General features: G+C 45.7%; 30 protein-coding genes and 2 pseudogenes (1 of these 32 running past the window's edge). 23 read left to right on the plus strand and 9 right to left on the minus strand.

Annotation, left to right across the window (positions count from 1 at the left end; genetic code table 11):
• Positions 1–12,899, plus strand: a 12,899-nt coding sequence (locus G9G54_RS23550) for a non-ribosomal peptide synthetase (RefSeq protein WP_165179809.1), incomplete at its 5' end; no start/stop codon positions are given.
• Between the two features lie 279 nt (positions 12,900–13,178).
• Here G9G54_RS23550 and G9G54_RS23555 read toward each other — a convergent pair.
• A complete protein-coding gene (locus tag G9G54_RS23555; RefSeq protein ID WP_165179810.1) occupies positions 13,179–14,564 on the minus strand; it encodes an MFS transporter in 1,386 nt (461 codons plus the stop codon).
• 111 nt (positions 14,565–14,675) lie between these two features.
• Between G9G54_RS23555 and G9G54_RS23560 the strand changes: the two genes are divergently transcribed.
• Positions 14,676–15,563 carry a LysR family transcriptional regulator gene (locus tag G9G54_RS23560; RefSeq protein ID WP_165179811.1) on the plus strand — a complete coding sequence of 296 codons (888 nt, stop codon included), beginning with the start codon at positions 14,676–14,678 and terminating at the stop codon, positions 15,561–15,563.
• Between the two features lie 171 nt (positions 15,564–15,734).
• On the opposite strand, the gene G9G54_RS23565 is transcribed toward G9G54_RS23560, so the two are convergent.
• Positions 15,735–16,577: an AraC family transcriptional regulator gene (locus tag G9G54_RS23565; protein ID WP_165179812.1), complete on the minus strand. Its 843-nt coding sequence runs from the start codon at positions 16,575–16,577 to the stop codon at positions 15,735–15,737.
• A 149-nt stretch (positions 16,578–16,726) separates the two neighbouring features.
• On the opposite strand from G9G54_RS23565, the gene G9G54_RS23570 reads away from it, so the two are divergent.
• From G9G54_RS23570 to G9G54_RS23580, 3 genes are all read left to right on the plus strand, one after another.
• Entirely contained in the window at positions 16,727–18,787 is a 2,061-nt protein-coding gene (locus G9G54_RS23570; protein ID WP_165179813.1) for a beta-galactosidase, read from the plus strand.
• 263 nt (positions 18,788–19,050) lie between these two features.
• Entirely contained in the window at positions 19,051–19,980 is a 930-nt protein-coding gene (locus G9G54_RS23575; protein WP_165179814.1) for an ArsR/SmtB family transcription factor, read from the plus strand.
• Between the two features lie 280 nt (positions 19,981–20,260).
• The gene (locus tag G9G54_RS23580; RefSeq protein ID WP_165179815.1) at positions 20,261–22,024 is read left to right on the plus strand and encodes a glycoside hydrolase family 2 protein; all 1,764 of its coding nucleotides are present in this window, start codon (positions 20,261–20,263) and stop codon (positions 22,022–22,024) included.
• A 153-nt stretch (positions 22,025–22,177) separates the two neighbouring features.
• Here the strand turns inward: G9G54_RS23580 and G9G54_RS23585 are convergent, their stop codons facing one another.
• Positions 22,178–22,519 carry a winged helix-turn-helix transcriptional regulator gene (locus G9G54_RS23585; RefSeq protein ID WP_013310350.1) on the minus strand — a complete coding sequence of 114 codons (342 nt, stop codon included), beginning with the start codon at positions 22,517–22,519 and terminating at the stop codon, positions 22,178–22,180.
• Positions 22,520–22,625: 106 nt separating this feature from the next.
• Between G9G54_RS23585 and G9G54_RS23590 the strand changes: the two genes are divergently transcribed.
• The 3 genes from G9G54_RS23590 (at position 22,626) to G9G54_RS23595 (ending at position 24,069) form a co-directional block, all read left to right on the plus strand.
• Positions 22,626–23,540 (plus strand): arginase family protein, encoded by a 915-nt coding sequence (locus G9G54_RS23590; protein ID WP_165179816.1) that lies wholly within the window; start codon positions 22,626–22,628, stop codon positions 23,538–23,540.
• A 233-nt stretch (positions 23,541–23,773) separates the two neighbouring features.
• Positions 23,774–23,878 carry a DUF6254 family protein gene (locus tag G9G54_RS25885; protein WP_023988604.1) on the plus strand — a complete coding sequence of 35 codons (105 nt, stop codon included), beginning with the start codon at positions 23,774–23,776 and terminating at the stop codon, positions 23,876–23,878.
• Between the two features lie 38 nt (positions 23,879–23,916).
• Positions 23,917–24,069, plus strand: coding sequence for a hypothetical protein (locus G9G54_RS23595; RefSeq protein ID WP_165179817.1), 153 nt, complete (start codon positions 23,917–23,919; stop codon positions 24,067–24,069).
• Between the two features lie 217 nt (positions 24,070–24,286).
• Here the strand turns inward: G9G54_RS23595 and dapA are convergent, their stop codons facing one another.
• Positions 24,287–25,165: a 4-hydroxy-tetrahydrodipicolinate synthase gene (gene dapA / locus G9G54_RS23600; RefSeq protein WP_238808362.1), complete on the minus strand. Its 879-nt coding sequence runs from the start codon at positions 25,163–25,165 to the stop codon at positions 24,287–24,289.
• Positions 25,166–25,243: 78 nt separating this feature from the next.
• On the opposite strand from dapA, the gene G9G54_RS23605 reads away from it, so the two are divergent.
• From G9G54_RS23605 to G9G54_RS25890, 4 genes and pseudogenes are all read left to right on the plus strand, one after another.
• Entirely contained in the window at positions 25,244–26,152 is a 909-nt protein-coding gene (locus G9G54_RS23605; protein ID WP_416145810.1) for a LysR family transcriptional regulator, read from the plus strand.
• A 357-nt stretch (positions 26,153–26,509) separates the two neighbouring features.
• A pseudogene (locus G9G54_RS23610) lies at positions 26,510–26,929 on the plus strand (SDR family oxidoreductase); the annotation flags it as partial.
• 80 nt (positions 26,930–27,009) lie between these two features.
• Entirely contained in the window at positions 27,010–27,543 is a 534-nt protein-coding gene (locus tag G9G54_RS23615; protein WP_165179818.1) for a TnsA endonuclease N-terminal domain-containing protein, read from the plus strand.
• A 248-nt stretch (positions 27,544–27,791) separates the two neighbouring features.
• Positions 27,792–27,944, plus strand: a complete 153-nt coding sequence (locus tag G9G54_RS25890) for a hypothetical protein (protein ID WP_238808366.1) — start codon at positions 27,792–27,794, stop codon at positions 27,942–27,944.
• 644 nt (positions 27,945–28,588) lie between these two features.
• Here the strand turns inward: G9G54_RS25890 and G9G54_RS23620 are convergent.
• From G9G54_RS23620 to aiiA, 5 genes are all read right to left on the minus strand, one after another.
• A complete protein-coding gene (locus G9G54_RS23620; protein ID WP_165179819.1) occupies positions 28,589–29,200 on the minus strand; it encodes a TetR/AcrR family transcriptional regulator in 612 nt (203 codons plus the stop codon).
• A gap of 159 nt (positions 29,201–29,359) precedes the next feature.
• Positions 29,360–29,551, minus strand: coding sequence for a hypothetical protein (locus tag G9G54_RS23625; protein WP_165179820.1), 192 nt, complete (start codon positions 29,549–29,551; stop codon positions 29,360–29,362).
• 29 nt (positions 29,552–29,580) lie between these two features.
• The gene (locus G9G54_RS23630; RefSeq protein WP_029515916.1) at positions 29,581–30,969 is read right to left on the minus strand and encodes an Asp-tRNA(Asn)/Glu-tRNA(Gln) amidotransferase GatCAB subunit A; all 1,389 of its coding nucleotides are present in this window, start codon (positions 30,967–30,969) and stop codon (positions 29,581–29,583) included.
• A gap of 45 nt (positions 30,970–31,014) precedes the next feature.
• Positions 31,015–32,337: an MFS transporter gene (locus tag G9G54_RS23635; RefSeq protein ID WP_165179821.1), complete on the minus strand. Its 1,323-nt coding sequence runs from the start codon at positions 32,335–32,337 to the stop codon at positions 31,015–31,017.
• 14 nt (positions 32,338–32,351) lie between these two features.
• Entirely contained in the window at positions 32,352–33,110 is a 759-nt protein-coding gene (gene aiiA, locus G9G54_RS23640; RefSeq protein WP_165179822.1) for a quorum-quenching N-acyl homoserine lactonase AiiA, read from the minus strand.
• A 1,647-nt stretch (positions 33,111–34,757) separates the two neighbouring features.
• Here aiiA and G9G54_RS23645 point away from each other — a divergent pair.
• The 11 genes and pseudogenes from G9G54_RS23645 to G9G54_RS23690 all read left to right on the plus strand — a co-directional run.
• Positions 34,758–34,985, plus strand: coding sequence for a hypothetical protein (locus G9G54_RS23645; protein WP_238808368.1), 228 nt, complete (start codon positions 34,758–34,760; stop codon positions 34,983–34,985).
• Between the two features lie 331 nt (positions 34,986–35,316).
• Positions 35,317–35,568: a hypothetical protein gene (locus G9G54_RS23650; RefSeq protein WP_165179808.1), complete on the plus strand. Its 252-nt coding sequence runs from the start codon at positions 35,317–35,319 to the stop codon at positions 35,566–35,568.
• Positions 35,569–36,424: 856 nt separating this feature from the next.
• Positions 36,425–36,652 (plus strand): annotated as a pseudogene (locus G9G54_RS23655) (NAD(P)H-binding protein); the annotation flags it as partial.
• A gap of 173 nt (positions 36,653–36,825) precedes the next feature.
• On the plus strand, positions 36,826–37,848 hold the full coding sequence (locus G9G54_RS23660) for an NADH:flavin oxidoreductase/NADH oxidase (RefSeq protein ID WP_069291934.1): 1,023 nt from the start codon (positions 36,826–36,828) through the stop codon (positions 37,846–37,848).
• A 64-nt stretch (positions 37,849–37,912) separates the two neighbouring features.
• Positions 37,913–38,092 carry a xenobiotic reductase b gene (locus tag G9G54_RS25895; protein ID WP_238808370.1) on the plus strand — a complete coding sequence of 60 codons (180 nt, stop codon included), beginning with the start codon at positions 37,913–37,915 and terminating at the stop codon, positions 38,090–38,092.
• Between the two features lie 505 nt (positions 38,093–38,597).
• Positions 38,598–39,008 carry a MarR family winged helix-turn-helix transcriptional regulator gene (locus G9G54_RS23665; RefSeq protein ID WP_165179823.1) on the plus strand — a complete coding sequence of 137 codons (411 nt, stop codon included), beginning with the start codon at positions 38,598–38,600 and terminating at the stop codon, positions 39,006–39,008.
• A 74-nt stretch (positions 39,009–39,082) separates the two neighbouring features.
• Entirely contained in the window at positions 39,083–40,846 is a 1,764-nt protein-coding gene (locus G9G54_RS23670) for an ABC transporter ATP-binding protein (protein WP_165179824.1), read from the plus strand.
• A complete protein-coding gene (locus G9G54_RS23675) occupies positions 40,839–42,689 on the plus strand; it encodes an ABC transporter ATP-binding protein (RefSeq protein WP_165179825.1) in 1,851 nt (616 codons plus the stop codon). The genes G9G54_RS23670 and G9G54_RS23675 overlap by 8 nt, the downstream gene beginning before the upstream one ends.
• A 120-nt stretch (positions 42,690–42,809) precedes the next feature.
• Positions 42,810–43,118 (plus strand): hypothetical protein, encoded by a 309-nt coding sequence (locus tag G9G54_RS23680; protein WP_165179826.1) that lies wholly within the window; start codon positions 42,810–42,812, stop codon positions 43,116–43,118.
• Between the two features lie 298 nt (positions 43,119–43,416).
• The gene (locus G9G54_RS23685) at positions 43,417–43,596 is read left to right on the plus strand and encodes a hypothetical protein (protein ID WP_238808372.1); all 180 of its coding nucleotides are present in this window, start codon (positions 43,417–43,419) and stop codon (positions 43,594–43,596) included.
• A 2,026-nt stretch (positions 43,597–45,622) separates the two neighbouring features.
• Positions 45,623–57,671, plus strand: part of the annotated coding region (locus G9G54_RS23690) for a non-ribosomal peptide synthase/polyketide synthase (RefSeq protein WP_165179828.1) (this coding region is incomplete at its 3' end). The annotated region continues 8,164 nt past the right edge of the window; 12,049 of its 20,213 annotated nt are in view.

Genomic DNA, 57,671 nt, shown 5'->3' on the forward strand with positions numbered 1-57,671 from the left:
TCCACTGCGCTGATGGGGACCATCTGCTACTGGCTATTCATCATATGGTGGTAGACGGCGTATCGTGGCGGATACTGCTGGAGGATTTGTCGAATGCCTATGAGCAGGCTGTACGTGGAGAAGCCATACAGCTCCCGACGAAAACAGACTCCTTCCGGGTCTGGTCGGAGCGGTTGTCAGCCTATGCCGACAGCCTTGAGATGGAAAGTGAGCACGCATACTGGGAGCAAGTGAATGAACTGGCGGCATCCGAGTCGCCCCAACTTCCAGTGTCCCAAGAGCATAGCGATAAGTTTATGCAGCAAGACATGGGTATCGTAAATGTGAGGCTTACGAAGGAAGAGACTGATCAACTACTGAAGCAAGCCCACCGCGCGTACAACACAGAAGTGAATGATCTGTTGTTGACGGCACTCGGCAAGACGTTAAGCGCTTGGACTGGCAGTGAAAAGGTTGCGATTCTTCTCGAAGGCCATGGCCGGGAAGAAATCATAAAGGATACGGATATATCACGGACGATTGGCTGGTTTACGAGTCAATACCCGGTACTGCTGCGGATTAACCGGGAAGATGATATCTCCGGGCACATCAAACGGATGAAGGAGATGCTGCGCAGCATTCCACATAAAGGAATTGGGTATGGCATCTGGAGATATCTCAGCCAGAATGGACCGTCCGGGGCAACATACGCCGAGCCACAGATCAGCTTTAATTATTTGGGCGAATTTGATCAGTCACTGCAGCATAGCGGCATGCATTTTTCTCCATATTCCAGCGGAGCTAATACTCATGAATTGACCCAAATGCCCTGTGTTATGGACGTGGGAGGACTCGTTACAGATGGCATGCTGGAACTAAGTATTCAATACAACATTAAGGCACTCCAACAAAATGCTGCTGAGCATCTAGCAGAGCAATTCAAGCAGAACGTGCTGGAAGTGATTCAGCATTGTGCATCTCGGGAGCACTCCGAATTGACGCCAAGTGATGTGCTGTTTTCGGGCTTAAGCCTGGAAGAACTGGACCGGATGGTGGAGCAGATTCAGCCTGACGGAGAGCTTGAGAATATGTACCCCATGACGCCGATGCAAAAAGGCATGCTGTTTCACAACATGCTGGATTCCCAGTCGATCGCCTATGTGGAGCAGTCCACCTTTGAATTGAAGGGAACGCTGGATCTCGCTGCATTCGCCGCCAGTCTGGACTTGTTGGTACAGCGTCATTCAGCTCTGCGGACCAACTTCCGGAGCGATTTGCAGGACGAGCCGCTGCAAGTGGTGTACCGGAATAAACGCGGAGAACTGTACGTAGAGGATATACGTGAGAAGGAGAAGTCGGCGCAAGAGCAGTATATCGAGGAGTTCACGCGTCGAGATCAGCAGAGGGGCTTTGATCTGGCAAAGGATGCACTGATGCGTGTATCTATCTTGCGTACATCAGATGATTCATACCATTTTGTATGGAGCTTCCACCACATCATAATGGATGGCTGGTGTTTGTCGCTGGTTACCAACGAAGTCTTTGGAGGATATACCGCCCTAGTAGAAGGGAAGACACCGCAATTGCCTGTGGTAACACCCTATAGCCGATACATCGAATGGCTGGAGGGACAGAACCGTCAGGAAGCAGCGGAGTATTGGAGCGGTTACTTGCGAGGCTATGAGGAGACGGCGGTTTTGCCGCAGGCCAAAACAGGGAAGACCCAGGGATATGAGGCCGAATATCTGGAATTTGATTTGGGTATAGACCTGACAACGGCCCTACTGCAATTGGCAAAGCAAGAACAGGTAACGATAAATACGCTGATGCAAACGGCCTGGGGTGTTTTGTTGCAAAAGTATAATCGCACAGAGGATGTCGTTTTCGGGAGCGTGGTATCTGGACGTCCAGCGGACATTGCCGGAGTAGAGCAGATGATTGGACTATTCATTAACACGGTCCCCGTCCGTATTCAAGGCGGACAAGCAACTGCATTTACAGAGCTGATGAAGCAAACTCAGCGGCAGGCGCTTGCTTCGGGATCATACGAAACGTTCCCACTCTATGAGATTCAGGCACAGGCAGAGCAGAAAGTGGAACTGATTAATCATATTATGGTATTTGAGAACTATCCGGTGGATGAACAACTTGAGCAATTAGGTGAAAGAGAGGAAGCTGATTTTAAAATAACCGGAGCAGGAGCGGTTGAGCAGACGAATTATGATTTTAATATCGTGGTGTTACCGGGAGAGACGCTGCGAGTTCATTTTGGTTACAACGCCCAGGTATATGACTATGAAAGGATAGAACAGATCCGGGGGCATTTGCTGCAACTGCTGGAGCAAATCAAGATCAATCCAGCTGGTCGGATTTGCGAGCTGGATATATTAACGCCTCAGGAACGCGAGCAACTGCTGGGTGCTTGGTGTGACACGAAAGCAGCATATCCACGTGAGCAGACGATTCACGGGTTGTTTGAGGAGCAGGTCAAGCAGACACCGGAGCAGGTAGCGGTATATTTTGAAGGAGCACAAGTGACCTACCGTGAATTAAATGAGCGAGCGAACCGTCTGGCGCGTACTTTACGCAGTAACGGTGTGATGGCAGACGGCCTAGTCGGCCTGATGACAGAGCGATCGATTGACATGATTGTCGGCATCTTAGGTATTTTGAAGGCAGGGGGCGCCTACATTCCGATCGATCCGACTTATCCGGAGAACCGCATCCGTTATATGCTGGACGATTCAGGTACGGAACTGCTGTTAACGCAGCAGCATTTGGTTGAAAAAGTGGAATTTAGGGGCAAGGTCCTGCTGCTGGATGCAGAAATGGACGAAGCCACTGCGGATGCAAGTATGGCTGAGGCAAAAGGAAAAGCTATATCCGCATATCACAGGGATGGTTCGAATTTGGAAGCCACATCGGGTCCTCATAACCTAGCATATGTAATCTATACGTCTGGAACGACAGGCCAGCCTAAGGGAGTCATGCTCGAGCATCGTGGGCTCTGCAATCTGCATACGTATTTCAGGGAGACATTGCGGATCATCAGTTCCGACCGTGTTGTATCGTTCGCCAGCTTTTCCTTTGATGCGGCATGCTGGGAAATGCTTCAGGCGCTCTTCAACGGGGCCACTTTATGTATCCCGACATCAGAAACCATTCTCAGCTATGACAAGTTTGAGCAGTATATGGCGGATCATCACATTACAATTGCAACGCTGCCCCCAACCTATGCCATATACTTGAGCCCTGAACGAATGCCGGAACTACGCATCATGTTCACGGCCGGATCGGCGACCAGCACTGAGCTAGTCAGCAAATGGAGAGACGGTGTGACCTATGTTAACGCCTACGGTCCAACGGAAAATTCCATAGCAACGTCTGTTTGGCCAGTACCGGGAGGGGCCGAAGCAGGGGTATCCATCTCAATCGGACGTCCTGTACCAAATCACCGCGTGTATATGGTCGATGCACATGGGCAACTTGCACCGACAGGAATCCCAGGTGAACTGTGCGTATCCGGCCCAGGGTTGGCACGCGGATACCTGCATCGTCCGGAATTAACGGCTGAACAATTTGTGACCAATCCGTTTACAGGTGGGGAAGCGGGCTATGAACGCATGTATCGGACAGGCGACCTGGCGAGATGGATGCCTGACGGCAACATTGAGTACCTTGGTCGGATTGACCATCAGGTCAAAATTCGCGGTTACCGGATTGAACTGGGCGAAGTTGAGGCGGCTATGCTGAAGGCAGATCGCATGCAAGCGGTCATTGTACTGGCACATGAAAATAGCCAAAACCAACATGAACTCGTTGCTTATTATGTGGCGGAACGGGAAGTGACGGGGAGCGAGCTTCGCAAGATGTTAAATGAAGAACTCCCGAATTATATGGTCCCTTCTCACTTCATTCAATTGCAGAACGTACCTCTTACACCGAACGGTAAAATTGACCGTAAGGCGCTGCCGATACCAGAAGGTCGTTTGTCCGACCATGTTGCACCGCGAACGTGGATGGAAATAAAATTGGCAGACATCTGGCAGGATGTGCTGGGTCTACCGCAAGTAGGCATCAACGAAAATTTCTTTGAAATTGGTGGTCATTCGCTGCGAGCGACGACACTGACTTCTAGAGTTCGCAAAGATTTAAACAAACCGATGGATTTGCAAAACATATTTGAGGCACCGACGATCGAGCAATTGGCGGTCTTGCTTGAAGAACAGGATCAAATCACATATGCATCCATTCCGGTGGCGGAAAAACGCGACACTTACCCGCTTTCTTTCGCACAGACACGGATGTATGTGCTCCACCAGCTGGATCCGGAAGGGATAAGCTATAACACCACATCAGCACTGAGAGTAATCGGTCCGATAGATGTGAACCAGGTGGAAGAGGTATTCCGTCAATTAATTTCACGTCATGCGTCACTCCGGACAAGCTTTGAACTGGTGAATGGTGTGCCGATGCAGCGGGTGCACGATACGATTCACTTTGAGTTGGAATATGCCACAATATCAGAACTGCGGACAGAATCCAATGAACTTATGCTTGAAAATTTAGCAGAAGAACATGCCCGTTCCTTTGTACGCCCATTTGACTTGAGGATCGCTCCGTTGCTACGTGTAAAGCTGGTCAAATTGGGATTGGACGAAGAAGGCCAGGAGCCGCAGCACTTATTGATGCTTGATATGCACCACATCGTTTCAGACGGAGTATCCATTGAAATATTAGCTGGTGATTTTGCCCGCTTATATAGCGGTGAAGTATTATCTCCGCTGCGTATTCAATATACGGACTATGCTGTGTGGCAGCATAGCAAAACTCAGCAGGAGCAAATAAAGAGTCAGGGAGAGTACTGGCTGAATAGATTTAGTGGTGACTTGCCTCAACTGGATTTGCCAACTGATTTTGAGCGTCCGGTAACACGATGTACGAAAGGTGACGCTGTTGAGTTTGAAATGGGACAGGAATTGACTCAGTGTTTAAAAGAACTGGCGGTGCATACGGATTCTACGCTGTACATGGTACTTATGGCTGCATACACAGCATTGCTGCATTATTACACAGGGCAGGAAGACATCATTGTTGGTACTCCGATTGCAGGTAGACCGCATGCTGACCTGGAGCCTATGCTCGGTATGTTTGTCGGCACGCTCGCATTACGCAATCATCCTCACGCTGAACAGACGTTTTATAACTGCATTGAGGACGCCAAGACGTGTGCACTGCAAGCATATGCGCATCAGGATTATCCGTTTGAGGAGCTGGTGGAAAAGCTCGACCTGAAACGAGATATGAGCCGTAATCCGTTGTTCGACACGATGTTTGTATTGCAGAATGTGGAGAAAAAGGAAGTGAAGTTGGACAAGTTGTTCTTCCGCTCTTTTGGCATAGAGCAGGTTTCTGCGAAATTCGACCTGACGCTTGAAGTTAATGAGGAGGAAGCATCTATTCAACTCCAATTTCTGTACGCTACATCTTTGTTTAAACGGGAAACGGTAGAAAGCATGGCAAGGCATTTTGTACAGTTGGTTAAAACCGTTGTAGCCAATCCCGATACTAAGCTGGGCGAATTGACGCTGATTTCGGAAGAAGACAAAGGGATTCTAAAAAAACATAGGGACATCCTAAAGGCTTCTCGCTACTGGAGTACTCTGCTCGAAGGCTATGAAGAAGCACCTCAATTGCCATATGCCAATCTGATGGGACGCAGTCCATATCAGACAGAGCATCTGGAGATTAATTTGGATGTTGAACGAACGGTAGCACTGCAGCGAATTGCACTGAATGAGCAGGTGACGACAAATACGCTACTGCAGACAGCCTGGGGAATTTTATTACAAAAGTATAACGGTACAGATGATGTGGTGTTCGCTTGCTCCATATCAAGTCCTTTGACAGATAAATTGGATTCGAAGCATTCAATTGGACTGGGTAACCACACCTTACCAGTTCGCATTCGAACCGAAGCAGGAGCTAACTTTATCGGGTTGATGAGAGGTGTGCAGCAGCAAACCGATGAATCTGCGGTATATGAACATTTGCCAATGTCTGAATTGGTTACAGCGAAAGTGCAACAACTGGCCCTCTTTGGCCATAGAATGGTGTTTGAGACTACTTTGGAAGAGGCCAATACTGAGCAAGAAAGCTACGATTTAAGCATCATAGTACTTCAGGGAGATACGCTACGAATTGATTTTTCCTACAATGCCCAGGTGTATGATCATCAGAGTGTGTCGCAGATTCAAGGACATCTACTGCGGTTGCTGGATCAAATTATAGCGAACCCGGATAGTTTAATTGAGGCAATGGATCTGTTGACTAAGCACGAGCGGGAGCACATCATCCAGGTGTGGGGAAATACCACGGCAGAGTATTCGCGTGAACAAACAATTCACGAACTGTTCGAGGAACAGGTTTTGCAGACTTCGGATCAGACAGCGGTATATTTTGAAGGTCAACAATTGACCTACCATGAATTGAACGAGCGCGCAAACCGTCTGGCCCGTACTTTACGCAGCTATGGCGTGAAAGCCGATAGTCTGGTTAGTCTGATGACAGAGCGTTCCGTAGATATGATTGTGGGCATATTGGGAATTTTGAAGGCGGGGGGAGCATATATCCCGATAGACCCAACCTATCCGGAGGAACGCATCCGCTACATGCTGGACGACTCAGGTACGGAACTGTTGTTAACACAACAGCACCTGACGGAAAAGGTGCTGTTTGGAGGCAAAGTGTTGGTGCTTGACGGTGAACAGGACGGAGTCGCTTCCGATACAAGAAAAGCGGATGTACGCGGGGAAATGCTGCCCGTATATCATCAGAACGGTTCGAATCTGGAGGCTGTATCGGGTCCAAACGATCTAGCATATGTCATCTATACGTCCGGGACGACAGGTCAGCCTAAGGGAGTAATGCTTGAGCATCACGGTCTTAGTAATCTTAAAACCTACTTCGAGCAAAAGTTGAGTATTGGCTTGTCCGATCGGGTTGTCATGTTTGCCAGTTATTCGTTTGATACGTCATGCTCGGAAATAATCCAGTCTTTACTATGCGGAGCGACATTGTATATACCTTCCTCCGAGACTATTTTGAATTATGAACGTTTCGAGCAATACATGGCTGCCTGCAGAATTACAATTGCAACGCTGCCGCCAAACTATGCTGTATACCTGAACCCTGATCGCATGCCTGATTTGCGTGTTCTGCTTACAGCAGGATCGGCCTCTACCGCAGAACTGGTGTCCAAATGGAAGGACCGGGTGGCTTATTACAATGCGTATGGTCCTACCGAAAATTCCGTTGCAACGTCTCTTTGGCCGGTATCGGAAGAAAATTCTGAGTTAGGTGGAATCATATCCATCGGACGTCCAGTATCTAATCACCGCGTGTATATGGTGGATACACACGGAAATCTTTCACCTGCAGGAGTCCCTGGTGAGCTGTGTGTATCCGGTCCGGGGCTGGCACGCGGCTATCTGCACCGTCCAGAGCTGACAAAAGAAAAATTCGTAGCCAATCTGTTTGCAGCAGAGGAAGTTGGCTATGAGCGAATGTACCGTACAGGTGACTTGGCACGATGGTTGCCAGATGGGAACATTGAATATTTGGGTAGGATTGACCATCAGGTCAAAATCCGCGGGTATCGGATTGAGCTCGGTGAGATTGAAGCGCAAATTATCAAGGTGGACGGTGTTAAAGAATCTATTGTCATGGCTCGTGCAGATCAGCAGGGAGACTATCATTTGGCCGCTTACTACGTAGCTGAAAAAGAAATCAGCGGCAGTATGATGTTGAATTTGCTGAATGAGAAATTGCCGAACTATATGGTACCGTCGTATTTTATACAACTGCAGAACATGCCGCTGACACCGAATGGAAAAATTGATCGCAAGGCACTGTCAGCATTCGAGGAACATACTGATTTGACTGCAGAATATGCAGCGCCGCGCACAGCCATGGAGGCGAAGTTAGCACAAATCTGGAGAGAGGTACTCGACATTCCGTCCGTCGGAATTCATCATAATTTCTTTGCCATTGGCGGACATTCACTTCGTGCGACTGCATTGGCCGCAAAAATTCACAAAGAACTAAATATTGAGTTTCCGTTGCGTTATGTATTTGACTTTCCAACAATTGAGCAAATGGCGCAGGCTGTTCATGAATTGTCTCCAAATCCATTTGCAGCGATTCCTGTTGCCGAATTGAGAGACAGTTATCCGGCATCTATAACTCAAAATAGACTATACGTTTTGAGCAGTATGAATAACTACAATATGTCTGCCATGCTTTTGATGGAAGGGGAACTGAATTTTTTAAGATTAGAAAGAGCGCTTAAGCAATTAATTCAGCGTCATGATACATTGCGAACCTCTTTTGAATTCGTAGATGATAAATTGGTACAACGGATTCACGACCATGTCGATTTCACTTTGGAGGTTATGCAGGGAAATGGCGAGAACGAAGCAAGAGCAATGATGAGACAATTTATCAGACCTTTTGATCTTGGGAAGGCACCGTTACTTCGAGCTGCTCTGTTGCAAGAATCTCCACAGCGTCATTGGTTTATGTTTGACATGCATCATGTGATTTCAGATGGTGTATCCATGAGTATATTGATGAACGAGCTGCCCGCACTGTATGAAGAAAAAACGTTGCCCGCCTTGCGAATTCAATACAAGGATTATGCGGTATGGCAGCAAGGAGATATTGGTAGCTCATGGATGGAAAAACAAGAAGAATACTGGCTCAAGCAAATGAGCGGCGATATTCCGATTTTGGGTATCCCAGTCGACTTTGAAAGACCTGCAACACGTAGCACCTCGGGCAGCACCGTTTCCTTTGCCATTTCACATCAGGACGTGGACCGTTTGAAAGAAATCAGTTTGCAGGCGGGAGCTACTTTATTTATGGTATTACTGGCGGCCTACAAGACCCTATTGTTCAAGTACAGCGGTCAGGAGGACATCGTTGTTGGAACACCTATTGCAGGTAGACAGCATCATGATTTGCAGCCGGTCATCGGTATGTTTGTCAACACGCTTGCATTGCGGAGCTTTCCTGAAGGGGATAAGTCTTTTTACGAATATGTTCAGGAAGTGAAGGACCAGGTGCTTGATGCCTTTGAGCATCAGGATTATCCGTTTGAATTGCTGGTGGAGAAGCTGAATGTACAAAGGGACCTGAGCCGAAATCCGTTATTCGATACTCTTTTTGAGCTAGATAACATGGACTCTGGTACGACGGAATTCCAAGACTTGCAGGTTACTCTGTGCCCGGGCGAACAGAATATGGCAAAATTCGATTTGACACTTACGGCCATGGAAAGCTCTGAAGGTTTGGTTTTCAGCTTCACATATGCCGATAGCCTGTACAAGAGAAGCACGATTAAACGAATGGCCGATCACTTTCTCCAGTTGATTAAAGCTGTTGTAGATGAACCACAGACAAAGCTTTCTGAAATTGAGATCATTACGCCACAGGAAATCGAAATGATATTGGATGTCTGGGGAAATACCGCGGTGAAATACCCAAGTGAAAAAACCATTCATCAATTATTCGAAGAACAGGTAGAGAAGACTCCAGATCAAGTAGCTGTAGTTTTTGGAGATAGCCAGATCACATATAACGAATTAAATGTGCGTGCAAACCAACTGGCTCGCGTGCTAAGAGCAGAAGGAGTCCAGGCGGATCAATTGGTCGGAATGATTGTGGAGCGCTCTATCGAAATGATTGTAGGGATTTTTGGTATTTTAAAAGCTGGTGGGGGATATGTACCTATCGACCCTGAGTTTCCGCAGGAACGTACGCTCTATATGTTACAAGACAGCCATATTAAGCTTATGGTTGCCATGCCAGAAATGGCCGCGAAGGTACCGTCGGATGTGCTGATCATTTCACCTGAAAGTCACAGGCTATCCGCAGAAGACGGTTCCAACTTGGCTGAAGTTTGTGACCCTGGCCATTTGGCTTATGTGATGTATACCTCAGGTACAACGGGCAAACCCAAAGGAGTGATGATTCAACACTCTAATGTCGTTAATATGACAACCGCATTTAGACAACAAGTGTATAAGAAGTACAAATCTCCAATGCGGATGGCATGGCTATCGCCGTATGTATTTGATGCATCAGTGAAACAAATTTTCCCATGCCTGCTTCTCGGGCATGCGCTTCACGTGGTGCCGAGAGAGATTAGCACCAATGGTCATCGTTTGGCTGACTATTTCAGATCCCAACGGATTGATTTTACTGATGGTACACCGGCACACATGCATATGCTGACGGAAATGCAAGACTCCGTTGCAGACCTGAATGTACAGCATTTTATTTTTGGAGCAGAGGCGCTGCCCAGTCATCTCGTTAAAACATTTTTGAGCACCCGGCCCGGATATCGTCCGCAAATAACTAATGTTTATGGTCCTACTGAGTGCTGCGTAGACACAACTGCATACGACATTGACGGGGAAACGATGACAGCTTGGACACATACGGTGCCGATTGGCAAGCCAATGGCTAACCAGCACGTATATATTATGGATATGAATCGGAAGTTGGTTCCGATAGGAATTGCAGGCGAGATCTACATCGGTGGTGATGGAGTAGGGCGAGGTTATATGGGAAATCGTGAGCTGACAGATGAGAAATTTATAGCAGACCCCTTCCAACCCGGAAAACGTATGTACCGCACAGGAGATTTGGCGCGATGGATGGCAGATGGAAATATTGAATATTTAGGCAGGATGGATCATCAGGTAAAAATTCGGGGTTACCGAATTGAACTTGGAGAAGTAGAAGCGCAATTAATTAACCTGCCTGCGATCCGTAAAGCGGTGGTTATTGCTCGTGAGAATGAATCAGGACAAAAAGATTTATGTGCTTATTTTGTGGCTGATAGCGATCTGACCATTCAGGAACTTAAAGCAGCGTTGGTTCCGAATCTTCCGATGTACATGCTGCCAAGCTATTTTGTTCAATTGGAGAAGATGCCGTTGACCACTAACGGAAAAATTGATCGTAAATCGCTTCCTGCGCCGGACGGAGACATTCAAACAGGTGTTGAATATGCAGCCCCGCGAAACGACATGGAACGGCATATGGTAGATATTTGGAAGCAGAATCTGGGTGTCAGTATTGTTAGCATTGATGATAACTATTTTGATTTAGGCGGACACTCCCTAAAAGCCATTCAATTGGTTTCACAGGCTCAGGCTGTTGGCATTGAAATAGGGGTTAATCAGGTGTTTCAATATCAGACTATTCGCCAAATGTCAGAGTATATGCGAGCAGACACTTCGATGTCGTGTATGCTAACACGTGATATTGCCGAGGCAATCGACATCATCGAAAAGGCTTATGACGTACATGCTCATTTCCAATCAACAGCTGTTGAAGGGCGAGATCAATTAACTTTGCACATAGATCCTTTCGATTCTATACAAGCAGAGGACCTGAAGAAAGTCATTTTGTCAGGCCTTCATCCTGACCTTCATCCACATCATTTGCTTCCTTTTGAAGCAGCTGCTCAAGTACCTGACTGTGAAAAGCTGTACACAGATACGATGGTAGACGATGAAGCTGTGAAGCGGCATGCTGAGGAATGGCTGGAACATCTGCTGCGGATGAATGACCAATGGAACAGCACGATGCTGGCAGGGGAGCCTTTACAACGCTATGCGCTTGCTCCCGCTCAACATTATCATTTGGAGCATCCGCAATCCTCAGGAGGTGTCATTCCTTTTGATAGTTACCTGCTGGATGTAGAACGGTTATCTGCAATCATGCAACGCCTGATAGAGCGTCATGAACTTTTTAGAAGTGTGCTGGTCCAAACAGATGTCGGATGGGAATGGGAAATGTTGTCCATGAAGGAGCGCATGGATATTCCAATGATAGATTTATCGAACTACGGTGCAGAGATGCAAAATCGTATACTCTCACATATACTGCCTGAATTCTTTATGAACCCTTATGAAACAACCGGAAACTTGTTATATCGCATTGCGCTTGTTCGCCTTAATTTACGGGATCATTTGCTGCTGCTCCCTTGTTCACATCTCATCTATGATGGCATGAGCGGAGAGGTCGTTAAGAGTGAATTGTACCGTGCATATGATGACATGAGCAATGTAAAAGAGCAACTAGCAGGAAGCTACCGTGATTATGTGAGTCAGGTTCGCAAAGGACCTCAGGGCATGGGCGATCAAGAGATTGTCGACAAATTTCGCTTGTCTGCATTTGCTGCTGCTTCGGATGCTGTAGTCCTCGCAATTGATGAGCGCAACCATACAACGGGCACAGATGTGACAGTAGAACTTGCAGATTGGAATGATTCTGACGCAATCGGAGACATGTGGGACTTGGCTATACGACTAGCTAACCGCTTTTTCCGCAGATATTTGCAAGTGGACGAGATTCCTATTCTTCTCACCAATTATGGCCGGGCATACGAGGACAAGCAGTATTTTGATATTATAGGTGAATTTATAGACCAAATCCCTGTACTGCTTACAGATGCGGATGAACATGGGCATGAGATCAGAAACAGTATGCAGTTGGCCGTAGCGCGTAACCTGAATTTTCTAAATCTCATATACAATGATGAAATGGCTTCGTTGTATCCGCAGTCTAACCGGTATCTGAAGCATAGCCTGAATAAGCTACCTATTGTCTTCAATTACCTTGGCGAAGCGTCGGATAAATATCAGCTGTTTAAAAATATCGAGCCGGAAGAGAGGGACATCTATCGGGATTCAATCATTTTCTTTACTGTTCAGCATGTGGAGAATGTATTGCAAATCTCACTGGAACTTCCTTTTGAAGAAAATCCAGAAATCGTTAAAGCGATGTTGGAAACAGAGCTAGCGAACTTACTAGTAACAGATGGAAATGGAATAATGTCCACCTAATTTTTCACTTTAGGCATTAAAAACAAGCTCTGAGTTCAAAATAGGGAAACTGCCCCAAAGCTTTCAAATGGCTTTGGGGCAATCTAAACAAACCACAAAAGCCGCAAGTCTCCAATAACCCCGGAGATTTACGGCTTTTGTGGTTTGAATGTAGCAAGTTTTTATGTAGCAATGTCGCTGAATTAAAACTTGTTGTAGTAGATCTTTACGCCAAATTAATGACATTGGAAGCATGATGATTGGTGCCGCGCAATGGTTTGAGATATGAACTTTGTGGGCCTACGACTCATACAATTGCGCTGACTTCCAGTGCTGCCGACTCATGAATACCAAAGACAATGCAATTACCGTGAGGATAATCCCAAGCATTTGAAATCCCTTGAAGCTAAACGTACCTCCCATTACGATAGCTATCAATAATGAAGAGATAATGGTTCCCAGATATCTTGATGTGTTAAATAATCCGGATGCTACACCGATTATTTCTTTTGGAGAACTTTGGAACAGGGCTGCTTGCATACCTACATTGTTCAAACCGTTGCTAATACCGAATGCAGCTAAAGCCAAACACACGCTGATAACCGGTGAAGTTGGATTCAATGTCACGAGCCACACTGACCCCAATGTCATCAGAATTGCGGACACCAGCAATGCCGGTCGGGGTCCTGATTTATCGATCCATTGTCCTGCAATTGGAGAAGTAATTAGCGAGCACAAGCCTAAGCTTAGCATGAGAATGCCTGTTTGGAACTCACTGACATGACGTACCATTTGCAAGTAGGACGGAAGCCCGAAAAAGAGCGAGTAATATAGTACATTAACGAGCATGAATTCAACATTAACCCAAGTCATCGCAGGGTACTTGGCAAATGTACGTAAAGGAATAAAGGGTGATGTCGCTTTTAACTCATGTCGTATGAATATCCCCAGCGCAACGAGACCTATCAGCCCAACAATGACATTTCCTAACGAGATATGCCCAGATGATTTTGCTGAGAGTAATCCAACGAGCAGGGTAACCAAAGCCACTGTGAAGAGCAGAATTCCTAATGCATCAATCAATTCAAACCATTTACGAAAGGACATGTTGCGTGCTACGGATGTTGGCAGTTCGTCCTTAGGAATAGTCCTCCAAGCCAATACAAAGCTGGCCACCACAAACGGAATATTGATGAAAAAGATAGCAGGCCAATTCCACCAGTGAATCAAGACACCGCCAATAAAGGGGCCAATCGCTGCTGCTCCAGATAGGAATATGGACAAAACAGACAACGCAGTTGCTTGTTTCTCTGTAATATGGATTCGAACAATAGCCATTCCAACCCCAGCCATCATGCTTGTTCCGATGGACTGCACAATGCGGAACACGATGAGCCACCCGAAATTTGGTGATAATGGAGCTAATAATGATGCAATGAAGCTTACAACAAGCCCAGAAAGAAATATCCTCCTACGACCGAATAAATCGCTGGCCTTTCCCATGACAGGTTGTGCGATGCTACTTGCAATGTAGAAAGAAAAAATAATCCAGGAAACACCTGTAAAGTCAAGTTGGAACACATTTTGCAGACTTGGAATAGCAACAGAAACCATCGAAGAATTTAATGGGTTCAATAGTATCCCTAGACCAACTGAAATCATTAACCACCAGCTGCGAACGCTCATTTCTGGTCCCCCCATAGCGAATTAATGTCATCGTACTTGAAATCGATTATTTATTCCAACGCATTTGATGTTATAATCTCATTGACTTGAGGGAATGAATGGGGGATCATAATGGAACTTCTCCAACTGCAATATTTTCTGACGGTAGCTCGTTTGGAACATGTGACCGAAGCTGCACGAAGTCTGCACGTTACTCAATCGTCGCTGAGCAAAACGATTCATCGCCTGGAGGAAGATCTGGGGGTTCCTCTATTCGATCGAACAGGGAGGAAACTGCGATTGAATGAGTTCGGAAGTAGATTCCTTCACCGTGCAGAGAGGGCTTTATTTGAATTGGAGCAGGGGAAGCAGGAGCTAAGTGATTTATCCAGCCCGGAACATGGCACTCTCGAATTGGCAGTGACCACCGCAAGCACATTACCCAATATTCTGCGAGAGTTTCGGAAAAAGCGACCCTTTATTCAATTTCATGTGCAAATGCTGACCACGCAGGAAATGGTAACGCTGCTTCATAGAGGAGAGGTCGATTTTTGCTTGTCCTCACCTCCAATAGAGGGAGATGACATCGAATGCCAAATCGTGTTTATCGACCCAATCCTTGTAGCTGTTCCAAAGGGGCATCGGCTGGCAGATCGAAGCAGTGTAACGTTGACAGATCTAAGGGATGAATGGTTTGTCGGTGTAAAGAGAGGCTACGGTACTCGCGATTTAGTGGACTCTGTATGCAAATCGGAAGGTTTTATACCTAAGTATGTGTATGAGGGGGATGAACCTGCAAGGCTTAGTACGCTTGTGGAAGCTGAAATTGGCATAGCCTTCATACCAAGCACGGCAAGAAACTCACGGGAACATCTTAAATATCTTCAAGTAGAAAATCACGAATTGGTACGGGAGATCGCTTTATTATGGCACAGGAGTCGGTATATTTCGCGGGCTGCTCTGGAATTCCGTGAGGTAGTTGTAGAATATTTCGGAGCAATATCCAAACAGACAATATAATCCCATATATAAGCGAAATAAAAAACATTAACAGAAGCGGTAGCGTAGGACATGTTAACCAAACGTCCTAAGCGGCCGCTTATTCTTTTATTCAACTGCAAAATTTGTAATTTCGATTTGTACGCTGCCATACACACATGCCCAGCTATTGAAGGAGTTTTTTAGATTGTACTAACCCATCCTTCTCAGCTGGCGAAACTGCTCCGGTGTGATGCCTGTATGCTCCCGAAATCTCTTGATAAAATAGCTGCTTTGATGAAAGCCAGTTTCCAGTGCAATCTGCTTTACAGTGAGTGCCGTGGATACAAGGAGATGTTTGGCCAGCGTTATTCGGCATTGGAGCAAATATTGAGCTGGGGTGCTGCCCATGATCTGATGGAAGAGCCGGCTAAAATGAAAGGAGCTATAACCTGACGTCGCAGCCATTGTCTTCAAATCGAGCATGTTCCGACAATGCATACGAATATATTCCGCCGTATGACGAATCCTCTCATGGACGGTGCCGCCGGGAGAGGTGCCGAAAATTTGGTGGGAATGGTGGATGATCTCCAGAAGAACCTCATAAAGCAGGGAAGAGATCCGTACATCATAGTCGTGACGGTAAGTTTGGGCAAGTTGCAGCATTTCTTCCATCAGTGGCTTTAAACGTTCTGGTCGGTGGAGCGAGAACAGATACGGTTCGTGAATGCTTCGACCTTGTAATAGCGAATCTACGTCCTGCCCGTCGAAATGAATCCATCGAACATCCCAGGGATCCTCGGGTTTTGTTCGATATTGCTGCGTCGTATGCTTGTCGAAAAGAAAGCCCATGCCAGGGGTAAGCTCGATTTCCTTCCCATCATGCACAATAACGCCTTTGCCTGCAAAAATGATATGTAAATTGTATTCTTTCAGTAATCCTGCATTCCTTCGCTCCCCATGATTAGGGAAGTTCTTGTAACGCCCTAATGATTCGGGAAACAGCATACCTTTATTTAGAATGGGCGAAGGAAGATAACAATCTATTTTAATCATGTGTCCATCTCCTTGAGTAAGTTAGCAAAAAAGTAATTCAATTAGCAAAATCGAGTTATTCTAATCCTTTTATTCCTATATTACAATAGATACGGTTACCAGAGAATCACATTTTCGTACTATCACTTCTACTGAAGGAGAATTGGAGCATGCCGAAATCCTTATCTTTAGATCGCTTTCATTTGGGAGCTTGTTATTATCCTGAACACTGGGACGAATCGTTGTGGTCGGACGATCTCATAAGAATGAAGGAACTAGGCTTCAGCATCATTCGGATTGGAGAATTTGCTTGGTCGATCTTCGAGCCGGAGGAAGGAAAGTTCGAATTCACGCTGTTTGACCGTTTCTTGGAGCAGGCAGATGCGAACGGGATTCAAGTGATCATGGGCACACCAACAGCTACGCCACCAGCATGGCTTACTTATAAGTATCCCGAGGTGCTGAACGTATCTATGGAGGGGGTCACGTTCCAACATGGTCAGCGTCGGCATTATAACTACAGTAGTCCCATTTATTTAGAGCTTTGCGCACGTATTACAAGAGAGATGGCACAACATTACAAAGATCATCCGGCCATCATTGGGTGGCAAATTGATAATGAGCTGAACTGCGAGATAAACGTCTTCTATGCCGAGGCAGATCATCAGGCTTTCCGGCGCTGGCTAGAGGAAAAATACGGTACGTTGGAGCAGCTCAACAAGGCCTGGGGTGCTGTATTCTGGAATCAAACTTATAACAGCTGGAAGCAGGTCCATCTAACACGTCCGACCGTATCTGGGTCAACGAATCCTCATCAGGCTTTGGACGAGAAACGATTTATATCCGATAACACCATTTCGTTTGCCAAGCTACAAGTGGACATACTTCGGTCAGTGGCGCCTAATCAGTGGGTGACAACCAACGGTGTATTCGGGCATTTGGATAGCCATAGGATGACGGATCAACTGCTTGATTTTTTCTCGTACGATTCTTATCCTCAATTTAGTACCATTTATCCGGACCAAGGGGAGAAGCCATTGCTGGATCGCAAGTGGGGGCTTTCTTTAAGTAACGTCAGAGGGATTTCACCAAATTTCTGCGTGATGGAGCAGCAATCCGGTCCGGGAGGATGGGTGAACAGGATGGAGATGCCATCTCCACGCCCGGGGCAGATGCGATTGTGGACCTACCAAAGCATTGCTCACGGGGCAGACATGATTTTGTATTTCCGCTGGAGAACGGCAACGTTTGGTACGGAAATGTACTGGCATGGAATCAATGATTATCACAATCAGCCGAATCGTCGGGTCGCAGAAGCAGGCCGCGTCGGAAAGGAGCTGCAAAAGGTCGGGGGGCGGATTCTTGGCAAACGCTACGTGGCAGAGGTTGCTCTACTTCGCGATTATGATAACGAGTGGGATGGCGAGTTGGATAAATGGTATGGTCCCTTGACAAAGCAAAGTGAGCTCGGCTGGTATAAGGCACTGCAGTATGGACATATACCTTCGGATATAGTTACAATCCGTCCGGGTATGGAATCAGAACAGCTGCGGGAACTGGCTAATTACAAGGTGCTGGTATACACGCATCCGGCGATCCTACGAGACAGTACGGCAGCTATGTTACAGAAATATGTAGAGAATGGAGGCACCCTGATCTTCGGCTGCCGCACCGGTTATAAGAACGAGTTCGGTCACTGCCGTATGCAGCCACTCCCAGGCCCTGCAGCCGCAATGAGCGGCGTCCACGTAGAGGACTTTACGATGATAAATGGGACGGCATCACCTGTATCGGTGCGATTTAAGGATCAAGCTCTTGATTTTTGGGCTCCAGGCTTCAACGATATATTGAATGTTCATGCTGATACGGTAGAAGTACTCGCAGAGTACGCATCAAGCTACTATGAAGGGAAACCGGCCTTGACCGTCAACCGTGTCGGCAAGGGACTGGTCTACTATTGGGGTGCAGCTTTTGACCTAGCATTAGCGGCTGAGCTCCTAAGACAGCTGCCGGTGACATCTCCGCTTGCGGGGTGGTGCAAAGCTCCTTCGACGGTAGAAGTCGCTATTCGTGCGGATGTACAAGAAGAGCTGCTATTTCTACTGAATTACAGCGGAGAAACGGCTCAGGTTAAACTGAGTGTTGAGACGGAGGAACTCCTTTCCGGTAGGAGGCTTACTGGTACCGTACCATTGGAACCGTATGGAGTATGGGTATTAAAGAAAGTTTAAAATGAAGAGAGCATCAGCCGCTGATCTTAATCCGAAGATCAGTGGCTTTTTATTGCATAAAGCAAAGGAATAACGTGTTGCATTTGTATACAGGGTTCCGCTCAAAAATCGCTGTCTTTCCTATGGGTTCTTGAACCAGAGAAATCGGACATGATCGGTATTTAATACAAAATTAATAATTTAATACAATATTATTGACTGTTTCAAAGCATACAAGTAAACTTATTGTAATATAATCACAGTAAATTGAGATGGGTGATGCAATGCTTGAGCTTAGTTTTGATGATCCGGACAAGCTGGTAACGGTTACGCATGCTTTATCCACCCGTTCCCGAGTTGATATTCTCCGCCTCTTGATTTCCAAAAACCTTAATATTGTAGAAATAGCGGAAGCTCTTCAACTTCCGGTATCTACGGTAGCCAACAATATCAAGGTTTTGGAGGCAGCTAGACTGATTAATACAGAGCTTCTGCCTGCCTCTCGCGGCGCGATGAAGATGTGCAGACGCAATTATGATGACATTCATATTGCGCTAAATCTTGAAAAAGCAGTACCCAAAGGGGATGTACAGATCTACGAAGTGGACATGCCGATCGGTCATTATAGCGATTGTGAGGTTTCACCGACGTGTGGTATGGCCAATGCCGACGGGATGATCATACGTGAGGACGAACCGGCGAGTTTTTTTCACCCGAAGCATATCGGAGCCCAGATGATATGGTTCCGCAAGGGCTATGTCGAGTATTTAATGCCGCTCGAAATACCGGCAGGAGCGCGAATAGAATCGCTTGAGCTATCGATGGAAATGTGCTCAGAAGCACCGAACTATGACAACAATTGGCCTTCCGATATTTCCTTGTGGATTAATGGCGTGGAGATTGGTATGTGGACGTGTCCCGGTGATTTTGGAGACAGGCGCGGCAAGCTGAATCCTGCCTGGTGGTATGAGTGGTCTACCCAGTATGGTTTGCTCAAGACCTGGCGAGTAGATAAAGAGAAGACTGCGCTGGATATGGAGAAGGTTTCCTCGGTTACACTGGATCAGCTCAACCTGCAAAACAGCCACAAGTTGCATCTACGGATCGGAATTAAGCCAGATGCGGTGCATCAAGGTGGGCTCAACCTGTTCGGAAAGCAATTTGGAGATTATGATCAGAATATTAAAATGACTGTGAATTATGTCATGAATTGAGATAGGGGTGAGGTAGATAGGCTTTAGTTGCAGGTGTTCTGTAGCTAAAGCCTTATTCAGTTTATTAGTTACATAAAATCAACTTGAAAGCGTTGACATTAAAAACGCATCGCTATATAATCCCCTAAATATACAAAAATAGTGTAACAAATTGATTTTATTGTTTGTATTTCAAAGCGGAAGTAAAGGATGACGATCGGACCTACAGATGATAGCAATACACTGTAAAGTCATCAGGCTAAGGTGACTAATTATATATCAAAGGATAGGTGGAAACTGTATGACTACAAACGCTTATATCAAAAATTATCCAAGGCCGCAATTTGTCCGCAAAGAGTGGCTGGATTTGAATGGGGAGTGGGATTTCGCCTTCGACGACGGCAAAATGGGTGAAAGCGAGCAATGGTATCATCATTTTCCGAAGGGAGCCAAAATCCACGTACCTTTTACTTATGAAACCAAGGCAAGCGGGATCGGAGTCGAGACCTTCCATTCGGTGGTCTGGTACTGCAAGAGCGTGCAGGTCCCACAGCAGGAGGCAATAGCGAAAAGGACAATTCTACATTTTCAGGGTGTAGATTATAAAGCGAAATGCTGGGTGAACGGAATTATGGTTGGTGAGCATGAAGGAGGTTATGCTGCGTTTTCTTTCGACATCACACCCTATATCACTTACGACTCGGAGAATAGCATCGTGCTTAAAGTGGAGGATAGTCAGAGCTGCACGCAGCCCCGGGGAAAGCAGCGCTGGGTGGATCAAAACTTTGAATGCTTTTATGTACAGAGCACCGGAATCTGGAAAAGTGTGTGGATTGAATATGTGAATGAGGTAAGAATCAATGAGGTCAAGATAACACCGGATATCGACCGTCATATGATCCGCTTTGACTTTCAGCTCATGGGTATTGAGGCTAAAGATAATTTACGCCTGGAGACACGGATTGCGCTGAAAGGACAGCATGTGAAAAAGATCAGCTTGTCTGCCGACAGGCCCTGGATAACGGTGGAGGCCCATGTATTTCATGAAGCGGGTGGTCCATGGAAGCAGTGCTTGTGGTCACCGGAATCGCCCAACTTGTTCGATGTAGAGTTTGCTCTGTATGAGGATGAGAAAGAGAGCGACAGGGTGTATTCTTATTTTGGCATGCGGAAAATATCGATTGAAAACGGACAGATTCTATTGAATAATGGCCCTCTTTACCAGCGGCTGATTCTAGATCAGGGCTATTGGCCGGAAACTCATCTGACTCCCCCTTCTGAAGAAGCTCTTATCGAAGATATTGATAAAATAGCTGCGATGGGATATAACGGGGTTCGTAAACATATGAAGCTGGAAGACCCTCGCTTTTTATATTGGTGTGATGTGAAAGGTATGCTCGTCTGGTCAGAAATGGCGTCGACCTTTGAGTTCAATGATCAGGCGGTTAGCCGCTTTACGAAGGAATGGCTGGAAATCGTGCCGCAGCAGTACAATCATCCAAGCATCATAACTTGGGTCCCGTTCAATGAATCGTGGGGCATATCGACCATTGGACATGATGTAAGGCAGCAGCAGTTCACGCAAACCATCTATCATCTGACGAAGACGATTGATCCGTATCGTCCGGTGGTTACCAATGACGGATGGGAGCATACGGTCTCGGATATTTTGACCCTTCATGATTATGTGGAGACGGGCGAAGAGTTTTTGGAGCGATATCAGCATAAGGAAAGCATCGTAAACAACAGCATCTCCTTTAACAATTGGAAATATTCCTTTGCAGAAGGATATGCCTACCGAGGACAACCGATTATCATAAGCGAATTCGGCGGCATTGCCTTCCAGACGGACAAAGGCTGGGGATACGGAAACCAGGTGGATTCAGTCGAAGCTTTTATCGAACGTTTCCGTGCAATCACCGGAGCAATTAAAGCGACCCCCTATCTCTCGGGCTATTGCTATACACAGGTAACCGATGTACAGCAGGAAGTCAACGGGTTGTTGACGGAAGACCGAAAACCGAAGGTTCCGCTTGAAGTGATTCGGGAAATAAATCTGGCTTGAAGCGATAATTAATATAATAGAATTTGCAGAACGGTTGCATGCTGTTGTTCAGCCATTGCTGGATTCACTTAACTAGAGAGTTTAAGCTTGGAATAGCAATGTTGGAAAACAGGACAACTTTTCGCATACAGGCTTTTTATTAGAAAACTGGATTTAATTATTTTGGTTTTTTGTTCCCCACTCACATAACCCTTCCAAAACAGGTAATAGCGTTTCTGCTTTATCTGTGAGACTGTACTCGACTTTAGGGGGGACTTGAGGATATTCTTTCCGATTCACCAGACCATCCGCTTCCAATTCTTTTAGTTGTGAACTCAATGTTTTATAAGTAATAGCCCCTATCTGTCTTTTCAGATCATTAAAGCGAACTGTTCGGTTTTCGGCTAGGAGATAAATAATAACCATTTTCCATTTACCACCTATCAGTGAAACTGTATAACCAAAAGGTGTATCTTGAATGTTTTTAACTTTACCTTTAAATTCAGCCATACTCATGTTTACAATATCCTTTCGGGTAGTACCTATCAAAATAGTGCGTACTACGTTTTTATTTGTGTTCAGTTTATACTAACCTTACTTTTGAAGTAAAGGAGAGAAAAACATGACTAAAAAAACAATACGTCTGTTAATGCCACAATGGCAAGGGGGAAACAATCCTAATTACTCTTTTGGAGCCGAACTGCTTGCTTGGCTAGCTCCAGATAATGATCAACCCCTTATTCATGTTCCAATTCAAGCTTATAACGGTACTCCGCTTGAAAACGAAAACGGTATGAATGGGAGAAAACAGCTACTTGAACAGTTAGAGGCGGCTCAGCATATCATTGATGCTCATAAGCCAGATCGTATTGTAATGTTTGGTGGTGACTGCTTAGTGGAACAAGCTCCATTTGCTTATTTGAACGAACGATACGGTGGGGAATTAGGTTTAATTTGGATCGATGCTCACAGTGATTTAGTTAGATATGTGGGCTATGATAACGGACATACATTACCGCTCGGAAATCTTTTGGGAGAAGGAGATGAGGAGTTCGCAAAACATGTGAAAATCCCACTAAAACCTGAAAATGTTTTTATCGCGGGATTAGCGGCTCCTACAGAACAAGAAACAGAAGCCATTTCAGAAGCGTTTCAAAGACTAGGGATAGCTCCTGCAGAATCAGACACAGAAGTGATTCAAAGACTAGGGATTAAAACTGCAGGAGCCAAAGAGTTAACGAATAGTACTGAATCTATTAGAGAGTGGATTAAAGAAAGTGGCATTAAGCATCTAGCTATTCACCTTGATTTAGATGTGCTTGACCCAAAAGCATTTCGTTCTTTACTGTTCGCCAACCCTGAAGCGCCCTATAATTTTTCTCCTGCGGGAACAATGCAAATGCCTCAGCTACTTAATCTGATTAAAGAACTATCTGAAGAAACAGATGTAGTTGGATTAGGTATAACAGAGCATATGCCGTGGGATGCTATTAATTTAAAGAATCTGCTTGGAGAGATACCTATTTTAAATAAGTAAGTTCATACATGGATTATAATAGAACAATGATCTGCTTAATCACAAAAATACACCCCCGCAAACATAAAGTGCGTGAGTGCATTTTTATGATTAAGCGATTTTGACATCCTATATTTGGGATTGTGATATGTAGGAGAAAATTCAACGAATTTAGTTTTATGAATGAACAGAGCTGAGAAATGACAACTTAAGAAAGTAGTATACATCACAATTTCCAAAGGAGGATATCTGTTATGGCTCACCAGAAGAAAAGGAAAGAAGCAGCCTGGAAGTCACGAAAGCAAGAGCAGCATCCCCATGGTAAAGTCAAATCGCTCAAGGAGCTGTCCAGCGAATAGGAGTGAGGAGTATACTGCTTGAAAGAGAAGGACTGTCGGTGAAATTCATCGGCAGCCCTCTTTTTGCAATAATTTCGCTTATAGACAACCCAATGCAGATAGCGGGACTTGTAAAAAATGTTTTCCTGATGGCAGACAGTTGGGGTTGGTTGGGGATGAAGATGCGCAGTGATCTTTCGGACATTTTTTAAGCTCGATAAAAGACGCGTCTACGAACACCAAATTGCTATGCGTCACATACATCTTCACTTATTTTCGACCAGTAATTTACAACGTTCTACTATATCGGGTATCTTCTTAAATTCGTTTTTCTAAAGGTGGCCTGTTCCGGCTAAGAATTGAAGCATCTCCTGTCCAGGAGATGCTTCTTCTACGTTATGATCGGGGAGTCTGAGATAAGCTGATTTATCAGGAAACGATTGAATTCAGGAGACCCTGCTTCACCTGATCCGACAGGGGCATAAGTGGCAGACGCAATTGCTCGGCGGCAATAATCTCTTGTTGGGTAAGCCACCACTTGATCGCGGCCGGGGCTGGCTCTGCAAATACATACTGGATCATCGGTTCCAGTAGCATAAAACTGTCTCGCGACCCGTTCATGTCGCCAGCCACAAAACGTTGGTATATATCCACATACTTCTGGATATGGAGATGAGTAGATGCAAGCATACCACCGGTAGCCCCCTGGCATAGCATGGCATGGAAATAGGCATCCTCTCCGCAGAGGACAGGCTTGGTCTCGTACTGGGTCAATTTTAAGAGCAGATCAAGACCGCCCGTGCTGTCCTTGAGCCCAATTATGCCATCCAGGTCCAGCACTTTGCGTATTGTATCTATTGTCATGCGACTACCCGTGCGAACCGGAATCTCATATACTAGCACAGGCAGGCCTACACGAGATACGACACGGAAATGCTCCAATATTCCTTCCTGCGTCGGCCGGTTGTAATACGGAGTGACCACCATGGCTGCATCCGCTCCTAATTCAGCCGCCATTTCCGTCCGATGCACCGTTGAATAGGTATCGTTCGTACCCGTGCCAATGACGATCGGAATGGTTTTGTTCATGCTCTTCAGAACATCCTGCGTCACATGTACCATCTGCTTCACTTCATCCCAGGATACGGTTGGCGACTCTCCTGTCGTACCGTTAACGACCAGACCCTGGATGTCATGGCCTGCAAGATAGGTAACATACTTCCGGTACGAATCGATGTCCAACTTATAGTCACGCGTAAAAGGTGTAATCAGCGGTATGAAAATCCCATGAATATGTTGTTCGTTCATCATCATCAGTTATCCCTTCCCGTTGAATTAAATCTAATGTAACATAGGAAACAGCATCAGAGTTATCTATAATAAACGATGATTCTAATCAAAATTTTCGATGGGGTGGCCAGATTGGATTTCATTTATCTTCAAACATTTCGGGAAGTTGCCATTCGTGAAAGCTTTACAAGAGCAGCAGAAGTGCTCGGTTACGCACAATCCAGCGTCACGACCCAGATTCAGAAGCTGGAGAAAACGTATCAAGTTAAATTGTTCGAACGCTACAATAACAATAAGATTCGTCTTACCTCCGCCGGAGAAGAGCTGTTCAAGCTTGCTGGACAAATGCTGGAGCTTTTCGAGCAATCGAAAGAAAAATTGGCCAAGCAGGGCGGAGGCTCCATGACGATCGGTACTATGGATTCCATTGCTTCGTATTTTCTGCCGCCGTATATGCAGGCGACTCGCAAAGAATACCCAGATCTGAACATACGATTGCATACGGATCGCGAAGAGATGATTTTGCACCAGGTGAGGGAAGGGGAGGCCGATGTTGGGTTGATCCTCGCGGACGATTCAAGCAATCCGGCGTTGCAGTGGATTACCATTCGAGAAGAACCGCTTGTGCTGATTGTCCATCCGAACCATCCGCTTATCGCTAAAGAGCGAATCGACCTGAATGATCTGGTTGATGCGGAGTGGATCATGCCCGAGCATACGTGCAACTACAGACAACTGCTGGAGAGAGTGCTTCGAGCAAATGGAATCACCTATCGCGTGAGTCTGGAGCTGGGTAATCCGGAAGCGATCAAACGGAGCATCAAGACTGGAGAGGGTATATCCATTCTACCTCTAATGGCTGCGCTGGAGGAGATCGAACGGGAAGAGCTAAAGGTGTTACCCTTTGAGCATGCCGAGCTCAAACTGGAAATTCAGCTTGTTCTTCATCCCAAGAAGTGGGTGTCCAATGCATTGAGCTTTTTTATGGAGAGCATGAGAATGTAGATTTTCCTCCACATCAAAATCAATATACAGTGTGAGCGCTTCCTAGTGGATACCAGAAGCGCTCAAAGTTTAACGTGCCGAAAGATGAGAACTTAGAAAGCAAAGATGAACCAAAGTTTATTCAAATCATCGACGTATTTTTTCTGAAAAATAAGCAATCAATATCTGTATTCAAAACTTGACAGCAAGTTATTTTTTCACCAAATTAAATGCATGCGCATGTTTTTTTATTTGGTAATGTGCTAAACCATTCGGTTACTTAATGTTTAATTAGAACAAGATGATCGACCTTACTGCCCAAGAATGGTGATTTAAGTTAATGGGAAAGGAAAAAATATAATAATGAGGAGTGATTAGGTGAAGGTTTTGGTGGTAGGTTCAAATGGACAAATTGGACAACATCTTATCCATTTTTTGAAAGAAAACAAAGAACACACAGTCCGTGCGATGGTTAGGAAACAAGAACAAGCTGATGCTTATTAAAAACAGGGCGTTGAAACGATCCTTGCAGATTTGGAAGGGACTGTAGACTCCATTGCAGAAGCCGCTAAGGGGTGCGATGCTATAGTGTTTACTGCTGGCTCTGGTGGAAAAATGGGATATGAAAAAACGTTGTTAATCGATCTTGATGGTGCTGGGAAAACAATTGAAGCGGCTGAAAAGGCAGGTATTGATCGTTTTATTATGGTCAGTGCAATTCAGGCGAATAACCGGAAGAACTGGCATGACAATATCCTCCCCTACTATGCAGCAAAACATTATGCGGATAGAGTGCTGGTGTGAGTAACGGTAATAATTGAGACTGATTATTCAAATTTAGGATCATAATTGATACTTTTCGTAAAGGTGGTTTGGTTATGGGTTGGAGAAGTTGGACGTGGAGTTTGGAAGATGAGTTATATCTACCAAAACGAAAAGTAAGTAACCGTGGAAGTCACTACCATCATCATATTATTGGTAGTTTTTTTAGTCAGAAAAACAAACGAACCGTTGAGTATGAGTCATTATCCGAACGTCTCTTTTACTACTATCTCGAATTGGATACAGAAGTGATTCGTTATTATGTACAACCAGTTGAAGTGTCTATCTTTGAGGAAGGGCATGAATGGTTCCATGTTCCTGATGTTTTGGTTTTTAGGCAAGGGCATATTCCAATACTTTATCAAATAAAACTGGAGCCCAAAGAAGAACGAAACAATGATCGAACAGAATTGTGTAATAAATATTGTAGAACATACGCATCAAAAAAGGATTGGGAATATCAAGTAGTTTTCCCAAAAACACCTCCGATATCTCTGTCCCGTAACCTTAAGTTTTTGAAAGTTTTTTTAAAAGAGAGAAGGTACTTTAGTGTTGTCTTTATGGGAAAAAGTTCAAGGTGGTTACCATAAATCCCCCTCATGTGTGGCTAAGGAGGCCTGATGGTGAGGATCTAGAGATATTTTTTACTGATTTAGTGAATCACCCGACTTTTGTACCGGAAGCCTCGATGAAACTTGAGAAGCAATAAGAGAAGAAGTCATACGATAATGTACTTGCAAAATTAGATCCGCAAAAAAGAGACGAGGTCAGTAAACGTTTTGATCTGATACAGCCGCTGATTTTACTCGAAAAGATAAAGAATGGTAATATTCAAGCCGTGTCAAAATTTAATGATAAATATAAGGAACTTCTTCATGAGGATGAAGAAGTGTTTAAACTTAAGCAAGAAGAGTTAATCTCTAAAATTGTGAAAAAGTATGGCGGATCCAGGGCAACCATTATGCGCATTTTGGCAAATTATAGAAAATAAGAAGACGCATCGATATCCAGAGGACTTGAGAGATTAATATCAAATAAAGGAAAAGGATACACAGGAAGAAAAGATAACAAAGTGATGACAATTTGCCATCCAGAACGGCAAGAAATTGGTGAACGAAGCAGAAGTTAAATATAGCACAATCTCCGATATTATTGACCGAATTGATAAACAGGAGAAAGATAGACTAAATTTTAATAAAATCCCCTAGTGCTGTACAAATCTCTTCAACTGCAATTTTGGAATACATAAGATGAAAACCTGCTTGTTCTCCATGGATTCTCAGGCTACTAAGCCTGCTGCTACGAAGCCTACAGGAAGTAGACAAAAGAGCGCTGCTGATGATAAGAAGACCGAATAAGGAGAGCGTCCCATGGAAGTCCGATCCGGACAATTCGCATAGCAGCCATTGGCAGAAAAAAAGGGTTGTCCCATAAGTCATAAAAATGACTAGGGACGTCCTGTTCTCCAATTGTAAAACAATAAGAAACCGTTCCTGGGTAAAATGGAGGTACCACCCGACCATTTGAAAGGATATGGTTTCTTTGTACATTCAATATACCATTATGAGATAAAAAGAGGAGTTACGCAGGACTATCCCTCATCCATGTTATGTGGCTTTGTGGCCAGCCCCTCAATTAATGTCTATTAGCTCTTAAACCTTCAATAAATATGCGGTGTAATCCATCAAGAACTCGTTGGCTTGTAAAGCCTTCATCTTGGAGATGGTAATCGATATTGTGAAGCACGGCCAGCAGGGCTTCAATAGTATATGAAATGTCCACCCCGGATACGTCTCCCTGTTCAACGGCCTCATTTAGCAGATTTCTGCTTATATTGCGCATCCATTGACATAACGGAGATTGTAACGGACGATGCCCGGTTGAGGCCCGGCTGACCTCACAGAGCCAAGGAACTTTCGCCTCTAAAAAAGAGACATATCTTACGATTACATGGTAAAGCCGGTCCAAGGCAGCGGTTTCTGGGGATTGATCAAGAAATGCTTGAACTTCATCAAACAAAGGTTGGTATTCTTCATACGCGATCTCCTGACATATGTCGCCCTTATCCGAGTAGCGGCGGTATAGGCTTGCTTGTCCTACTCCAGCAGTCTTCGCAATCTGATGCATATTGACATTGTCAACACCGTTTTTGATGAAAAGTTCTCTAGCCGCCGCCAAAATTCGTCTTCGGTTTAACTCCTCTCTGGGAATTTTCAGAGAGACAGATTGCGATTCTGAATTCACCATAAACATCTCCCTTCATCATTAATTTAACTGTTATTTAACACGAAAAACGGACAATATGTCCGTTTTTCGTGTATAGGACATGTTGTCCGTCTTCATAATTATAATACATTTCGTGAAAAATTAAAAATACATTCATTTGGGTGACCGATGAGCTTTTTTTTAATTCTTGGTATAGTGCTTTTTGTAAATTGGAGGCAAATGCGGTTCAATGCCCGATAGGTCCAGTTCCTTTAAACTTGCGATCGTATGAATAAACTGCTCGTATGCTTTTTTCTTGTCGCTCGTCGTATCTGTTCCGGTTTCGGTTGATGCTTTCCTGCTAACTTCAGAGTTAAGTTGCTTTTGATCCATAGATTACCCTCCATCAAATATAGTCAGGCTTACAAATCCGGATGTCTCTTGTGCCAGTCTGTATTCATTTCATAAGTATTGCCGATACCTAGTACTGTCGCTTCTTCGAAGGGGCGGCCAATCAATTGCATATTAATCGGCAGACCGGAAGGTGAGAAGCCGCAAGGCATGCTCAGGCTAGGCAAGCCAGTCAAATTGGTCGGAACCGTAAATGAGTTCAATCTGAATACACTAGCATCATCATCTGCACGCGGCGCAGTGATCGGTGTTGCCGGCGTCAACAAGATGTCGATTCCGGACAATGCATTCAAAAAATCATTGACAATTAGTTGCCGGGCCCGCTGAGACTGAAGGTAAATGGAAGCCGGAATATCTCTACTGCTTTCAAGAAACATTCGGACGTCCGGTCCATACTGTTCCAATTCTGTCTCAAGCCACTTCTCGTGGTACGAGTACATTTCCGTCATCATAATGGCCATCGTCGCACTTCTAACATGTTTGATCAGGGGCAGGCTAACTTCGATGATTTCTGCTCCCAGTTCTCGGAATTTATTGATAGCGGCCTTCATCGCAGCTTCCACTTCCGGCATCAAATCCTCGTAATAGTAGCTTGTCGGCAATCCGATACGCACACCCCTGAGACCATTCGGATACATCTTGATACCTGGCGCAGGCAGATCGACAGTCGATTCATCCTTCGGATCGAAGCCAGACATCACATCCAAGCACAGGGACGCATCCATGACACAGCGGGTCAACGGACCCGAGTGGTCCAATGACCAGGCCATTGGAATGATACCATACCGACTGACCCGACCGTACGTCGGCTTCATCCCTACGACACCGCACAAAGCAGCGGGTATGCGGATCGAACCTCCGGTATCCGAGCCTGTGCCCAGATAAGTAAGTCCAGCCGCTAAAGCAGAAGCCGAGCCGCCGCTTGAACCTCCCGTTACAAGTTCAGTGTTCCACGGATTGAGGCAAGGACCGAAGTGCGGGCTAGTTGTTGTCAATCCCGCAGCGAACTCGTGAGTCTGTACTTTGCCTAGCAGAACTGTTCCAGCCTCATGTAGCTTAGCTGCAACCGTCGAATCGTAATCGGGGACGAAGCTGTTCAATATTTTTGAACCGGCAGTTGTTCGGATCCCTTTAGTGTAATATAGATCCTTATGAACGATGGGAATCCCGTGAAGGGGCCCTTTGTACCGACCATGCATAATATCGCGTTCCGATTGCTTCGCTTGTTCAATCGCCAGTTCGGACGTTTGGGTAACGAAAACGTTCAGTTTCGGATTCAAACGTTCGATGCGGTGAAGCGCATGTTCTGTAATCTCTACCGGGGATATTTCCCTTGTTCGGATCCCCTCGGCCAGCTCATGAATAGCAGCAAAGGACAGTTGGAAATTTAATTTACTCATCTATTCATCCTCCGTATCTTTCGGACATGTCGTAAGTCTACCAAACTAATTACCATAGCTTCCGCTACGATTTGCTTTTCTTGCGAATAAGTATGTCAGGATTGCCAACAGGGAAATGGTAAAATAAACAACAGAAAAAGGCATCTTTAGATCAATAAGTCGGCCGACCAGCGCAGGGCCGAATGCTCCGCCTAGGAGATAGGCCAGTGTGAAAATACCCATCCCTACACCCAGATCAGCCGAACGGAGTGTCGTCGAAACTAAATTGCTGCTAGAGGTGAGGACACCGTTGAATCCAATCATAAGGATAATGATCAATAAAGCGTCGATCCATGGCGGCAAATGTACGGATACCCCCAGTAGTATAAATCCGCTGATGACGAGACTTTGCGATATGACAAGCACGCGGGAGCTTCCGAAACGATCTGTCCAACCTCCGATCCGGGATCCGAGCAAGGCTGCACAGGCGGCACCGGGAAGCATCAGCAGACCGATTTTACTAGTTGGTAAATGAAAGGAATTCTTCATCATGACAGGAAGAGTAAAGGTTAACCCCGTGTTGCATACGAAGGTAAGGAATCCAATCCCTAGAATTCGTCGGTAAGGAGCATTTTTCATGAAAGATGCATCGATAAATGGATGTTCTTTTTTCTGAATATGAGTACCGAACCATAGAAGAACTGCTGCTCCTGCAATGAGCATAAACCAATAGTTCGTAACCCCTAGCAATACCAACGCCAGTCCCGCGGAGAACAAAACAGCTCCGAGAAAATCGAATGAACCGCGGTCGTGTTTCTTGTCAGGAACATACTTGAATATCAAAGGGATAACAAATAGGCTCAGACTGGACACGATGAACAAAGCACGCCAGCCAAAGTATTGCTCCACGAAACCGCCGAACACAGGCCCGAAGCCGGAAGCAAAGGCAATTGTGGCGGATAAGGTTCCCAGCACCCGTCCCTTGACTGTAGGCTTAAAATACAGGGTTACTGCCGCATAAGACAGGGGAGAGATGGATGAGGCCCCTGCTGCCTGCAGCAGTCTTCCAATGATGACTTGCAAGTATGAAGCTGCAAAAAAGCCGATCATAGAGCCGAAAGCTAAAAGGATTAAACCAATGACATACAGCTGGCGAAAGGAAAAGGACTCCGTTAACTTGCCGTAAGTACCGGCGCCGATAGCCATCAAAATGCTGTAACCGACCATAACCCAGCTCACCTGCGAGGAGGTCAGGGCAAAGTCAGCGGAAATCGAAGGTATAGACAAATTAAACATGGTCATATTGATGTTTCCGAAAATAATGAGCAAGCAAAGTGTCCCCATTAATTTCCGCTCATTGCCGGATAAAGCCATTGATTGAGTATCCATAGCCTGTCCCTCCATTACAGGAAGTCAGGAAAGGTGCGGCATTTTTGCGCCTGATCTCTATCGTGTCCCAAGAAAACATAGGACGGCCGAACATCCTGAATTAACTCCTGCATGCGAGTAATCGATTTGGCAGCCATCTCTTGATCGAATGTCAAGAACGGTACGCTATTCTCGAAGTTCTCCCGAGTATAAGCAACATCAATTGTCAGTAGCACTGGACCCGACTTTTCCGTTGTGACAAGGACTGATTGATGGCCAGGGGAATGACCCGGAGTGAATAAAATTTGAACCCCCGGAATCAATTCATGGTCACCCTCAATGATTTGATATTGTAAATCGGGCAGCCTGCACTCTAATGGAGAGTAATCCTCATTGTTTATGGCCGCATCATACTCTGCCCTTTGAATAAGGATCGGCGTATTGCGGAAATGCCCGTTTCCCCCAGAATGATCCAAGTGTAAATGGGAGCTAATGACCATTTGAATATCGTCAGGTCGATAACCTACACGCTTTAACACATTTACGATTGAGTCGCCGTCAGACATGTTGGGGACGACGCGCCCTTCACGTCTAGTCCCCTTGTAGTAATCGGGATTGTTGATAAAAGCGTCGGGCATTCCCGTATCGATGAGTATCGGCCCGCTGGTCGTTTCCAATAGAAAAGACCACACAGGCATTCCGACTAATTTCCCGGGGGCAAGGGTTCGATTAACTGCCGATTGATCTAGGAAACATTCACCTACAGGTAAAAAATACAACTTTTTTATATTCATCCCAGTTTCACCCTTCATATTATAAATTCGGACAGTTTGTCCGTTTTGTTTTGATTATATCGGACAAACTGTCCGATGTCAATTTGTCAACGGTGGTTGGGCTTCGGCAAAAGCCTTACACCTGCAACAATACGCCAAGCTAAAGAATGTCGCCTAGGTGGAGTGCAAAGAAACAACGGGGCTGCGTTAAAGCCGCAGTGTACAAAAACCAAGGGGATCGCGATATCAAAGTGAGCAAGAGTATTTGCGGCTAAAGAGCCACGCAAGACAAAAGCCAAGGAGCTAAGCGAAAACAGACCGCTTAGTCCTTGGCTTTTTACGATTATCATTCTATTTTTCTGGTGAGGGCGTTCAAATGTTTAGTTTTGGGACAGCCTCTTTTAACAAACTACCCGTTTACCCGTGGTTGAAAGGTACAACTGTTTCAGTAGGAGAAGTAATTGGAACGATAGCGCTAAAAAGCGCAACTGCTAGGCACATATCCGCCAATGCTTTTTTCATTTGTCAGCACTCCCTTTATAATATTTTCATATTGTTGTTGCTGCTCAGTTGTAGCTAATTTTCGCACTTTTTCATACATAGCAGTGGTTGTAATGAATTCCTTATATACATTCATATGAACTGCTATTGATAGATATTCCAGTATATAATTTATTGTGTCATGATAGGAACTTTGGTTGAGTTTATAAATTGCTAATTGATGCAACTTTCCATTCAGTGAACCAGAAGTGACCGTATGTCTGATAGTGATCGTTTTATTGAACAGATCAATGGTAGACCATTTTAGATCTACAACCTCACCCAATTAAAGATTTATATATATTTTTAGAAAAAAGGAAAAATATGGGTTTATCATCGTTGATGAAACACAGCGAATATACATCCACCAACTAGAGATTATCATTGATTATGTGAGACAAAACCAAGTTAAATGTGTTTTTCCATACGACCCAGATCAAGTCTTTACTACTAAAACTAAAGAACTCTTAAACAATTCAGTCGGAAAGATTGAGCAATTAAATCATAAAAAATATAAACTCACTCAAAAGATAAGGACTAATAAGGAGATTGCAGCTTTTATTACCAATTTATTCAATACCAATAATATCAACAATAATATGGACTATAAAAATATTCATCTTCAGTACTTTGATTCTGCAAAATCTTTGCGATACTACTTAGAGCAGTTAAAGAAAATAGTTGGGAAGTAATCGACTATACCAATTCCAGCTATTACCTTTTATCAATTGATAAGTACTCAGTGGGAAATCGAAACGCTCATCATGTTATTGGACAAGAATTTGATAAAGTTGCCGTTGTAATAAACGAGCGTTTTTATTACAACGATTCTGGGCAGCTTTTGTCTACTAGAGAAGCGGGGGCACCTCCCTATCGTATGGACAAAATGCTGTACCAAATGCTAACGAGAGCACGACAGGAGATTACTGTTGTAATCTATAAAAACAAGGATATGCTGAATGCCTGTTTAAAGATAATGGGCTTAAAATGATTGATTGTAGTCAGGAGATAACAATGTTTCGGTTCAGCCATCAATCCAGCGGGAGAAAATTTTTAGAGGTAAAGATTGATTGAATAACTGCTACGGGCTGTGCAGTCGATCAGTTGGACTTAATTAATAAGGAAAGGATGAGTTTTATGAAACTAAGCCTAAGTCGAAAAGCTAATCTTGAAGGTATGCTGATAGGAGATCAAGTTACAATTGGAGGGCCGGCGGTAGAGGAGAACATCCGGTTTGAAGTATTGAGAAATGAATCGGGATTTGAAAATAAGGTTTTTGATCGATTGGTAAAAAAGTTAGATAAAGAACCTTTTTCGACTGTAGATCAAGTAATCAAATATATTGAAACCTATTGAGTTCAATTGATTGAGGACCTGGAAGCGGCTGCGGAGTCAATCAGATCGATTGGGGAAGTGGCCAGCCTGCAGCCGGGTGCAGGTCGATATGTATGCCAATAATTGAGGACTTGAAAAGGATTTTTTATGGCTGGAACGCAAACCAAGATAGATAATTTTAATGAACAATTACAGAAACTCAAGGACTTTTTTCAACGAATCAGCTTAGAATACTATTTACAGCGGATAACTTCGGAATCACACCGGAACATATTATTAGGATGCGGATTGGATAGAACCGATCCCTGGGTTGGAACTGAAAGTCAGGAAGTGGGTTGGGGAGAAGGACCCGATGACTCCGCAGCCGAAAAAAGATGGAATGATTGAAGATCTGATTACACTTGGACACGAAGGCAGCGGCAATGGCCTGCGGCATTTTGTTGCCGGTAAGCCGATCCAAGCGTGTAGCTACATGGAGGTTAAATTTGGGGACGGCTGGATACCAGGGAGATACGAGTGGTCATTTGAGAAAGATAGCCCGAACTCCTCTCGGCACGAATGGATTTCGATCCATGAGGGGCATCTAGTCCGGGTAAAAGCTTGAATGTTGTCATGCTGTACACGTTACTGACTTACAGGATCTTGGGGAGTCAGCGGTTACTGTGATCAAATGGTGGAAAAACCACGGCATGGAGACAACTGCAGAGATTTAAAGATTGGTGGGATGAAATGTTTAAGAGATTCAAATTTTGCTTCAGGCTTTATCAAGGGCGTTCGCTTGAAACTGTTTGCATAAATTTTATATTTAGTTTTCTCGTTGGATTATTCTTGTATTTAGGTCATGCACCGGTTTCATGGTTGTCAATCGACATTATGGCATTCTTCTTGGATTGCTTAGCTTTAACACGAATAGTCTGGTGGCTACGAGTTCCTGGTAAAGGGACGAATATTTACGGCTATTTTCGATGGGATAATACGATAGAAATTCATATCGGAAAGGTTAAATCACCAATGGAGTTTCAGCGTCGGATTAGAAACACAATCAAATATGCTCGTGAAAAAGGATATCTTATTGAATACACTTCCGGCATATTGACGCAGGTATGAGTTACGGTAATACATGAGACGAATTTAGCTATACTTTTTTTGGTATATGTCTGAGACTTTTTTAGCCGGGCAGATCGCCTACAGTTTACTCAAACGGATGTTGTGTCGCTGTTGCGGTTCAGGTAGAACCAGTAGCTAAAAGGAATCTACTGGTTCTCATTTCTCTTCACAGTTATAGAATGACGAGTGATCATATTAGGGTGTGATTATGTTATTGTTGGAGGATAAGTCTCAGTTATAATCCAAAAAAAACGTAAAAAGTCTCAGTTATAAAGCAAGAAAGTATCACTTATAACTAGAAATTTTAGGAATGTAAGAATAACTTTTGTCTCAAGTATAGCCATTACTCATAGCTGGAAAGCAGCAGTTTGAACTACACAATCATAAGACCGGGGATTCTTTTGAATGAAATCGGTACGGGAAAAGTGGCTGCCGCGGAGAATATCACCTATGGCAGTATCCCACGTGAGGATGTAGCCCGTGCCATTGTGGCAGCTTTAGATGAGGAGAACACATACAAGCGAGCATTTGATCTGATTACTGGTGACGATTCAGTTGTCGAAGCATTGCAAAAAATCTGAAGATGAGGATCAAGTGTGAATCCAAACAATAAAGAATTATTTGCACCAGCTACTTTGAAGTTTTGAAATCATGCCTAGAGTTGACAAATGAAACAAACATGTTAATGTATATGCTTGTGCATGCATTTTATTGATGCATTTCATAATATAAATCAGAGAGGAGTCTTTCTCACATGAAAGATTTATTTAGTCCCTATACAATTAAAGGTTTGGAATTGAAAAATCGCGTAGTTATGCCTCCAATGTGCCAATATTCGGTTGACAAAAAGGATGGGGTTGCCACAGATTGGCATTATATACACTACGTTAGCCGGGCGGTAGGCGGAGCTGGTTTTATCATAATTGAAATGACAGATGTAGAGCCAGATGGTCGTATCTCCGATTTTGATCTTGGTTTATGGTCAGATGAGCAGATTCCTGCTCTCAAACGGATTGTAGATGCTTGTCACAGCTACGGTGCCAAAGTGGGAATCCAGATCGCGCATGCCGGACGCAAGGCGGAAGATGCTGAAGTCCCTGTAGCACCATCTGCTATTGCATTTGATGAAAACTCAAAACAACCTCGCGCGCTTACAACAGAAGAGGTTAAAGGACTCGTTGAAAAATTTCGTGCTGCTGTAGCTCGCGCTGTTAAGGCTGGATTCGACAGCATTGAAATTCATGGTGCACATGGCTATTTGATTCATCAATTTCATTCGCCGCTTACGAACAAACGGGAAGATGAATATGGTAAAGATCTTACCCTTTTTGGTCGGGAGATCATTCAGGCAGCGAAGGGCGAAATGCCGGAAGATATGCCACTGTTGATGCGTATTTCTGCCAAAGAATATGTAGAAGGTGGATATGGTATTAAGGAAAGCATTGCTTTTGCCAAGGAATATCAAAAGGCAGGAGTAGATATGTTTGATATTTCATCTGGCGGTGAGGGACCTATAGCTGCATGGGGCAGACCAGGAACTCACGCAGCGTATCAAGTCCCCTTGGCAAAAGATATCAAAGAAGCTCTGGATATTCCGGTGATGGCCGTTGGAAGACTGGAAGATCCAATTTTGGCGAATGCAGTTATCGGAAATGAAGAGGCCGATCTGGTTGCTGTGGGTAGAGGGATGTTGAGAAATCCTTATTGGTCACTGGAAGCAGCATCAAAATTGAAAAAAGAAACTGCAATCCCTACACAGTATACTACAGGGTTTTAAGACTGACTGTATACATTACTGATTGAACCTGCTTGGGTCAGTAAAACGATTCGAATCAAATAAATTGGCTTCATCAGCAGTGCAACCACAAGGAGAGCAACTTGCGTTTTATGGCGGCAAAGGAGCTCTTGCTAATCATAATTGGCCTGTCAAAGTTAAAAATGATGAACCTCTAGCTATATTCGACCAGGAAAATATTTTAAGACCGAATGCAACGATAAAGGAATTTGAATTGGTCGATTAAGCAAAAAAAGTACGTCCTTTAGACCTTCTGTAAAGTACTCTATCAAGGTACTCTACAAAAGGTCTAATTAATGAGCTCTGCGATCACAGAGAGCATCCAGAATATTGTTGCTCAAACCAATTTGCTGGCTGCCTGGGCATGAGCATGGAAGAAGGTTCCCGATTGTGGCGGGAGAAGTGCGTAAGATTGCCGAATATGCTTTGAATCTGTGGGCGGAATCGATGACCAGACGATTCATCAAAGTACGGCATGTAGAACTTGACCTTACAAACAATAATGAAGATGTTCAGAGGAAGATACATAAGAAGAGATTCAGTTTTAGCTCTGATGTTTTTACATTGGACTTTGTGTAGAAAAATTGGTAAAGATACAAGCTAGTTACGGAGGATTTTTTTGTATTCCATATTTTCTCTAATTGACTTTGTGACTCGACATTATTATTATCTTATACTATAAGATTAATTATCTCATACTATAAGGTATTAGCGAGAAGGTGTTGTGACCAATGGATTATAAAGCATTAGCGACAGAACTATTCGAGTATGTCGTCAAATCGCGGAAACCGGCATTAGAGGAACGAGGGCACTTCTCACGTGGCGAAATGGGGATTCTCATTTGTCTGAATTTCAATAAGGACGGGGTCACCTCTGGCCACTTGAGCGAATACTTGTCCGTCAGTACGGGACGGGTAGCAACGGCACTGAAGAGTCTGGAGAAGAAAGGACTAGTTGTACGGCGTACTGATGTCAACGACAAACGTAAGGTGATTGTATTCATTACGGATTCAGGTAAGCAATTTATGATTGATAGGCATAATGAAGGAATTGCATGGACCGAGAATGTTCTTCGAAAGTTAGACGAAGAGGATGCTAAAGAACTGATTCGACTCATTAAGCTTATTGTCTCTAGAAGCTGAATTTCTATGCAGATGCAGGACGCGCCATACTTCACCAAACATCAAAGACTATCAGATAAAAGGAGAGCAACAGAATGCTAAAGATATTCAAATATCTCAAGAAAAATGAATGGATGCTCGTACTTTGCAGCCTAGCTTTCATCGTTGTGCAGGTATGGCTTGATCTGAAGCTGCCTGATTATATGGCGGAAATTACGACCAAGCTGCAAACGGAAGGAACGCCTGTGTCCGAACTGCTGATTCCCGGCAGTTACATGTTGTTTTGTGCCGTCGGCAGTATGATTGCATCTATTATTGTGGGCTATTTCGCGGCAAAGGTGGCTGCTGGGCTGGCTATGCGTCTGCGTGCGATGGTCTTTGACAAGACCTTATCCTTTTCTATGGAAGAGATGAACAGCTTTTCGACGGCAAGCCTCATTACCCGCTCCACGAACGATGTTACGCAGATTCAAACGGTGGTTGCGCTGGGGTTGCAGGTGATCATCAAGGCACCTATTCTGGCCGTATGGGCTATTGTGAAGATTGCGGATAAAAACTGGCAGTGGACCGCCTCCACAGGAGCGGCCGTGGCTGTTCTGATTTTAATGCTAAGTGTCATTGTTGTTTTCGCTCTTCCAAGTTTTCAGAGAATCCAGCGTCTCACCGATAATCTGAACAGGGTAACACGTGAGCATCTGATCGGACTTCGGGTAGTACGCGCTTATAATGCAGATCAGTATCAGCAGGAGAAGTTCGAGCAGGCTAACGTTGAGTTGACGAATACAAACCTGTTCGCGAACCGATTAATGACGATGATTGGCCCCGGTATGACCTTTATTATGTCAGGTCTGAGTGTCTCTATTTATTGTATCGGCGCTTACCTGATTAACGGGGCGGCCGTACCAGACCGCATCACGTTGTTCTCCAATATGGTCGTATTCTCCTCTTATGCAATGCAGGTGGTTATGGCCTTTATGATGGTAAGTATGATATTCATTCTGATGCCTCGCGCCTCGATCTCTGCCAAACGGATCATGGAGGTTTTGAATACCGAATCCAGCATCGTTAACGGGCATGAGACGACTGGAGAAGAGAGCGTTATGGGGCAAGTGGAATTCCGTAATGTCAGCTTCAAATATCCGGACGCGGAGGAGGCCGTGCTTCGCAACATTAGCTTTACGGCGAAACGAGGCGAGACGGTTGCCTTTATTGGCGCTACAGGCAGCGGAAAAACCAGCGTGATCAATCTGATTCCCCGTTTCTATGATGTGACCGAGGGAGAGGTACTCGTGGATGGTGTGAATGTCAGGAACTATAATCAGCAGGCACTCCATAACAAAATCGGGTATGTCCCCCAGAGAGCTGTATTGTTCAACGGTACGGTTGTATCCAACGTTTCGTATGGCGATAACGGAAGAGCAGGAGCTTCGGAGAAACTCGTTAAAGAAGCCGTTGGTATTGCTCAAGGAACGGAGTTTGTCGAAAAGATGGATGGTCAATATCAGGGTAGAATTTCGCAAGGTGGAGCGAACGTGTCCGGTGGCCAAAAGCAGCGGCTGTCCATTGCGCGTGCCATCTACCGTCAGCCGGAAATTTATATTTTCGATGATTCCTTCTCGGCATTAGACTACAGAACAGACCGGATTCTGCGCTCCGCTCTCAAAAAAGAAACCGGCCACGCTACGACACTTATCGTTGGTCAGCGCATAGGTACTATCAAAGACGCTGATCGGATTATCGTGCTGGACCAGGGAGAGATTGTAGGGAGCGGCACGCATGAAGAGCTGATGACGAACTGCAGCACCTATCAGGAAATCGCATATTCGCAGCTTTCGAAGGAGGAACTCATACATGGATAAGAATGAACACACCGTCGACAGCCAGCAAATGAAAATGAATCAGCGAGGTCCCATGGGTAAAGGACCCGCGGGGGGCAAGGGTACTGGTGAAAAAGCGAATAATTTTAAAAAGACCATCAGCCAGCTTGTATCCTACAGCAAGGCTTATGTGCCTATGATTATACTAGCTATGGTACTGGCCCTGGTCGGCTCCACCCTCAACGTGATTGGCCCCGATAAGCTCAGCGATATTGCCAACCTGATTCAGGAAGGAATCGTGACCGGGATTGATGTAAGTGCTGTTCAGAAGATTGTTCTTGTATTGGCGCTTTTATATGGATTTGGTCTTATCTTTAACTATTTCCAGGGCTTCATTACAGCAACCGTCTCGCAGCGTCTTACAAAGAAGATGCGGACAGAACTGTCTCGAAAAATCGATCATATGCCTTTGAAGTATTTTGACTCTACGAGTTACGGTAATGTCCTTAGCTGTGTAACCAACGATGTCGATACCATTGGACAAACGTTAAACAACAGTCTCGGCACGCTTGTCAGTGCGCTGGCTACCTTCGTGGGCGCCTTGATTATGATGCTGTATACGAACTGGATCATGACCGTTACCGGAATTATAGCTACGCTGATCGGCTTTTGCCTGATGAGCGTGATTATGAAGCATTCACAGAAATACTTTGTTGCACAGCAAGCGGAGCTTGGCCAGATCAACGGTCATATCGAAGAAACTTATGCTGGTCATAACGTAGTCAAGGTATATAACGGGGAACAAGCAGCCAAGGAAGTGTTTCATGGCATTAACAGCCGCTTATATACAAATGCATGGAAGTCCCAATTCATGTCTGGTCTGATGATGCCAGTCATGATGTTCATTGGAAATTTTGGTTATGTCGCGGTCTGTGTCGTGGGAGCTTTGCTGGTCAACCAACAGACTATAACTATTGGAACTATTGTCGCCTTCATGGTGTATATTCGTCTGTTTACACAGCCCTTGTCGCAGCTGGCACAGGCCGCAACCAATCTGCAGTCGGCGGCTGCCGCCAGTGAACGTGTATTCGAATTTCTGGGTGAAGAAGAATTGGCAGATGAGCGTCACAAGACCATAAAGCTGGACACTGCCAAAGGGGATGTCGAATTCAAACATGTCCGTTTCGGCTATAATGCAGATCGTATGATCATCAAGGACTTCTCCATGAAAGCTGAAGCTGGTCAGAAAATTGCCATTGTCGGTCCGACAGGCGCTGGTAAGACCACGCTCGTGAATTTGCTCATGCGGTTTTATGAGCTGAACGATGGAGAAATCTACATTGACGGCACCCCGATTAGCCAATTAACGCGCGAGAATATTCATGAATTATTCTGTATGGTGCTTCAGGATACCTGGCTGTTCGAAGGAACGATTCGTGACAATATCGTCTTTTCCAAAGATCATGTTACCGATGAGCAGGTGGAAGCTGCATGTAGAGCGGTGGGTCTGCACAGCTTCATTAAAACACTGCCGCAGGGCTATGATACAGTGCTGGATGACAAAGCCAATCTCTCTGCCGGTCAAAAGCAATTGATTACCATTGCAAGAGCCATGATTGAAGATTCACCCATGCTCATTCTGGATGAGGCCACAAGCTCGGTCGATACGCGTACGGAATTGCTGATTCAACAAGCGATGGACCAGCTGACTGTGGGGAAAACCTCCTTTGTGATTGCTCACCGACTTTCGACGATCAAGAATGCGGATCTGATTCTGGTCATGAAGGACGGTGACATTATCGAAATGGGTAACCATGAGGAATTGTTGGCTAAAGGCGGCTTCTATGCCGATCTATACAATAGTCAGTTTGAACATGCATCTTAAAAGTAAATGCTTGAAAGCATATTAAATATCCATATAATTCCAACGAAATTGACAGCAGCATGTGGACATTATAAGGTATGAAAGCCAGAATTTTTTAATCATAATTGTGGAGGCAGATCAATGAACCAGCGTTTTCGAATCACCCGTTCCATGCAGGAAAGTCCTGTGGAGCAATCCATTACCCTGGAGGAGTGCAAAGATTACTTTGCATCCCAGCCAGACTTTTCGTATTCACGAGTACTAATCATACAAGGTGCTGAGAGCACCATGTCGATCAAGGGAGACTTTTTCATGTGGAAGTATGCTGATGTAGAAATACCTTTTCGTCATTACATGGGTGATGTGTATGTGGCTATTTCCGATGAGGCTGTCGTGCCTAAGATGATTGAAATTGCAACAGATTTGCAAGCAGATGTGGTGGATGGGTGAAGAACTATTCACTATTCTTATTCTGCTGAAGGTAGTTGACTTCGAAGTATATCTTTACAGCAAATTGACAGTGCTGATTTCTGTCTGCTGACATCGAGTTACATAGATGTCAGCATTTTTGTTAATTATGTCAATATACTGGGAAGAATAATCCATACCACAAAATACATATTCCATTGGCTTGATACTAAGAGACTTAACAGCTGGATCAACTAAAAGGGGAACATGCTAGGTTAGAGATGTTTCGCTGTTTCTCATTACGGAGGCAGTGCAAGCTGGTAAATTAGGCGAACAACCATTGGCGGTAAAAAGCGGCGATTTAATTATTGCTTTGGATGGCGCATTAATGGAGATCTCCAGTTCGGAACAGTTTGGATTGTCAGGATGGGCTGTCAGTGCTCGTTTGTATGGAATGTTTAGCGAGGAAGACAGTAATGAGATTGTTTTGCGTAAAAAACTGGAGCTTCCCAACGGGTGAAGCATTTCGAATCATTTCCCTGCCTGACGCACACCATTTTGAATCGGTTAATGTGAACAGCTGCGGCAAGCCCTTTTCATTTAAAAGACGTGATGTACGAGGGTTTGTCTGGATTTCTGATGAGTGGTTTCAAAGGATTCGTTTCCTGTCTGGTCACAGGGCAGAAGCTCACTCGGTTGTGATGCGCTCGGCAACAAAAACGATTCGATTCGTACACAGTATACATTCCACAACAAATGTTTCCGGTACGTTTGCTGTGGGAGTATTCACTTCATTCTTAAGGGTCAAGTCGCCAAAACTTTAAAATAGCAAGTCTCTTGCAACATGGAGACTTGCTATTTTGTATTTTCCGTTCATTAAATTTTGCGGAAAAAAATAGTTCCAAAGTTATGAGTTTTCTAAAAATTTATATTTTTAAAGGGGAATAAAAACGTTTCTATTAATTAAAAAATAAAATTTATAGCTTAAATTAGAGGAAATTTAAGCTGAACTAAAATTTCAGGAGAAAAATTAAAGAAAATTCCGCATGTAAATTAGTTCAAAAGATCTATTAAAAGTCACTATCTATTTAAAAAGTGAAGAGTTATTAATTTTGAATCATTCCAGCTTAATGCAAATAAATTCCATGATATAGGTAATTAAAGAATATTGCTGAAAAAGTTGAAATTTGTCGGATAATGTCAGGATTGATTTGTTATATTTGTGTTAATGGTATGTAACGTAAAATTTGTTTTGGCACAAGGGTTTTGGACTTTCTTGCAAGCCTACATCATTTTGATTTTATCAATTTATAAAATCAAAAATTTTGTTTTGAATCACGTTAACGGGTCATGGTCAGTATTCAATTTAATAAAAAAGTAAAATTCTTGCATTTTAAGATATAAAAATAATAGAATAATATGGGTTATTTATTGATTTCATGAAATTCATCAATTTGGAACTTATGTCCCATGCTAATCGGTTTTAAAGTTTGTATATTTAAAATAGCTAGAAAGTATTGGGAGGAAAAAAGGGATATAAGGATTTATTGTGAGATTTTGGACAGTAAGAGGATATGAGAAATTTATATGTCGACTCGGTCATGTCTTGGTTTTAAAAACGTGATCCATCTGACTGAGAAGATCCAGTTATTTTGTTTTGCCCGACATGAGGGCTTTGCCTAAATGGCTTACAGAACATGACAGTTGTTCAACAGAAGCTCCATGGGTATCAAACAGAACAACATGCCCTCACGGCTTCCCGAAATGGCTTCATAAGTACATAAGCTGTTTTCTTTTTTAGACACTGTATGGGAGCACTGATTGTAATTGAAACAGCATGGCAGTTGTATAGGCAAAACTGCAAGATTCCCTGTCCATAGCATCATATCTGGTAAATCCGTCTCACATCATTTTCCGTATTCCAAAAGACAGCTCTATTATTTTTAAGGTATGCGAAATATATCCTTAACAGCCTGGGAAGCCCGTTGGCTCGTCCGATGACCATCATTTTTCATCCATGTACAAAATCAGGAAGTTATAAGCACAGTCGTGAGTATTTTTTTGTCCTTTCATCCTAGTATTAGGCTCCTAACCACGCTGCAGCAGATCATGTATCTCACAGCATCGATACCCTCCAGCCAAGATTCAAACAGCACACATCATGATACACTACGTTGTTAACACTGCGGCAACCATTCTACAACCCACCACCAAGATGTACTCTCAGCATAATTCAAAAATGTTCTCACTCCATGCACATATTCATACATCCAGAGTCAGAGTTATTTCACTATGTTCGCCCAACTAAAAAAGCTTGCACTGCGAAAGTGTGAGTGATGAAAAAGAGAGATGTGCTTGTTTCGATTCAAATTCAGCTCTTCGAAGACACCCATATCTCAATGGTATATCAGGAGTGGTCGCTTTTGCCGACTGCCATTAGCAATTTAATGCCGGTGAAAAGGTACGCATGACCAGTTCCTTGACAAGGACGGTCATTTATGAGGAGTTACTTTTTACCCACATCTATTTCGCGAGGAGAGATACGTATGACTCAGCACAATGTTCAATTGTTTGCATTAAGCCAACCACAGCAACGTATTTGGTACACGGAGCTTGTGTATCCCAATCGCAACACGTCCACGATTATTACCACTGTTAAAATCAAGGGAACAGTTCGAATAGATGCATTGCAGCAGGCAATGAACCGGGTGATTGCACAAAACGATTCTTTTCGTATCAAAATCACGGCTCGGGACGGCATCCCCTATCAATATGTGGAGCCGTTTGCTGCTCAAAGCATAAAAACGCTTCAGGTTACCCAGGAGGAAGCTGAGCTTTGGGTCAGCCATCATAACGCACAGCCGTTCCCCTTGTTGGATTCGCAGCTGTATCGGTTTGTTATTTTGCGGTTGGGGGCAGAAGACACCTGGTTTAGTTTCAAAATGCACCATATTATTTCGGACGGCGTAACCATGGAGCAGGCCATTAATGAAATTACGGGGCATTATATGAATATTGTGCATGGTACAGGTTCAGATGCGTCGGCTCCAGCGAATTCATATCTCGATTTTATTCAGGTGGAGCAAAGCTATGAGCAATCGGAGCGCTATCAAAAGGACAAGACGTACTGGACGGAGAAATTTGCCGATTTGCCGGAGGTTACAGGTTTAAAATCATACAATCCACTTACGGTGAGTACGGCTGCACGCCGGGAGAACTATACACTGGAGCACGAATTATATCGTGGTGTCACGGCTTTTTGCGAGGCGAATAACATCAGTATTTTTACATTTTTCCTGGCTGCTCTGTATATTTATTTGCATAAAATGACAGGGGAACAGGATTTAACCGTGGGTACATTGTATGCTAACCGTACGTTGAAGAAGGAAAAAAATACAATGGGCATGTTCGTCAGCACTGTGGCTACACGTCTGCGGGTTGAGCCGGAATCCGAGCTACTCACCTTCCTGCAAGGTGTTGGCAAGGAGCAGGCGTCCATTTTGCGGCATCAGCGTTATCCGTACAACAAAATCATGCAGGATTTGCGTGAACAGCAAAGCGGCACGGATATTCGCCGCCTGTTTGGCGTTACCATTCAATACCGTACACTGAGCTTCTCCCGTTTTGATGAAGCCGTTCAGCAGGTGCATACCGATTTCTGCGGAGATACGGTGAGTGACTTCGATATTGCCATGATAGACATGCTGGATGACGATAAACTTGTATTGCAACTGGATTATCGGACCGAGTTGTTCAGCGAGCAGGAGATCGCCCGAATTATTCGCCAATTCCTGAGTGTGGTAGAGCATATGGTGAAAGGGCCACAGAAGCGGATTCAGGAGTTGTCACTGATGAGTGACGAAGAGCGGGCACAAATTATGGATGTATTTAATGCGACAGCAGTGCCCTATCCACACAATGTGGGGATTCATGAGCTATTCGAGGAACAGGCAGAACGTACACCGGATCAGACAGCGGTTATGTTTGGAAATCAGTGTCTGACCTATCGGGAGCTGAATGAGCGGGCGAATTCATTGGCCCGAATGCTTCAAGCACAAGGAGTAGGACCTGACAAACTGGTTGGTCTGATGGTGCAGCGCTCATTGGAAATGATCGTAGGTCTGCTGGCCGTTTTAAAAGCAGGTGGTGCATATGTGCCGATCGATCCCGAATTTCCGTCCTCTCGTATTGAATACATGCTGGAAGACAGCAAGGCCGAAGTGCTTCTGACCAGTCGTGATCTGGCAGAAGAACATCATTACATCGCCAATACCATGTTTCTTGAGGATGCAGCATTGTATCAGGGAGAAAGCGGTAACCTGGAGGCGATTGCCCGCCCAGAGCATCTGGCTTACGTCATCTATACCTCTGGTTCGACTGGAAATCCGAAAGGAGTTATGCTCCAGCATCGCTCGGTACTCAACTTTATTACCGGGATGCGTGAAATCATCGACTTTGAAGCGAACAAAACGATTTTGTCACTGACGACCATTTCATTCGATATTTTCGTATTGGAAACCATCCTGCCCCTGTTGAGCGGAATGACTGTTGTGCTTGGCGACCGCCAGCATCAGGTGAACCCTCAGGCGCTTGGTGAGTTGATTGCTCACCATCATATTGATATGTTGCAAATGACACCATCGCGGCTGCAGATGCTGATGGATCATGAATCAGGTTTCCGCGCGCTGCGAGACGTAAAGGAAATTATGGTCGGGGGTGAAGCCCTTCCGTCCAAGCTGCTCGCAGCACTGCAAGAAATAAACGGTCCCCGCATTTATAACATGTACGGACCTACAGAAACGACGGTTTGGTCGACCGTACAGGAACTGACTCATGCTCAAGACATTAATATCGGACGTCCCATCGCGAATACCCAAATCTATATCATGTATGCGAGTGGGGAATTGCAGCCAGTCGGTGTGCCGGGCGAGTTATGTATTGCAGGGGAAGGACTGGCCCGTGGATATTGGAATCGCGAAGAACTGACGGCCGAGAAATTTGTGGATAATCCGTTTGCCGGAGGCAAAGTCGGGTATGAACGTATGTACCGTACAGGCGATTTGGCGAGATGGACGCTGGACGGCAACATTGAATATTTGGGACGGATGGACCACCAGGTGAAAATCCGGGGCTACCGGATCGAACTGGGCGAGATTGAATCGCAGCTATTGCAGGTGGAATCGGTACGAGAAGCGGTCGTCGTGGCCCATACGGACGAAACGGGTCAAAAACAACTCGTGGCGTACTATGTGGCGAGTCAAGAACTCGGAGCCAGCGAACTGAGAGGTGAGCTGGGGCGGGAGCTACCAAGCTATATGGTGCCGTCGTATTTCATTCAATTGGAGCAGATGCCGCTGACACCGAACGGTAAAATTGATCGTAATTCCTTGCCAGCACCGGAAGGCAGCCTGCAAAGCGGAGCGGATTATGTAGAGCCACGCACTGCAACGGAACGGGCACTCGCAGCCGTCTGGCAGTCAGTCCTGGGCGTGCCAACCGTCGGAATGTTGGACAATTTCTTTGACCTGGGCGGCGATTCGATCAAGGCGATTCAAATCGTATCTCGTGCGTTCCAGGCAGGCTACAAGCTGGACATGAAGGATCTGCTTCGGTATCCAACCGTTGCAGCATTGGCACCGCACATGCACGAGGCAAGTCATATGGCAGATCAGGGAGAAGTGAGTGGGGAAACAGCGTTGCTTCCGATCCAGCACGGGTTCTTTGAACAAGAGCAAGTGGATGCGCATCATTTTAATCAGGCGGTTATGCTGCACCGGGAGCAGGGCTTTGACGAAGCTGCTTTGCGTCAGGCGCTTATCAAGCTGACGGAGCACCACGATGCACTGCGGATGGTGTTCAGGAAGACCGAGCAAGGCTATCAAGCGTGGAACCGCGGAATACAGGAAGGCGAGCTGTATCATCTGGACGTGCTGGACTTTAGAGCTTTGACAGATAAATCCATGCTGAGCGCGACGATTGAGACGAAAGCAACTGAAATTCAAAATAACATGAATCTGTCCGAAGGACCGCTGGTGAAACTGGGTCTGTTCCGTTGCACCGATGGAGACCATTTGTTGGTAGCGATCCACCATTTGGTGGTCGACGGCGTGTCTTGGCGTATTTTGCTGGAAGATTTGGCAACCGGCTATGAGCAATCTTTACGTGGCGAGTCTGTCCGTTTGCCCAATAAGACGGATTCCTTCCGTCTGTGGGCTGATCAGCTGTCAACATATGCGAACAGTTCGGCTTTGGAGAAGGAGCGTGCGTACTGGCAACAGCTGGAGCAAGCGGCAGCTACACAAGCAGCTTTGCCCAAGGATTACACTTGCAAATCCGAGGTCAAGCCTCAGCTACGAGATGACCGCACACTGACCGTGGTATGGACGGTCGAAGAAACAGAGCAATTTTTGAAGCAGGCACACCGGGCCTACAATACGGAAGCGAACGACCTGTTGCTGACAGCACTGGGCACCGCAATTCAGGAGTGGGCAAGTATCCGTCAGGTGCTTGTAAATCTGGAGGGTCACGGACGGGAAGCCATTTTGCCGGATGTGGATATTACGCGTACGGTCGGTTGGTTTACCAGCCAATTCCCGGTTGTACTCGATATGGGCGAGGAACAGAATGTAGGACGGCGTGTCAAGAGCGTCAAGGAAGGACTGCGCCGTTTGCCGCATAAAGGAATTGGATACGGGATTTTGAGATATCTTGCTGACGGGGAAGGGGAAGCCGCTTTTGTCGCCGAGCCGGAAATCAGCTTTAACTATCTTGGACAATTCGATCAGGATTTAAAGAAAAATGGCTTTCGCATGTCTCCTTATTCCATCGGAGCTTCCATTAGTGACACGTTAACCAAGCGGTATGCTCTGGATATCAACGGCATGATCACGGACGGTGCACTGGAACTGACGATCAGCTACAGCAACAAAATGTTCATGAAAAAGTCAATCAAAAAGCTGGCTGATCTGCTTCAGGAGAGCTTGCGTGAGGTATTGGCTCACTGTGTGGAAAAAGAGTTGCCAGAGCTGACGCCAAGCGATTTGTCCTTCCAAGGACTGACGGCTGGAGAGCTGGATCATATTGTAGAGCAGACGGCTGCTGCGGGAGAACTGGAAAATATTTATTCGCTCACACCCATGCAAAAAGGCATCCTGTTCCACGGCTTAATGGAGCCGAAATCCGGGGCGTACTTTGAGCAGGCGACATTTGATCTGCAAGGCAGCTTTCAAGTGGAGGCTTTTGCCGAAAGCTTAAATCAACTGGTGGATCGCCATCAAATATTCAGAACGAATTTTTATAGCGGCTGGAATGAGCAGCCTTTACAGGTGGTGTACCGCCACAAACATGCCGGGTTCCGTTTTGAAGATGTGCGTTCAATCGGACAAGGAGAGCAGGACGCATACATTGCTGATTTTGCTGAGCGTGACAAAGTCGAAGGTTTTAATTTCAGCTCAGGCGAGCTGATGCGGGTGTCTGTTTTGCGTACAGGCGAGGAGTCGTACCGTTTTGTATGGAGCTTCCACCATATTTTGATGGACGGCTGGTGCTTGTTCCTGGTTGTGGGGGAAGCATTTAATACGTACTTTGCCATCCTCGAAGACCGCAAGCCGGAGCTTGTCCCGATAACGCCATACAGCGAATATATTGAATGGCTGGAGCGACAGGACAACGCGGAGGCTGAACGGTTCTGGAGTGATTACTTTGCTGGTTTCGAGCAGCAGACGGTATTGCCGCAGGCAAAACAGCTGGACGGTCACGCTAAAGAATATGAAGCGGACAAACTTTCGTTTACACTGGGCCGCGAAGTGACGGAACGGATGAACAAGCTGGTTAAGCAAAAGCAAGTGACGGTCAACACCCTTCTGCAAGCAGCATGGGGCGTTGTGCTGCAACGGTATAACAACAGTCGGGATGTTGTATTTGGCAGTGTCGTATCCGGCAGATCAGCGGATATTCCGGGCATAGACAAAATGATTGGTTTGTTCATTAATACGGTTCCTGTACGGATTCACAGTGAGAAAGATATTACGTTTGCTGCGTTAATGAAGCAGATACAGGAGCAGGCACTGGCTTCCCGTGCTTATGAAACCTATCCGTTGTATGAAATTCAGGCCCTGACAGAGCAAAAACAGGACCTGGTGAACCATATTATGGTGTTTGAAAACTACCCAGTGGAACAGCGTATGGAGCAAATGGGTAGCCGTGGTGAGAATGGTTTTACAATTACAAATGCTTCCGTATCGGAGCAAACGAACTATGATTTCAACATTACGGTTGTGCCGGGTGATGAAATTCATGTCCATTTAGAGTACAACGCGCGAGTATTGGAACGTACAGCTATAGAGCAAATCCGCGGGCATTTGCTGCATATGATTGAAGAAGCGATTAACAGACCAGATGCGCTGGTAGATGAGCTTGAGTTGGTGACTGCTTCGGAAAAAGCGAAAATCATCGACGGTTTTGGATCAGTGGGCGTATCTGCATGGAGTGATGAAAAGCAATCAGAAGGGTTGTTCCACGCCTATGTGGAAGAACAAGCGCAGCTTGTGCCGGATCACGTGGCAGTTGTATACGAGGAGCGGCAGCTTACGTATCGCGAGCTGAACGAGCGTGGGAACCAACTTGCTCGTAGATTGCGGAATGAAGGCATTGGGCGCGAATCCATTGTTGGTATTTTGAGCGAGCGCTCGGTGGACATGCTGGTCGGCGTATTGGCGGTGTGGAAGGCTGGCGGTGCTTACGTGCCACTGGATGCGGATTATCCGTCCGAACGTATCCGCTTTATGCTGGAGGACAGCGGTGCGACAGTGCTACTGACGCAAACCGGCTTGCAGGAGCGCGCGCAGGCATGGCTGGAGGAAAGCCGATGGGCTTTGGCCGAAGGAAAGGCTGAGGGTGAGCTGGAAACGGCGGTTAGCATTGAAACGATAGAAAGAGACAGCCTTAATGAGGGATTAAGCTTGAAATCAGATTCGTCATCTGATAGCGAAGCAGCATCCGAATCCGCAGCGAACTTGCGTCTGCACACCGTACTGGCGCTGGACGATGAGTCGCTGTACATCGGGGATGCCACGGATGTGGAACCTATCAATGAGCCGCAGGATCTGGCGTATGTGATCTATACGTCCGGTACAACGGGACGCCCGAAAGGGGTCATGATCGAGCATCACAGTTTGGTAAACACAGCCGCGGCCTACCGCCGGGATTACCGTTTGAACCAGTTCCCGGTACGATTGCTGCAACTGGCAAGTTTCTCCTTCGACGTGTTCGTCGGCGATATTGCGCGGGCGCTCTATAACGGTGGCACGATGGTCATCTGTCCGAAAGACGATCGGATTGACCCAAGCCGTCTATATGGCTGGATTCACGACTATCAGATTACGGTGTTCGAATCGACCCCGGCCCTGATCGTACCGTTCATGCAGCATGTACATGAACAGGGACTGGACATGAGCAGTCTGGAACTGCTGATCACCAGCTCGGATAGCTGCAGCGTGACGGATTATCGGGTGCTGCAAGAACGGTTTGGCGCGGATGTTCGCATTATGAACAGCTACGGCGTCACGGAAGCGGCGATCGACTCCAGCTTCTACGACGAAGAACTGTCGAAGCTGCCGAGTAGCGGCAATGTACCGATTGGTCAGGCGTGGCTGAACGCACGGTTTTACATCTTGGACAGCCAGTTGAATCCGGTGCCGATCGGCGTGCTGGGCGAGCTGTGCATTGGCGGTGCCGGGGTGGCACGAGGCTACTTGAATCGTGCGGACCTGACCGCCGAGAAATTCGTGGTCAATCCGTTCGTACCGGGTGAACGATTGTACCGCACAGGTGACTTGGCGCGGTGGATGCCGGACGGCAATGTGGACTTTATCGGCCGGATGGATTATCAAGTGAAAATCCGGGGTTACCGGATCGAGCTGGGCGAGATTGAAACGGCGATCCAGCGGGTGCCGGGTGTGCGTCAAGCGGTAGTCATCGACCGGACGGATGAGCGTGGACACAAGTACTTGTGCGGGTACATCACGGGAGAAACCGAGCTGCAGATCGAGGAGGTACAGGCCGAGCTGGAAGCAGGACTGCCAGCACATATGGTACCTGCACGCTTGATGCGTCTGGAGACCTTACCACTGACCCACAATGGAAAAATCGACCGCAAGGCCTTACCGGAACCGGAAGGAAGCATCCATACCGGTGCAGCCTATGTGGCTCCACGTACTGCGGTAGAACAGGTTTTAGCTTCAGTGTGGGCCGGGGTGCTGGGTGTCGAAACGGTAGGCACGCAGGATAACTTCTTTGAACTGGGCGGCGATTCGATCAAAGCGCTGCAAGTATCCTCCCGATTGCTGCAAGCAGGTTATCGACTGGACATGAAAGACCTCTTCAGCAATCCGACGGTAGAGTTACTCAGTCCTTTACTTCGTACTGATGGCAAGATGGCCAGTCAGGAAGAAGTCGTAGGCCAGGTGGAATTGACACCCATTCAGCGGTGGTTCTTCGAGCAGCGGCCGGTTGATCTGCACCACAGCAACCAGGCGATGATGCTGTATCGAGCTGGGCGCTTTGACATCGACGCGCTGCGCCGTACGATGGACCGTATTGTCCAGCATCATGACGCATTGCGCACTGTATTCCGTGAAACGGAGCAGGATTATGTCGCTTGGAACCGCAGTGTAGAGGAAGGCGAGCCATACACGCTGGACATTGTAGATTTTAGAGGAATAGAGGACGAATCTGTCGCTATAGAAGCCAAGGCGAGCGAAATTCAAGCGAGCATTCATTTGAGCGAGGGTCCGCTTGTGAAGCTTGGTCTGTTCCACTGCGCTGAGGGCGATCATTTGCTAATCGTCATTCATCATTTGGTTGTGGACGGTGTATCGTGGCGTATTTTGCTGGAGGATTTGGCATCCGGTTATGAGCAGGCTGTTGCAGGTAAAACAGGCACAGCTATTCGACTGCCGCATAAAACAGATTCTTTCCAGGTATGGGCCAAGCAGCTGTCAGCCTACGCGAATCGTGCGACGATGGAGCGGGAGCTAGCCTACTGGCAGCATATCGAACAAGCAGAAGCAAGCTTTGTGAAGCCTTTGCCGAAGGATTTTGCCAATGACAATGCTCTGCTTGGAGACAGCGAGGTAGTGACAGTCAGCTGGACGAAGCAGGAAACCGAGCAGCTGCTCAAACAAGCTCATCGCGCGTACAACACGGAAATGAATGACCTGCTGCTGGCCGCACTCGGCAAAGCCGTGTATGAATGGTCTGGTTCCGAACGGGTGCTGGTTAACTTGGAAGGCCACGGACGGGAAGCCGTTGTACCCGACGTGGATATTACGCGCACAGTCGGTTGGTTTACGAGCCAATTTCCGGTTGTACTGGATGGAAGTCTGGGACAAGGTGGAAATACCGCTCGGCTGATTAAACGGGTCAAGGAAGGGCTGCGTCATATTCCGCAAAAAGGCATCGGTTATGGTATTTTACGATACCTGTCAGATATGAATGTTCTGGAGAAAGCAGGCGTGCAGTTAAAGACTCAGCCTGAGATCAGTTTTAACTATCTGGGCCAATTCGATCAGGATTATAAAGGTAACGATCTACAGCCTTCCTCCTATTCCATTGGTGTGCCTGTTAGCACGAACGCGGCTATGGATTTTGCACTAGATATCAATGGATTAATCGAGGATGGCGAGCTGATGTTCACTATTCGCTACGGCACAACGCAGTTCCGGCACGAAACGATTGCACGGCTGGGAGAACTACTGGCATCCGGCTTGCGTGAGGTGATTAGCCATTGCATTGCGCAGGAAAGAACGGTGTTGACCCCAAGTGATGTCTTGTTAAAACATGTAACGCTGGACGAGCTGGAGCAATTGGTGAAAGATACACAAGATATGGGTGAACTAGAAAATGTGTATGCTTTGACGCCGATGCAAAAGGGCATGCTCTTCTTCAGTCTAATGGATGAGAGTTCGGCAGCTTATTTTGAGCAGGCAACCTTTGAATGGAATGGACGTTTTGATGTGGTTGCTTTCAGCAAAAGCTTTGATTTGCTCGTACAGCGTCATGAGGCGTTACGGACGAACTTTATCAGTTCATGGAAGGATGAACCTGTGCAGGTCGTCTTCCGTAATCGTAGCGGGCAATTATATTATGAAGACTTGCGCGGACTAGAAAAGGAGGAACGAGAAGCTTGTGTTGAAGCTTTTGTCATCGAGGATAAAGCGAAAGGATTCAATCTTGCAGAGGATGCACTCATTCGTGTCTCCATTTTGCAAACCGGGGATGATACGTACCACTTTGTTTGGAGCTTCCATCACATTTTGATGGATGGCTGGTGCTTGTCCTTTATGACACAGGAGGTATTCGGTAGCTATCTGGCACTGCGTGCGGGTCATGAGCCAACGCTGGAGCCTGTCACGCCGTTTAGTCGATTTATTGAATGGTTGGAGCGTCAGGACCGTGAGGCAGCCTTGCAATACTGGCGTGGGTATCTGGCGGACTACGAGCAGCAAATTACGCTTCCTCAGCAAAAAACACAGCCTAAATCGATGCACACCGGGGAATATGTTGCTGAAGATCTGGATTGCGAATTCCAGCCGGAGCTGGTTGCTCAGATCGAACAAGTGGCGAAGCAAAATCAGGTGACGATCAATACGCTGATTCAGACGGTATGGGGCGTCTTGTTGCAAAAATATAATAATAGTTCGGATGTTGTGTTCGGCAGCGTTGTGTCCGGTCGCCCAGGGGATATTCCAGGTGTGGAGCACATGATCGGGCTATTCATTAACACGATTCCAGTGCGCGTGCAGTCTGAACAAGGTGAAACCTTTGTCGAGCTGATGAAACGAACACAGCGGCAGGCGCTGGCTTCCAATGCCTACGATGCGTTCCCGCTGTATGAAATTCAAGCACTGACCGAGCAGAAACAGGATTTAATCAATCATATTATGATATTTGAAAATTATCCGGTGGAGCAGCAGGTAGAGCAGTTGGGCAGTGATGGACAGGATAAATTTACGATTTCGAACGTGGTGTCTACAGAGGAAACCAACTATGATCTGAACGTCGTCGTTATGCCGGGTGAAGGCATCAAGATTCGTTTTATGTATAACACGCTCAGCTTTGATCAAGCAGGTATTGAGCGTCTGTATGGGCATTTTGCACGCCTGCTGGAGCAAATTTCGCTCAATCCGCATGTTCGTGTTGAAGAACTGGAACTACTCACAGCGGCGGAAAAGCAGCAGATTACAGCGGCATTTAATGATACCGCTTGTGCTTTTCCGTCTCATCAGACGATCCATCAGCTGTTCGAGGAGCAGGTAGAATATACGCCAGATCAGGTGGCATTGGTATTTGGACATCAGAGTCTGACTTATCGGGAACTGAATGAACGGGCAAATTCATTGGCCCGAATGCTTCAAGCACAAGGAGTAGGACCTGACAAACTGGTCGGTCTGATGGTACAGCGTTCAGTGGAAATGATCGTAGGTCTCCTGGCTGTTCTAAAAGCAGGTGGTGCTTATGTGCCGATTGATCCCGAATTTCCGTCCTCTCGTATTGCCTACATGCTGGAAGATAGCGAGGCCACAGTGCTTCTGACCAGTCGTGATCTGTTGGAAGAGCATCATTGCAACGCCAATGCAATATTTCTTGAGGATGCAGCCTTGTATCAGGGAGAGAGCAGCAATCTGGAGGCGATTGCCCGCCCAGAGCATTTGGCTTATGTCATCTATACGTCTGGTTCGACTGGAAATCCGAAAGGAGTTATGCTCCAGCATCGCTCGGTCCTCAACTTTATTACCGGGATGCGTGAAGTCATTGACTTTGAAGCGAGCCAAACCATTTTGTCACTGACGACTATTTCATTTGATATTTTCGTCTTGGAAACCATCTTGCCCTTGTTGGGTGGAATGACGGTGGTGCTTGGCGACAGCCAGCATCAGGTGAATCCGCAGGCGCTGGGTGAATTGATTGCACATCATCATATTGAGATGTTGCAAATGACCCCATCCCGGTTACAAATGCTGCTGGGTCATGAAGCAGGTTCCCGCACACTGCAAAGCGTGAAGGCCATTATGGTCGGGGGCGAAGCCCTTCCGTCCAAGCTGCTCGCAGCACTGCAAGAAATAAAAGGTCCTCGCATTTATAACATGTACGGACCTACAGAAACGACGGTGTGGTCGACCGTGCAGGAACTGACCCATGCGGAGCACATTAATATTGGACGTCCTATTGCGAATACCCAAATCTATATCATGAATGCGAATGGAGAATTGCAGCCCGTCGGCGTACCGGGTGAGTTATGTATTGCAGGGGAAGGATTGGCCCGTGGGTATTGGAAACGTGAAGAACTGACGGCCGAGAAATTTGTGAATAATCCGTTTGCTGATGACAAGTCAGACCATGAGCGGATGTATCGTACAGGCGATTTGGCAAGATGGATGCCGGACGGCAACATTGAATATTTGGGTCGGATGGACCATCAGGTGAAAATCAGAGGTTACCGGATCGAACTGGGCGAGATCGAATCGCAGCTGCTGCAGGTGGAATCGGTACAAGAAGCGGTCATCATGGCACGTACGGACGAAACGGGCCAAACAC

Source organism: Paenibacillus sp. EKM212P, from assembly GCF_011066115.1.
GTDB classification, from domain to species: Bacteria; Bacillota; Bacilli; order Paenibacillales; family Paenibacillaceae; genus Paenibacillus; species Paenibacillus polymyxa_B.

Coding starts and splice junctions, on each gene's coding strand:
- G9G54_RS23555 (WP_165179810.1), bottom strand. CDS start 14,564: ATGAGCGTTCGCAGCTGGTGGTTAATGATTTCAGTTGGTCTAGGGATA.
- G9G54_RS23560 (WP_165179811.1), top strand. CDS start 14,676: ATGGAACTTCTCCAACTGCAATATTTTCTGACGGTAGCTCGTTTGGAA.
- G9G54_RS23565 (WP_165179812.1), bottom strand. CDS start 16,577: ATGATTAAAATAGATTGTTATCTTCCTTCGCCCATTCTAAATAAAGGT.
- G9G54_RS23570 (WP_165179813.1), top strand. CDS start 16,727: ATGCCGAAATCCTTATCTTTAGATCGCTTTCATTTGGGAGCTTGTTAT.
- G9G54_RS23575 (WP_165179814.1), top strand. CDS start 19,051: ATGCTTGAGCTTAGTTTTGATGATCCGGACAAGCTGGTAACGGTTACG.
- G9G54_RS23580 (WP_165179815.1), top strand. CDS start 20,261: ATGACTACAAACGCTTATATCAAAAATTATCCAAGGCCGCAATTTGTC.
- G9G54_RS23585 (WP_013310350.1), bottom strand. CDS start 22,519: ATGAGTATGGCTGAATTTAAAGGTAAAGTTAAAAACATTCAAGATACA.
- G9G54_RS23590 (WP_165179816.1), top strand. CDS start 22,626: ATGACTAAAAAAACAATACGTCTGTTAATGCCACAATGGCAAGGGGGA.
- G9G54_RS25885 (WP_023988604.1), top strand. CDS start 23,774: ATGGCTCACCAGAAGAAAAGGAAAGAAGCAGCCTGGAAGTCACGAAAG.
- dapA (WP_238808362.1), bottom strand. CDS start 25,165: ATGAACGAACAACATATTCATGGGATTTTCATACCGCTGATTACACCT.
- G9G54_RS23605 (WP_416145810.1), top strand. CDS start 25,244: ATGATTCTAATCAAAATTTTCGATGGGGTGGCCAGATTGGATTTCATT.
- G9G54_RS23615 (WP_165179818.1), top strand. CDS start 27,010: ATGGGTTGGAGAAGTTGGACGTGGAGTTTGGAAGATGAGTTATATCTA.
- G9G54_RS23620 (WP_165179819.1), bottom strand. CDS start 29,200: ATGGTGAATTCAGAATCGCAATCTGTCTCTCTGAAAATTCCCAGAGAG.
- G9G54_RS23625 (WP_165179820.1), bottom strand. CDS start 29,551: ATGGATCAAAAGCAACTTAACTCTGAAGTTAGCAGGAAAGCATCAACC.
- G9G54_RS23630 (WP_029515916.1), bottom strand. CDS start 30,969: ATGAGTAAATTAAATTTCCAACTGTCCTTTGCTGCTATTCATGAGCTG.
- G9G54_RS23635 (WP_165179821.1), bottom strand. CDS start 32,337: ATGGATACTCAATCAATGGCTTTATCCGGCAATGAGCGGAAATTAATG.
- aiiA (WP_165179822.1), bottom strand. CDS start 33,110: ATGAATATAAAAAAGTTGTATTTTTTACCTGTAGGTGAATGTTTCCTA.
- G9G54_RS23645 (WP_238808368.1), top strand. CDS start 34,758: ATGAGTTTTATGAAACTAAGCCTAAGTCGAAAAGCTAATCTTGAAGGT.
- G9G54_RS23650 (WP_165179808.1), top strand. CDS start 35,317: ATGACTCCGCAGCCGAAAAAAGATGGAATGATTGAAGATCTGATTACA.
- G9G54_RS23660 (WP_069291934.1), top strand. CDS start 36,826: ATGAAAGATTTATTTAGTCCCTATACAATTAAAGGTTTGGAATTGAAA.
- G9G54_RS23665 (WP_165179823.1), top strand. CDS start 38,598: ATGGATTATAAAGCATTAGCGACAGAACTATTCGAGTATGTCGTCAAA.
- G9G54_RS23670 (WP_165179824.1), top strand. CDS start 39,083: ATGCTAAAGATATTCAAATATCTCAAGAAAAATGAATGGATGCTCGTA.
- G9G54_RS23675 (WP_165179825.1), top strand. CDS start 40,839: ATGGATAAGAATGAACACACCGTCGACAGCCAGCAAATGAAAATGAAT.
- G9G54_RS23680 (WP_165179826.1), top strand. CDS start 42,810: ATGAACCAGCGTTTTCGAATCACCCGTTCCATGCAGGAAAGTCCTGTG.